Origin of the sequence: Ruminococcus flavefaciens ND2009 (assembly GCF_000621785.1) — a bacterium.
Lineage (GTDB): Bacteria > Bacillota > Clostridia > Oscillospirales > Ruminococcaceae > Ruminococcus > Ruminococcus flavefaciens_C.
The window spans coordinates 230,687-288,357 of the sequence record NZ_KK211347.1 but is presented as its reverse complement, the minus strand read 5'-3'; the positions used below and the strand labels follow the sequence as shown (position 1 = coordinate 288,357).

Here is a 57,671-nt window from a genome sequence, read left to right as displayed (position 1 = left end):
AAATAAGGGTGTTCAGAAGCCTGTTTACTATCTCAGGCTTTTCGAGCATAGTTATAATGCCCGCCGACGGTGCGTCAGTGTAGTAGTCTTCAATTCTCAGCATAATTTTTCTTGCCCCTCAGAATTTCTTTTTCTTATTTTCCCAAAGACGTATGATAAATGAACGCAGCCGCGAACAGTGCTAAAGATGCGGATACGCTCGTCAGCTAATGTTTTGATTTATCCGTCTGTGATGAGAATATGCGGGATCATCCGAAAAAAATTACTGTGACTGACAAGACCGCCCTGTGCAGCTGCACGGAGCCGTGACTTATCCTGAAGGGTATAGTGCTGAGATAATGCATGAAGTGTGATGGGGGGGATAAACGCCGAAAACGGCAAAAACAAAGCTAATTAAAATTGTGTTATTATATACTCTTTTATTTTAGCATACATCGCCTACTTTGTCAATTATTTATCGAAATTTATTTTTTTATCAGTGCTCTGCGCATGGCACAGAGGTCAAATACGTCGAGGATCCCGTCCCTGCACATATCCGCAGCTCCGCTGTCAGCAAGCTCTGCGCCGGAGACTGCAAGGAGGCGGCGCTGAAACAGCACCAGATCTGCCACATTGAAGCTGCCGTCACCGTTGACATCGCCGCTGACCGCTCCTGTGTTGAACTCCGTGAACTGCCTGTTCAGTACGCTGTCTGCGGCGTAGTAATGGTTCCAGGAGAAGATGATGTGTCCTTCCCCCAGATCAGCTGTGGCAGAGTAGTTTTTCACGAAGCTTTCAACGGGCATGGCTTTCAGCTCAGAGCCGAAGCATTCATGGTTTATCAGAAAGCGCACACGCCCGTCCACAGCGCTTTTCTGCTCCACTGCCCATTGTCTTATGACCTCGGGAGGATAGTCTCTTCCCCCTCCGTCCTGAGGAGCATATATATCATCAAAGCGGAAGCCGCTGCGATAGATCAGGTCAGTCATGAAGTCGCCGAACTGCTGCGGAGAGGACAGCTCCTTATTGTAAAAGGGACTTATCATCACAGGCTTTTCGGGACAGCTTTGCTTCACCGACTCAAGGCACTCCCTGATATTGCCGCCGATGATCTCTGCATAGCGCCCTCCGTCAGAGCCGTCGCAGGCGGCGTCAATGTTCCAGACCTCGTTGGTGTAGTACCAGCCTGCTATCTGCTCACCGTATTCATCGCCGTAGCGCTGCCATATCTCGGTGATGAGACTGGCGGACAGCTTAGCGTTGTCCCCGCACCAGTCCACGAAATAGCTGTCGGGCTGCCCCCAGCCGTAATTCCACCACATATCGTCACTGACAGTGCCTATCCAGAGCTTCATATCCGCTGCCTTAGCAGCTCTCAATGCCAGCTCCAGAGCGTCACCTCCGTTCTGTGAGGAATGATAGTCCGCCTTAACTGCTGACGGAAACATACAGAAGCTTTCTGCCGAGGGATAGGACTCAGGATCGTGCTTCTCTCCCCTGCACTCTCCGCGGACTATATCATATGAAGACTGAAGTATCAGGGACTCAAAGCCCGCTTCCCTTGCGGCGGTGAATTCCTGCTCCCAGCGCTCCGGGCTCCAGTCGCGGCAGTACCAGTTCTGTATGAACGATGAGCTTATCCGCGGACTGGTCTCCGCTGAATACGATGACAGCGGAACTGCACCTGTGCAGCATATCAGTGCAGACAAGCAAAAAATAAGCATCTTTTTCACGGTGTCACTCCTCCCGTTTGTACTTTATTATATTATATCACGAAGCCTCGCACCATTTCAAGGCTTTCACAGCCGGAACGATCATGTGAGCTTTCATGGTGATAAGAAGACATGAGCCGTAAAAAAAGCTCCCCGAAGCCGTTTAGCTGCTTCGGAGAGCTTATTTATACGCATTTAAAAGCTGAACGTATTTTCAAGTGTATCCCACTTTTTGTCCTTATCGGAAAGATTAAGCGGAGTTCCGTCACTGAGGGTATAGCCCTCACTGTCGGCAGAGCCCTTATACTCGCCGATAACATCTGGCCAGACGATACCGATAGAGGGATCGTTCCAGGCAAGTCCGCCCTCATCGTTGGGATGCCAGAAATCATCGCACTTATAGCAGAATTCCGCAATATCGCTCAGAACCAGGAAGCCGTGGGCAAAGCCCTTGGGAATCAGGAACTGCTTCTTGTTCTCCTCTGTAAGGAGAACGCCGTACCACTTTCCATATGTTGCGCTTCCGCTTCTCAGGTCAACTGCAACGTCAAAAACGCTGCCTCTGATAGCTCTTACCAGCTTGGTCTGGGGAAACTGCTTCTGAAAGTGAAGTCCGCGTAGAACTCCCTTTGAAGAACATGACTGATTATCCTGAACGAAGGTGATGTCTATGCCTGCTTCCTCCATATCACGCTGAGAATAGGTCTCCATGAAATAGCCGCGGGCATCGCCGTGAACTGCGGGAGTTATAACGCAGAGTCCCTCAATTCCTCCGACGTTTTTCTCAACTGTTATCTGTCCCATTATAAAATCTCCTTTATGTACCTCGAAAGTGCATCCTGCCATGTGGGAAGGGGCTTGAAGCCGTTCTCGGCAAGCTTAGACTTGTCAAGCCTGCTGTTGAAGGGCCTTGCCGCCTTGGAAAGTCCGTATTCTGCTGTGGTAACGGGAGTTACCTTTGTGGACATTCCTGCCTGACGGTATATCTCCACTGTGAAGTCGTACCATGAGATATAGCCGCCCTCGTTTGTGGCGTGGTAATAGCCGTACTTCTCTGTCTCAGCCATGTCAACAAGAAGTCTTGCAAGGTCGAGAGTGTATGTGGGAGTTCCTATCTGGTCGGAAACTACCCTTACCTCATCGTGGGTCTTGCCCACGTTTATCATTGTCTTGATGAAGTTCTTGCCGTTTACGCCGAATACCCATGCGATACGCACGATGAAGTACTTATCCAGTGTATTTGCAACTGCAAGCTCGCCGTCCAGCTTGGACTGTCCGTATACGTTCTGGGGAGCATAGTCCTTGCAGTCGGGCTGCCAAGGCTCTGTGCCCTGTCCGTTGAAAACGTAATCGGTGGAAATGTATATCATCTTGCAGTCAAGCTTCCTGCACACATTGGCGATATTCTGCGTACCGTCAACGTTGATAGCCTTGACCTTGGGCTTGTTCTCCTCGTCCTCGGCAGCGTCAACTGCTGTCCATGCGGCACAGTGTACAACAACATCGGGCTTAGCCTCGGTTATTGCCTTCTCTACTGCCTCAGCGTCTGTGATGTCAAGCTGAACGTAGGGATAGTCTGTGGGGACAGACTCCAGTATATCGGAGCCTGTAGCCTCATATCCGCGCTTTGCCAGCTCGTCCATTACGTCATGACCAAGCTGTCCGCCTACACCTGTTACGAATGCCTTCATTTATCACACCTCTGCACGGTTGCCGTACATCTTCTCATAGTAGTTCTGATATTCGCCTGAGATGATGGTCTCCCACCACTCGCGGTTCTCCAGATACCACTTGATGGTCTTCTTGATGCCGTCCTCGAACTTTGTCTCGGGCAGCCAGCCAAGCTCGTTGTGGATCTTTGTGGGGTCGATAGCATAACGCATATCGTGGCCCTTTCTGTCCTCAACGTGTGTGATAAGGCTCTCGGGCTTGCCAAGCTCCTTGCAGATGAGCTTTACGATGTCGATGTTCTTCATCTCATTGTGACCGCCTACGTTGTAGACCTCGCCTACCTTGCCCTTATGGATGATAAGGTCGATTGCACGGCAGTGATCCTCAACATAGAGCCAGTCACGGACGTTCAGTCCTTCGCCGTATACGGGGAGAGGCTTGTCAGCCAGTGCATTTGCGATCATAAGGGGTATCAGCTTCTCGGGGAAGTGATAGGGACCGTAGTTGTTTGAGCATCTTGATATTGTCACAGGAAGTCCGTAGGTTCTGTGGTAAGCCATTACCAGAAGGTCAGCGCCTGCCTTTGATGAGCTGTAAGGGCTGCTTGTATGGATAGGAGTTTCCTCTGTGAAGAAGAGGTCGGGGCGGTCAAGAGGAAGGTCGCCGTAAACCTCGTCTGTGGATACCTGATGATAGCGCTGTATGCCGTACTTTCTGCAAGCGTCCATAAGCACCTGTGTACCGAGGATATTGGTCTGAAGGAATATCTCGGGGTTCTCGATAGAGCGGTCAACGTGTGACTCAGCCGCAAAGTTTACAACGATGTCGGGCTTCTCCTCCTCGAAGAGCTTGTAGATAGCCTCTCTGTCGCAGATGTCTATCTTCACAAAGCGGAAGTTGGGGTTCTTCATTACAGGCTCAAGTGTTGAGAGATTGCCTGCGTAGGTCAGCTTGTCCAGACATACTATTCTGTAGTCGGGATATGTCTCGAGCATATGGAATACGAAATTAGAACCGATAAATCCGGCTCCTCCGGTTACAAAAATTGTCATGTCATTAACTCCTTAATACTTTATTTTGCCTTCGGCAACTCTTCTGAGATGTGCTCCGTAGGGCGATTTTCCATACTTCTCTGCGGACTTCATCAGTCCATCATTATCTATCCAGCCGTTTATATAGGCTATCTCCTCGGGAGCGGAGATCTCAATGCCCTGACGGTTCTGGACCATCTGTACGAAGTTGGTAGCCTCTGCAAGACTGTCCATTGTTCCTGTATCCAGCCATGCAAATCCACGTCCGAGAAGCTGAACGTCAAGAAGTCCGTCCTGAAGATACATCTCGTTGAGAGTAGTTATCTCAAGCTCGCCTCTTGCCGAGGGCTTTACCTGATCTGCTCTTGCGCTTACGCCTGCGGGATAGAAATAAAGTCCCGTAACAGCGTAATTGCTCTTAGGCTGTGCAGGCTTTTCCTCTATGGAAAGAGCCTTTCCGTTCTCGTCAAAATCCACTACGCCGAAGCGCTCGGGATCGGGAACGTAATAACCGAATACTGTCGCACGGGAATTTTTCTCTGCGTTTTCCTTTGCAGAGCGGAGTATGCTTCCGAAGCCGTTGCCGTAGAATATATTGTCGCCAAGCACCATTGCGCAGGCGTCATCGCCTATGAATTCCCTGCCGAGAATGAATGCCTGAGCAAGTCCGTCGGGACTGGGCTGCACCTTGTAGCTGAGCTCAATGCCGTACTGTGAGCCGTCGCCGAGAAGTCTCTCAAAGTTGGGCAGATCCGTGGGAGTTGAGATTATCAGTATCTCCTTTATGCCTGCCAGCATGAGAGTGGACAGCGGATAGTAAACCATGGGCTTGTCATATACGGGAAGCAGCTGCTTCGATGTTACCATTGTGAGCGGATACAGTCTTGTGCCTGAGCCGCCTGCAAGAATTATGCCTTTCATTTTTTCACTCCTTACTTTTTGCATTTAAGAACAACTTCACAGATCCTATCCACATCTTCAAGACTTAACTCTTCATAGAGCGGAAGAGTGAGAACTCTTTTGCTGATATGTAATGCAACAGGAGTCTGATTAACGTCATACTGACCATGGAAACACTCAAATGTGTTCGTAAGCGGATAAAAATACTTTCTGGCACCTATGCCGTTTTCTGCAAGTGCCGCCATAACTTCATTTCTGCTTGAACCAAACTTCTTTTCATCAAAGATAACAGGGAAATAAGCATAATTTGATTCAACGTTTTTCTGTACAGGGCTCAGCTGAATGCCTTCGACATTTTCCAGATGGCTCCTGTATCTTTCAACTACATTCTTTCTGCTTGCTATTGCTTCATCCAGATGGCGAAGATTACAGAGTCCCATTGAAGCCTGGAATTCGTTCATCTTGGCATTTCCGCCCACAAACTCTACTGATTCGGGACCGTGTATTCCGAAGTTTTTCATATCATTCAGAAGCTGAACGAGCGAATCCTCCTTGAAGCATACAGCTCCGCCTTCGATAGTGTTGAAGACCTTTGTAGCATGGAAGCTGAACATCGAAGCATCTCCGAAGCAAGCTGAGCTTACTCCATTGTACTTTACTCCGAATGCGTGCGCAGCATCATAGATGACTTTAAGATCATACTTGTCAGCGATACGCTGTATTTCTTCAACATTACAGATGTTGCCGTAAACATGAACAGGAACGATGGCACAGGTCTTATCTGTGATAAGCGACTCGATCTTTGAAGCGTCCATTGTAAAATCCACAGGATCGATGTCACAGAATACAGGTATCAGACCATTGCGCACTATGGCGTGTGTAGTTGAAGCAAAAGTGAACGGAGTAGTTATGACCTCTCCGTTTCTCGGAAGATTCATTGCTGCAATCACATTTTCAAGTGCCAAATGTCCGTTTGTATAGAGTGTTACGTGAGGAACATCAAGCATTGTCTCAAGCTCAGCCTGAAACTTCTGATGCTTGACTCCCATATTAGTGAGCCAATGGCTGTCCCACAGCTCTTTGATCTCTTCGCAGTATTCCTCATAGTCCGGCATTGAGGAACGGGTGACTAAAATTTTATTATTCATAACGCATTAATCCTTCTTCCATTCACAAATAACTGTTTTTAGCTTTCCTGATGCAAGAACAGGTATCGCATCATAGTTTTCACTGAGAATATACTTGTTTACAACAGGATATTCAGATAGCTTCTTTCCTCTGTATGATCTATAGAATTCAGAATTCGTTGTTGCATGATCAAGGAGGTCATCAAGGTTCTTGCGCTGTATTTTTTTCCGTAATCATGATCGTTCATAATTTTTTGATTTGAATATAATGCTTCCTAACCTTGCGTCCGTGTAATATGTCGTCTGTCCAGAATAATGTCCTTTTAATAAAAGCGTCCAGACTCATAATATAGACCTCCTGAACAATCTACTCTAAATCAATATTCGCGGTTGATTATTTCAGTATCAAAAGGTCTTAAAAGCATATTATCGCCGTTTTCGTCTGTTACTCCGAACTCGGCTATAACTGCGTCAACACGTTCTTTAAGAAGCTCCGGAGTAGGTGCTACGATAAAGATGTTCGCTGCCATCTGGCGCTGAGTGCCAAGCCCGGCAACTACCTCGCCGTCCTCGTAATTTGGGTTAACTCCCACAACTCCGTTGAATCTTCTTATCTTTTCAACACCGGAGATGTGACCTATCCTGCCCTCCTTGACAAGCGGAGAGAGCTTGCACGCCCACATACCGTGGAAGTAGGGGTCAGCCCTGTCAGCTACCTTCTTATCGCTCATCTTTCCGTTAATAGCATAATTGATGAGCAGCTCCTTTGCGTCTATGCCCGTAAGCTCGGAAACTATCATGTGCTCCTGTGCGCCGTTGAGGCGGAATCCCGGCTCATAGATGTAAACAGAGCCGTTATCTATGAATGACTGGAGGAAGAGCACGCCATTTTTAACGTTCATTCCGCGCAGCATATTCTTCACCTTTTCATCGACCTCAGCCTTATAGCGCTCCATATGCTTTGAAGGGAAGATATAGGCGGAGGGGAGCTGGGTTATACCCTTCTGCTCCTTGCTTGTGTATCTGTCGCACATAGCGACCATCGTAGGCTCACCGTCCTGGATCACGTAATAGATTATTACCTCAAGACCGGGCATATATTTTTCAATGAGAAGCTTTTTGCGCATCGAAAAGCTGAGAGCTTTTTCGATAGCGACGTCAAGCTCCTGTCTGTTCTGACAGATCGAGATGCCCTTTGAGCTTGAGCTGTCAACAGGCTTTACGACCACAGGGTATACAACCGAATCAAGGTCATTCACAGAAAACTCAGGTACTACCGGAACATCATATTTGCGGCAGGTGTTCTTGAAGTTGTCCTTGCATATCATAATATCGAACTGCTCCATAGATGCAAAGCAGGGATAATCAAGTATCTCACAAACTTTACAGTAGGAAGGAATGAGTGCCTCAGCAACACCGACAAGAACACCGTCTATCTGTTCTCTCTTTACAAGATCAACAAGACCGTCAACGTCCATTCCGTCGACATCACAAGGAACGTCGGCAAACTTCTTTGCATATGTCATCTTGTTATAATCAGTAACATATGTTTTTATCCCCATCAGTTTTGCTTTTTCGATAAGACTGATGGTCTCCGGATTTGCGCCGATAATCAGTAATTTCTTCATAATCATACCTCTTTTTTCTTATGTTTTCTGAATAAGCCTTTTACAGTTGAAATGATATACTCAAAGCTGTCAATATGGAATAATTTCGAGCCTAAGATATACACAGCGAATCCCACAGGCACCTGGAGCAGCAATGTAACAGCTGCACTCAGACCGATGTACTGAATGCTGAAAACCACAGCTCCCATGAACAGAGACAGGCAGATCTGCGGTAACATATCCCTCAGCTGTTCGAAATAGCTGTAATTCATCAGCTTTCTGTTCGGAAGTGAATTGATTATCTGATTCAGGACCGAAGTTACCAGCATACTGTATGCCATTGCCAGCGGAGAGATCCACATTGTTGAAAGCAGCGCGATTATTCCGACAGTCTTCTTGGCTATTTCAAGCTTCAGGAACAGATCGCTTCGTCCCATAGCCTTGATCGCATTCAGATTTGCCGTATGTATGGGATAAAAAGCATAGGAGAAACAGAATATCCTCAGGAAGGGCACGCATGGCAGCCACTTATCTGTCAGCACCAGTGAGACGATAGGTCCGGCACACACCGCAAGACCTACCATAAGAGGCATCATTATATATGTGCTGGTTTTGATAGAGCGTCTTGTCATGCTCTTGACTAAAGAAACATCATCCTGTGCCTTTGACATTGTAGGAAACAGCACGCTGTCAATTGAAGAATTGATATTTGTTACGATAAGCTTCGGGAACTTATCTCCCTGATTATAATGTGCAAGCTCTTCCTTGGAGTATATTTTTCCTATTACGAGCTGACGCAGGTCTGTATATATGGTATCGATCAGCGCAGAGATCAGCAGCTTCCAGCCATAGGAAAACAGACCCTTGAGGCGGCTTAAAGAAAACATTTTCTTTGGGCGCCACTTGACCGTTATCCACAGGATAGTTGTATCAACAGCTGCATTGAAAAGCATCTGTGCGACTAATGCCCAGACTCCGAAGCCGTTATACGCCATGACGATACCGACAACAGCAGCACCTATAGTACCTCCCAGAGTTGAGAAAAAGAAGCACTTGAACAGCATATGCCTTGAAACATATGCCTGCTGAACGTTCTTGACTCCCGATATGAGTATTATCAGACTCAGAACACGTATGACAGGAGTCAGCTCAGGCATTTCATAAAAATACGCGATCAGCGGAGCTGCCAGGAATATCAGCAGATACAGGACCGTGCACACCACCATATTGAAGTAGAACACGCTTGAAAAATCAAGATCGTCCGCATCTTTCTTCTGTATCAATGCGTTTCCCATTCCGCTGTCTACGAAGACCTGCAAAATAGTCGTGAATATGGTAACAAGAGCAACCGTACCGTACACGGAAGGATCCAGCAGTCGTGCAAGCACGATGGAAACTATGAATGTAACGCCCTGAGCTCCGCAGCGTTCCGCAAAACGCCAGAAGAAATTTGCCAACACCTTGGAAGAATTAGACTGCATTAAAGTATCACCCCTATTTTTATCTGTCATCAATACTGCTTCTTCTTTTTTGTCCACAGCCTTCTGAGGAACAGTCGGCACGGACCTATTTTTGTCAACAGGAAAAATACTTTTTTAGACAGCGAGTTGTTGTATGCTTTAGCTTTGGCGAGCTCTTCTTTATCATTCACGATCGCCATCTGTTTATACGCCCTTTTGTAAAAACTATCGTTTATAGCCTTTACAGCGTCTTCGGACAGACCATATTTTTTCGCAAGCTCAATTCTTGTTTTATAAAGTGCCTTGACTCTTGAATATGATTTTTCGATATTATTCGTATGTGCTGCACTTTCAGCCAGTATCCTGTATACTGCTGTCGTATCTTCCTTCAAGCAGTATACATTGGAATTAGCAAGGGCATAGGCGAACCAGACGAAGGTGCCGTCCGGTGATTTCATCTTCGTAGCCTCTTCAAAGCATTTTGCAAATACTTCTCTTCTGAACACCCATGTCATCGGACCCGTATATCCGGGCTTGATTATCCATTTTTCAAGGTCGTAATCAGACCTGTATTTATCACTGCGGTTCTTTAAAACGCTCTTTTCGGTATTGCCTTCATCCTGATGATAAATGTCAAAGTCAGTAGAGCACAGTCCGCATTCGGGGTGGCTCTCCATATAGTCAACCTGCTTCTGGAGCTTATGCTCATCTGTCCAGTAATCATCGCCCTCGCAAAAGGCGATATACTTGCCTGTCAGATAGGGCATTACTATCCTGCCGACTTTGCCGCGTTCCTTTGAATGCTGGTTTTCTGTCTGAAGGATAGGCTTGAATAGTGAGGGATATTTCTCCACATATTTCCTGATTATATCAGCCGAACCGTCAGTTGATGCGTCATCGTGTACCACTATCTCAAAAGGGAAATCGGTGATCTGCATCAAAAAGCCGTCCAGGGTTTTTTCAACGTAATCAGCATGATTGTATACCGTACATCTTATGCTTACAACAGGAGTATCTCCATATTCCTTTTTCCAGCCTGACTTTACCGAACTTTCATCTCTTGAAATCATATCGTTACTCCTTTTGTATTTATAGATAATGATCCGCTTTTCAGCGCCCTGTACGCGTCAGACAGGCAGCATATTTCTTCTGTTATTCATAAACAACAGGCTTAGCAAGCGTTCACTGCCAAGATAGTTGACTCCGTACGATATAAGGAAAAGGAAACACATAAACTCATTCTGCGTAAACAGAATATCCTTAACATTAATAATGACAAACACCATGCTGAAGAAAAAGAATAACCATTTTGTCCTGCTCTTGTAAAACGGCTTTATAAGTAAGAATGCAAGACCGAAAATGCCCAGCAGATATACTATTCCGCCGATCCAGAGGTAATTGATATATCCTACATCGGTGCCTTTCAGTCCGTAATGCATGCCTACAGCATCCTTGCCCGATCCGAATATCAGCATCATATCCGACGGAACGGTCCATATAGAATCAGATGAAGCATAGTTGAAGTAACCGCTTTTCTCTCCTTTGAAGAGACCGCCTATCTGCTCAAAGCCTGACAGCACCCATCCTGCATACCATGAATTGGAGGAGTTCTGCATAGACTTCAGTGCAAAGGCACCTAAAGCGACCACTACCACCGCAGAGCATATTCCGATCGTCAGACGGCGCAGGGTCTTGACGGTCAGCTTTTTGAAATGGGTGAAAATGACGAATGCGCTGCCGAGAAGCAGCAGGACCAGTGCGGTTCTGGAGTTGAGAACTATTGATATTATCATCAACGGAGTTGTCACCAGATAGCGCTTGTCCTTTAAGGCATACTTTATCATTATCACAGTCATCGCCACAGCTACCAGCGGTGCATAGTTCGTCAGATGGAATGCCAGACCGTAAAGTCTGTAATATGATAACGAAGTATATCTGTCCGCATCGTAACCATACATGATAAAGCGGTTGAGCACCCATGTATGGAAGGGCGGAAAGACAAAGGATACAACAGACAAAAGTCCCTGTATATTACAGCAGGCAACGAGGACCATTATGAGATCATGAAAAGTTGCCTTCTCTTTTTTTAATGTGTTCAGTATGCAGAAGCATATCGGCATATATACTACTATCCAGAACAGCGGACCATATACCGCTGCTTTGATCGGCTGATGATTCAATGCGGCAATAAAAGCCACATATAACAGCAGACATACGATCAGCATGATCGGATAAAAAACAGTCTTTTTCTTCAGGAAAAGAAAGAAGCTGTTAAGATTAAAAGCAATATAGCCGTAAGCTAAAACTGCCAGAAAATAATGTGTACCTATACTTATAAAAGGCGGAAAGTAAAGGAATAAGAAGGTAAACATTATCAAAGCGGCAATTTTGATTTTTTTATTCCAGATCTTACTCATAACAATAAATGCACTATTCTTTCTCTGTTTCAATAACAGATGCGAGCATATTTCTGTACATTCCCTCAAGATCGGTGACCGGCTCCCAACCTAACTTCCTGAGTCTTGAAACATCGAGCATCATGTACAGTGTAGAGGCATAGCCCTGCTTCCGGACATCTGCAAGCTCCACAGATACCTTTATACTGCCGTTTGCTACCTTTTCGGCGACCAGCTTCGCCATTTCCATGATAGAACAGTAGGTATCAGGATTGGCTGCATTATAGAAGCCCTTCCTTTCGCCCTTGAGAAGAACGGCAAGGATAGCGGTAACACTGTCTGCTGTATAGAGATAGCACCTCTCTGTTTCGCCCATTGTTTTGAGAACTATATCTCTCTTTTCAATAGCTGAGCGCATGAATTCGGCAAATACTCTGCCGTCGGAATAATCCACCCCGGGACCGAAGGTCTGGGTAAGTCTGATGGTCATTACGTTGACGCCGTATTCCTCAGCATAAGAGGAGCATAATGACTCACATATCTGCTTGCTGAGAGGGTAACAATTCCTTACAGATGATGTGTCAAAGCCGGCTGCCTCATCCTCGGTAACAGTGTGACCTTTTTCGGGATGGCCGTACACTTCCATGCTTGAAAGGTATACAACGCCCTCTACCTGCTTTTTTCTTGCAATTTCAAGAATATTTCTTGTGCCGTCAACGGCAGTATTGATAGTCTCAACAGGGTGCTCGATAAAAGATCTGCTTGAAGTCACGCTGGCACCGTGGATAATGTAATCCACATCGCCGCTTATATCCATCGGCATGGTAACATCGCCTTTTATGAATGACAGACCATCATAGTCAGCCTCGTCCTCAAAGATCTTTCTTGCTTTTTCTTCACTGCGTACCAAAGCAGCTATCCTGATGCCGAGGTTTCTTTTTTTGCTGACAAAAACGACAGCCTTGATCAGATTTGATCCGATCAGTCCTGTTCCGCCTGTGATAAGTATGGTCTTATTGCGCAGCTTATCCCACGGAATGAATCCGACTGAATCTATATATTCAAAATCAGATCTCATTACTAAACTATTCTTCATGCTATCTCCTATCAGCTTATATATATTTGCTCGTTTTCCTTAGCTTCCAGAACTGCTCTCATAGTGAAAAAGTCATCTGGAGTTGTTATCTTGATGTTCTCATAGGGACCGTCTATCATAAATAATTCGTGTCCGTATTCCTTCATCAGGGTACAGGAATCAATGGCATTTGTCATGCCCTGGCTGATAGCCTTATTCTGTACCTCAAGGATCTCATTGAGCCAGAAGCTCTGGGGAGCCTTTGCAACTCGTGAGTGAGCTCTCGAAGGCACTTCAACGATCTTGTTATCATCGTCAACAACAACTATGGTCTCCTTGACAATACCTGCTGTGATACAGCATCCGTGCTTCTTGACACATTCGATGTTCCTGGAAAGTAATTCGGGGTTAATGAGCGGACGAACTCCGTCATGGATAAGGACTATGGCGTCCTCATCGCCTGCGACCTCCTTAGCGGCGTTAAGTCCGTTATAGATCGAAAGCTGACCTGTCTCGCCTCCGGGGACGATCTTTCTCACCTTTTTGATGGAATACTTTTCTATAAGCTTCTCAAGGTAAGGTATCCATTCCTCTACAGAAGCGATAACGACGTCATCTATATCGTCATTATTCTCAAAATGCTCGAGGGTATGGATAATGATCGGCTTGTTGAAAATCTCAAGGAACTGCTTGGGACGGTCCTTGCTATGCATACGGCTTCCTACACCGCCTGCAAAAATAACTCCGATATTTCTCATGGATGCTCTCCTTTTTTAAAACAGGCCCGAAAGGACCTTAAAAATAAATAGTATACGTTTTTCGTTATTGTATCTGCAAAGCCTTTTGGAATCCGAGATCAGTTTCAGCAGATTCTTTTTCGGCTTGCCAAGTACCCTTATATACGAATCATCAGGAATATATTCACCGAAGCTCCTGACAAGCTCGTCAGCAAATGAGCTTCTGCCCTTTCTCTTTGAAGGGTCCTTGATCTTTTTCCATTTCAGCTTGATGTCGTCTGCCAGAGTAGCCTTCTGTCCGCCCACAACATTGTTTTCGTGCTGTCTGTACTTTATAAACGATCTTTCATCATAGACAATACCGTTTACGGCAGAAGCGGCACCTGCAAGCCACACATCGTGTATCCTTTTTCTGAGAAGCTCCTTTGAAGGTCTTCTTGCCTCTTCGCTTATGAGCTTTTTGAATTCAAGGGGGAAAACCATTGTACAGCCTGCAAGCATATTCGTGAAGATGATACTTTCGGTCGAGAGGTGTATCTCTTCATCAGTATAGCGCAGACCCATGGTATTTCCGAATTTATCAACATTCTCCTGATTTGATGCATACAGCGAGCACTTTGATTCCCTGAGAAGCTTTATCGCCTCGGCAAGCTTCTCTTCACACCATATATCATCCTGATCACTCAGGGCATAATAATCAAATGTATCCGGGGCACCGTACACTAAATTCATAAAGCTGTTGCCTACGCCGAGGTTATGCTTTCCGACGATCAGATGGATGCGCTTATCCGTCGAAGCCATCTCCCTGACGATGCTCAGTGTATCATCCTTTGAGCCGTCATCACGGATATAGAGCTCTACGTCTGCATCCTTCTGTGCCAGGATACTTTCTATCTGCTCTTTAATATACTTTTCCCCATTATAGGTACTCATCAATACAGCAACTTTTTCCATACGGCTCTTCCCTTTACAGTTTTATCTCGGTAATAAAATGACTTTCTCTGTGCTGAACATCAGGGACCTTCATATAATCGCTTCCGTAGAGTCCCTCAAGATACTTTCTGTGATCGGCAGGAGCGAAAAATTTGTGCTCCCTGAAGCTTATCTCAGTCAGAGGAAAGAAGGTTTTTGTAGGATATATCTCGCCAAAGTAATGCTTTCTTCCTGTAGCGCTTGTAACAAGAGCAGATTTTTTTCTGTAAAAAATGGTTTTATCCACTCTGTCGAACCACTTTTCAGGTGATCTGAAAGCAAAAACAGTTCCGATGATACGCCTCATCCATATAAAGAGCTTTCCGTCCTTGCTCTTGGAAAGATATGCTCTCTTCTTTTCGCTCATAGTCTTTTCGTCCATAACGCACGATGCTATAAACATCTCTGCATTAGCTTTAAGACCTCTGAATTTTCTCAGGTATCTGCCTTCGGGCACATAATCGTAAGGGAAAACGTCGATATACACCGAAGAAGGCTGGAGAGGATTATCCTCACCGATAGTCCTGAGCACGGTGCCCTTCTTGAAAATCTGCATGAAGCGGTTAGCGTTGGGGTGAGGGCTGTTCGGACATCTGAGCTCATACATATCCGAAAACTCCTTATCGAAGATCTTTTTCATTTTTTCGTAATCACTGCGCTTCATTCCGAAGTCCATATCATCATCCCACGGGATAAAGCCGCCGTGTCTTACCGCGCCAAGAAGACTGCCGCCCACAAGAAAAAGCCTGATACCGTTTTTGCGGCATCTTTTTTCGATGTCAACAGACATATTATAAAGGCAATCCTTTAAAGCCTCATGCTCCTCATCTGTCATAGAACGGGCATTTTTATCGCTTCTTGCCAGTTCGTTAAGAATGTCCTTATAATTAAAACTAAGCTTCATTTTTATTCCTTCTCGATCAAGTTGATTATTCTAAGATATGAATTTGAGCGATCAAACAGCTCCTCTGCGCACCTTCTGGCGTTTTTGCCCATTTCCTTGCGCAGCTGAGGATCGCCGATAAGCCTTGTCATCTTTTCAGCAAGGTCTTCCGCATCTCCGTTCTTGCAGTTGAAACCCATTCTGTAGTTTTTTACAAGTCTGCGGTATTCCTTTGACTCCTGTGTGTTCAGCACGGGGAGCCCTGAGGCTGCATAATCCGCGTGCTTATTTATGATACTCTGGGCAGCGCCCGTAGTTATGGGATTTACCGTGATGTCACAGGACTTTAATATCCCGCACATCTTATCATAGGGAACTCTTCCGACAAATTCGGCATCGACGCCCTTTTCGGCGGAGTATTTCCTGAACCGCTCCATATCGGGACCGTCGCCCATTACAATGAATTTCGGGGGCTGAACGCCTTTTTTCTTTACTATGTAAAGAGCGTCTATGACACAGGTAAGATCGTAGCTGCTTCCAAGAGTACCGCAATACGCAAGGCGCAGTTCATCTTCCGCATCTCTGCTCACGCTGTTGTTTGCGGCATTGGTATCGAAGGTCTCAAGGTTCGTTCCCAGAAATACCGATTCACCGTGATCGCACTTTCTGTTCACCCTCAGTGCGCGGTCAACGTATGTCTGAGAGACCGCACAGACCGCATCAGCTCTTTTATATATGCCGTCTGCCATTTTTCTGAAGGGCAGAAAGGCAATATCGCTTATTACAGGAATATTGACCACCATCTGAAAAGCCTCGGGCCAGAGATCCTGAACGTCGATGATAAAGCGTATCCCACGCTTCTCGCAGTACTTTGCTGCCGCTAAGGGTGCAGACAGGGACGGTACCGCACAGTATATGACATCGGGCTTTTTACGCTTCTCAAGATAAGCCTTTACGTTTTTCCCCCATACATAATGGCTGTAAAAACGCTTCAGGCAAACATTGCGCGAATAGCCGAGCTCATGAAGGAATGTAATTTTAAACGGCCATTTTGCAGCCGCCTTTTTACGCATTCTTTTTTCTGTGTGATAAAAATCACTGGTGATGATCTCAACATTATGCTTCTTCGCGAGCATATTCGCAAGATATAAGAACCTTCCGTTATCATTCTCGGAAAAGTCAAAACAGAAATTCGCCAAGATAATAATATCGCTCATTTTTCCGCCCTCACATACGGTTTAGTTATATACGTTTGATCTTATGAAAAGGATCAATGATCAGAAGCAGTATTTCTTGCGGGTATTCCCACAAATGTGCCCTGCTCGGCAATGTTTCTGACCACCGTTGCCCCTGCTCCTACAATAACGTTACCGCAGACCGATATGTTATTTTTTACTGTAGCACCTGCTCCTATATGGGTCAGTTCACCCACCAGCACAGTGCCGCACAGGGTCGCATTCGGGGAAATATGTACATAATCGCCTATCCTGTTATCATGCTCGATTATCGAACCTGTATTTATGATACAATGTCTGCCGATAACAGCCGAGGTATTGATGACCGCATTCGCCATTACAGCAGTTCCCTCACCTATATGGGTATCTATTGCCAGCTGTGCCGAAGGATGGACAGCGGTATACCACCTGGCATCTACTCTTTCAGCTATCTTTTTACGGATCAGATTATTGCCGATGCCGATAATAAAGAAGCATTCATCAGCATACCCGGAATACTTATCCACAGTGCCCAAATACGGATAACCTATGATACTTTCCGGAAGTTCCGTATTATCATCAAGAAATCCGACAAGCTCATCTCCGCTTTTGATGACTATATCGGCAATGACCTTTGCATGGCCGCTTGCGCCTATAATAACAACCTTTTTCATAGATCTACTTGCCCGCAGTCTCGGAAGTACCCATAAACTCTTCCATAGTCGCGCTTGTGTCGGAGCTTATGCCGGAACGGTGAAGCACGATCTTGAATGTATCAATGATGATCTTAACATCGCCGATGAATGTTATATGATCCACATACTTAACATCATATCTGAACTTTTCCTCCCAGGTAAGGGCGTTTCTTCCGTTGACCTGAGCAAGGCCCGTAAGTCCCGGTCTTACCTTGTGGCGTCTGTGCTGCTCCTTGTTGTATCTGGGAAGATACTTTACCAGCAGGGGTCTGGGACCCACAATAGACATATCGCCGTTGAGAATGTTGAACAGCTCCGGGAGCTCATCAAGACTGGTGCTTCTGAGCCACTTGCCGTAGGAAGTAAGTCTCTTTTCATCGGGAAGGAGTTTTCCGTTCTTGTCTTTCTTATTGTTCATGGTGCGGAACTTGATAAGCTTGAATATTTTTTCTCTTTTTCCGGGACGATCCTGGGTAAAGAAAGGGTTTCCGCCCATCGCTGCTGCTCCCACCACTGTCAGAACGATAAGTATGGGCGAAAGTATGATTATTGCGCCAAGTGAAAGCGTAAAGTCCAGCATACGCTTAAAAAACTTTGCATACATTATTCAAAACAACTCCTGATAAGTTCGATTATGGTATCCTGCTCCTCGGCAGTCATCTTGTTATCACTGGGGAGGCAAAGACCTCTCTCAAAAATGTCAGCGCCTGTATCCAGGGCTTCGCCGCGGTCAATATAGGCATTGGACTGACCTCTGCCGTTTCCGTTGGCGGTAACAAAACCGTTCATGCGGTAAATTGGCTGCATATGCATAGGCTTCCATATCGGACGTCCCTCTGCATTGAAGCTTGCGAGAGTCTCAAGGATCTCGGTAGGGCAGGTCTTGCCCTGCTCGGAAATGTACATAGGCTCATTCTCGCTGCGGACCTGTCTGCACATTGCCGTCTTGTCTATGAGCATACAGCTGAGCCAGTAATTGGGCTCGCTGTTCTTTTCGTCGAAGGGGTTCATTGTGACAGGAAGACCCTTGAAGCCCTCCTTATAGCGCTCATATATCGCCTTCTTCTGAGCGATATGCTCGTCCAGATAATTCATCTGACCGCGGACAATGCCTGCGATGACATTGGACATACGATAGTTATAGCCGATCTCCTCATGCTGATACCAGGGAGCAGCCTCTCTTGACTGAGTAGACCACTTGCGCACCTTATCGGCGTCGTCCTTGCTGTCTGTAAGGAACATACCGCCTGTTGAGCCGGTGATTATCTTGTTTCCGTTAAAGCTGATAGCGCTGTAATCGCCAAAGCAGCCTGTTTCCTTACCCTTGTATTTAGCGCCGAAGGACTCGGCTGCATCCTCAACGATAAGAGCACCGTGCTTATCGCATATCTCTCTTATCCTGTCGATCTTTCCGGGGATACCGTAGAGGTGAGCAATGACCACCAGCTTGACATCGGGATAGAGCTCGAAAGCCTTTTCCAGTGCCTCGGGGCACATATTCCATGTGTCAGGCTCCGTATCAATAAAAACAGCCTCGCCGTCCTCATACGCAACGGGGTTCACAGTAGCATCGAATGTCATATCCGAGCAAAATACCTTGTGCCCCCGGAGCGTACCGCAGTCCGGCTTAGCCTGTCCATAAAGCTTTTCACCTGCAAGCTTTGTAGCGAGGTGAAGTGCAGCTGTTCCGCAAGAAAGCGCCACAGCATACTTTACACCTGCATACTCGGCAACGAGCTTTTCGACCTCGTTTACATTTTCGCCCGCAGTTGTTATCCAGTTTTTCTCAAATGCATCATTCACCCACTTCTGCTCATCTCCGTGCATTGTAGGTGATGCAAGCCAGATCTTCTTTTCAAATGGTTTAATGCCGTTCTTGTTAACAAACATTTAACGTCAACTCTCCTATCCGCCCGGCAGGGTCAGGTCATATCCTCTTAGGACAGTGATCTTCGTGCTGAAATCATGCCCCTGACATACCGGGATATATTTTCGTCTGCACTGCATATTGCAGCGACTGAATTTTGCTAACTGAATTTGCAATAAAAACGAAAAACGCCGGCAGCTATTATATACTCAGCGTAAAACGTCATAATCATTACAATATATTATAATACATCCCTCTGCCCTTTGTCAAGATTATATATATAAGTATATCTTAATTTGTAAGGGTATACAAAGGGACAACAGGGAACTACTGTATCCTTATAGCATGTGCATACTAATATTATACTCGTAAAAAAAGCTTTTGTCAACCAGTTTAAAGCTTTTTCACTTATTGCCGGCGCAGTATTTGTTGGTAACAAATAAAACTAAAATACAATTTGTATATATTAAACTTAGACAGCCTGCGGAAAGCGTGATAGTGTTTTGCGTTTTCCCAATCCGATAACGTTCTCTGCTTCGCAGCCCTCCCCCCTCTGCGGGAGCAGCCGCAAAAAAGCTAAGGCAGCCGTCAGGGCTGCCTTTATCGGTCTATTGTCTGGTCAGGAACTGTCGGCAGGCGTGCAGATAGCACTTATACGCCTGATAGAGCTTTACGTCCTCATCGGGATCAAGGTCTGGGTCTGTGATCCACTTTTTCTGTTTCCACACATAATTTGTGGCATTATCATTGAGGCGGAATTTCTTCCCCGAGGCAAGAAAAAAGGTCAGTTCCGCACGGACCTCCTTTTTCTCATCATCGGCAAACATCTTATAAAGCAGCGAGTCTGACCGCTCTTTGCGTCCGCGGTTGTTCCTGCTTACTTCATAGTGACCGTACTTTGCATCCTCTATTTCCGCGTAATAAAGCCTTCTCCGTCTCAGCAGCATCTTTACGTCAAGGTGGTCCTCCTCCACGAAGATCCTCGCTCCATAGATGAACTCGGCAATGCGCAGGACTATGAACAGTACCTCAACGATACCGCAGACTGCCAGAAAACGCATGAGAACAATAGTCGGCATTACATCGGTAATATTCAGGTCGAAAAAAACGTAAAGAAGAAAAACGATCAGGGCAGCCACAAGCGGGATAATAGTACCCATGTCAAAAATTCCGGAATAATGCCTTATACTGAACTTCATTCACATCACCCCGTCAGTTTGTTTTCTCACCGTTCTTTTCTGTCTTCGCATAGCGCTTCTGAAGCTGCTTGTTCATGATCGCCGTATGCTTCTTGTCGATGAGATAATGCACAGAGCAGGTAAAGAGATAGATGAACACCACCGCCAAAAAGGTCCCCGCAACAGTCAGAGGTGTTATGCTGCACCAGCCGAATGCTTTCAGCAGCAGCAGTGTCACGCAGAATATCACTATAAAGTGAACTATCCACAGTATCAGCGAAAGCCTGGGACTTTTGGTATCACAGCACAGCAGCACGGCCGAGGGCAGGGCTGTTATGAGACCGCTGAGAAGTATCTCCCACAGTATCACGCTGTCCATCTGCTGACCCGATACGGTCAGGAAGATAGCTGCCGCTATGAGAACAGCCGTTGTAATATCCACAAAATAATGCAATAATGAAATAAAGAACTCCTTTATCATCATTCAACCTCCTCAATACCCAGCTTAACCTTGAGACTGTGCACATACTGCCGTGAGATCACGACTTTTTCGCCGTTTTTCAGATGTGCCTCCAGCTTTCCGCTGAACAGCGGTGAAAGGTACTCTATCTTTTCCATGTTCACGATCATTGACTTTGAACATCGCACAAAGTCCATAGGGCTGAAAAGCTCCTCAAGCTCATAGAGCTTGTATTTCACCTCATAGACCTCTGACTGATAGTATGCAAAAACACGGTTCTCATTGGCTTCAAAGTAGTATACGTCCCTGTAATCCAGCCTGACTATCTTGTCATCGAGATAGCCTGTGAGCTCGGTATTAGCAGTCTGAAAGGACAGCAGCATGGAGACCAGCCGCTGATCCGGGGACGCGCATCTGATTATAACAGAGTCCTCTTCATCGGGCTGAGGGGATTCGATTATTATTTTCATGATCTGCCTCCGCTTTAGTAGTTTGTAAAGTTGTGTGGTGTCATATTATTATCGAGCTTCCCTGGCGGAGCTTATATACCCTTGTACGCCCATTCAGCTGCTCATCTATTTCCGAGGTGTCCACCTCGGTGCTGAATGGCGGGAATGTATCGTCGAAATGTGTGAGCAGGACAGCCTTCGGCATGAGCCTTTCATATATCTCTTCAGCTGTCTCGCAGAGCTTATCGGAGCCCTGATAGGGTAAAAGTACCAGATCGGCGCCCTTAGGATAAGTAATATCCCCTGCAAGAGCAAGGCTGCCAAGTATCAGTATGCGCTTGCCGAATGCCTCGACGAGATAGCACAGGGTCTCCTTTTTCTCAAGGCATGATGTAAACTTCATCACTTTTTTCATGATACCCCTGTGATTTTTCCTCACCCGTCTGCTGCACAGAGCTTTCAGGCAGTCCCAGCCGTTCAGTCTTATGTGGTTCCCTTTATAGGCTGTGATCTTAAAATCACCCACAGTGATGACTGCTCCTGCTTTTATAAGATGAAGATTATGCTTTTTAACACCCTTTCTGCAAAGGGTATTATAGGGAGCCTTAGTGCAGTAGACAGCGGTATCTCTGCGGACTATCTCCATGATGCTGCCGATATGGTCGTAATGACCGTGAGAGACAAGTATATGGCGGCAATCGGAATAGGCGTCCGCAGGTATCTTTACTCTGCTGTCGGGAAAGGGGATGAACGGATCGATCAGGAGCTGCGAATTCTCCGACGCGATCCGAACAGAGGCTGTGCCGTACCATGTGATCTTTATTCTGTTTTCATCCACGCGCCATCAGCTCCTTCGCTGTGTGTACATTTCATTGTATCACATAATACGGCAATGTTCAATACAAGAACGGGAAATGCTCCTCTTCCCTCTAATCTGAACACACACAGCCTGTTCGTACCATATATATGATAACATACGGAGCAATTCCCTGTCAATGCAACTTACCCCCTGAAAAACGCAACTTACGGAAAACCTGTTGACATCGCCTGCTTATGGCTGTATAATCAGTAAAAACACCGGGGAGGCGATCATAATGATCTTCAAAATAAGGCATGAGACCAAAACAGTCCTTTTAATCACACTTGCAGCTATGCTGCTGTTCTTTGCGCTAATGTTTATTTCCGTATACTCATTGAAATTAATATTGTTATCACTGCCGTTCCTGGCTGTATCGCTGGTCTGTTCCCTGCTGTACTTCATCGAACAGGCAGTGGGCACCACCCTTATCGTAGAGGACAGCGAACTTACCATAAAGCGTCTCTGGAAAAGGGATACCATCGCCCTCAGTGACATCAACGATGTCCGCATAGAGCCCTATAAGCGCCACCGCCACCCCAGCCGCGGCGCCGCGTACACAGAGTTCCGTATGCGTATGACCATTGATGTGGAAAACAACGGAGAAATAGTGCTGAACGATAAGGCAACAGGCATAAAAAGCGCCGCAGGCTTCCTTTTGGGAAGGCGTGAACGTATCCCCGATGAGGACGTTCCCCTGTACAAAGCCTATCAGGTCATACAGTCAAAGCTTTACTGAACCTTACAAACAGAAAAGGACTTCAGATCACGAAGGATCTGAGGTCCTTTTCATTATGCGCTGTATTACTTTTGCTCAAGCTGAGTTGCTGCGCCGATGAACAGCGGAACGTTGTTCTTGTCAACTATCATGTAAACGAAGGGTCTGTCAAGATCAATGTGTATAGTCTTCTTCTCAACGGGCATACCTGCACCTCCGCCCATGGTTACAGATGTTACCGCAGCTGCCTTTGTGCCCCTTTCCGTTACCTCTATCTTGGTCTTGTGAATAACATCGTCTATGTAAAGAGGAAGCGCTCCCTCAACAGACAGATCGTTCATCTTTGAGAAGTCAGCAGCATCAGGAGAGAATGCCTTTTCCATTCCCAGCAGGGGAAGGATCTCCTTCAGAGACTTGTCATAGTTGTACTTGAACTTGGGTATCATTACGAAAAGATCCAGAGTATCAGGATCCTCATATTCCTTCAGTCCGTCAACAAGAGCCTTTCCGTCAAGCTCCTGTATAAAGCTGTCAAAATCCACGTCCTCATGAGGAAGTATGCCCACAAAGCTGTAATTCTCGTTTACATAGGGCTTCTTGAAGGCGTCTGCATTGCCCAGATCGAAATACTGATACTCCTTGCTGTTCAGACACTTGATGTTGTGCACGACGCCCTCAAGGTCAGTGAACACGCCTTCAGACGAACTGGTATAGGGTCTCGCCCATTCCGACTCGAAATAAAGGGTATTTATCAGCATCATCATTGTATTTTCTTTTATGCCGTCCTCTTTCAGGAGTGTGGGTATCATGCCCTTTGTATTCTTGTTTACCCAGCTGTTCACGTCCTTGATCGTGCTCAGATCAAAAGGACTCTTGTATATCTCGGCGTTGTAGTACTTCTTGTTGGTCTCCAGGAACTCATCGTACACTTTAAGAGTGGGAATGTCCTTGAACCAGATAGAGTCTGCAAGGTAGACCTTTTCCTTCTTCTCATCGGGAAGAGAGCTGATATACTTAGCCATGTAATTGTTGATGTCGTCTACGGAGAGACCGTCTCCCAGCACCTTTTCCATCTCGTCAAAGGTCTCGCCGTCAGCGCCGTTTGCGGTCATTGAAAGTGCAGAGGAAATGGAAAGGGGCGACAGGAGCAGATTGCCCTTTTTCTCACCCTCGTCCTCATAGCACTTCTTCAGCAGATCAACGCCGAAGTTCATTTCAGCCTTTGCGAAGTCATCGTCGATCTCCCTGCCCTCTGATGCCTCAACCGTGACAGTATCATCAAGACGGATACTGCCTATATTGGAAGCGCCGTTGAACTCCTTTGTGCTGCCCAGAACGAAATCTCTTACCTGCTGCATATCTTCCTTTGTTATCTCGGTATCCATGTCAATGTCAGCATTCAGGAACTGATCCGAGGTGAGTTCCTCCGAGAGATTGTCTGCGATATACTTCTGATAGGTGATGACATCGAAGGAGTCGATAACCTTGTCATCGTTTATATCGCCGTAGATATGCTCATTCGGGTCCGTTATGGAAAGGATCCTGGACACATAATATTCATTATATTCATTATCACGGGGACCGCCCATGTATCCCAGAGGAGTGGTAATATCATCATACTCGTTAAGAGCTGCAAATTTGATATTCACCCTCGACTGAGGCATCAGATCAAGGGCAAGCTGGTAATTTTCCTCTTCATATTTTTCAGCCCACTCAATGTATCTCGATCTCGAAAATGAAGACAGATGTATGACCTTCATATCATCATAGCTGAAGAAATTACCGCCCCTTGAAGGTAAAAGTTGAATTGTAATATCGCCGATATTTGCGTCTACCCTGTAGACTAACGCATCATGGAACTCATATTCATACATACCCGTATCCATGTTGTAGTTATCGGGAAACTCGAATGCGTTTTCTGCTGCAATGACAGGAGCTGCCGACGGTATGACTCCCCCTGCAAAGCCCAGAGAAAGAACAGAACCGATGATACCTGCTGCCATTCGTTTGAATACTGCTGTTTTTTTCATAATAGCATACCTCCCATATCATTTTCGGATATAACTATCCATGTTAAAAGTATAACACCTATCCTGTCCGAAGTCAATAAAAAAATTGCTGTTTTGTTGATCTTTTCGGCTGTTTTTCGCTTTTTTCAGTTCCGCCGGGCAGTACAAAAAGGTGCACTTTCGCGTCATTTCAGACTATCCTCTACATAAGAATATCCACCGTTCATATCAAAAAGTAAATAAACGCAGTAGAAAAGTACTATTTTACATTGAAATATTTTGAAATATAATGTATAATATGAATATATCAATTTTTGCTGTTTTTCAGGAGGATATTTATATGAATGTGAATATTAAAAGGGCAGCAGCTCTTGCGGCGGCGGTCACAGTTGCCTGCACGTCGGCTTATGCAGGAGCTCCACGCAGAAGTACCATGAAGGCTCATGCAGCCGCAGCCATTCCCGCCTTCCCCGGAGCTGTGGGCGGCGGAAAGTACGCTACCGGCGGACGTGGCGGCGAGGTCTGCCACGTGACCAACCTCAATGACAGCGGCGAGGGCTCCTTCCGTGACGCTGTCAGCAAGTCGGGGAGGATAGTTGTATTCGACGTCAGCGGCACTATCGAGCTAAAGGGTAATATTCTCTGCCAGAGCAATATCACCATTGCAGGTCAGACTGCTCCCGGCGGCTCGGGCATTACCCTCAAGAACTACAAAATGGGTATGTCCGGGGACAATATCATCTGCCGCTATATCAGCTCCAGACCCGGTCCCTATGCGGCTACCTCCTCGGGAAATGACGCCTGGGGCGGCGCAAATGGCTCCAATTCCATAATAGACCACTGCTCTATGGGCTGGACCACCGATGAACAGTGGGGACTTTACTCCAACAACACCAATTACACCGTGCAGTATTCCGTGCTGGGTCCTGCGGACTCCTGGGGCGGTCACAAGAAGGGACTCCACGGCTTCGGTATAATGCTGGGAAAGGGCGACCTGACCTTTGACCACAACCTCATCATACACAATGTATCCCGTAACTTCCGCGGAAAGGTGCCCGACAAGTACACCGCCGACTTCACCAACAACATCATCTATGACTGGGGCTATCAGACCGCCTACGGTACCATCGGTCACCTGAACTATGTGAATAATACCCTGAAGGCAGGCAACTCCACCACAGGCGGCTATCACTGGATGTATGTGGACAGCACCACAAAGCCCGAGAACTTCAAGGTATTCTGCCAGGGCAACCGCCTCATCAACAAGGACGGCTCCTTCCACAGCATAACAGGCGACAACTGGTCCGGCGTGACCGTCAAGGACGGTATCGGCATTACCAAGAATGACCTGTACAGCGGCACCTCCTTCCCTATCAATATAAACGGCGAGAACGTGTCCACAGCAGGTACTGCCGAGAGTGCTGCGGCTTCCTACGACCATGTTATAAGCTTCGCAGGAAACGGAATATCCCCCGATAAGCGTACCGCCATCGACAGACAGTGCGCCGAGGACACCAGAAACGGCACAGGTCAGTGCAGCGGTACCGCAGAATATGATTCCTCTGTGGCTAATCTTAACAAGTACAATATAAAGTGCGGAGTTTCCTACACCTACCCTGCTCCTGTCACCAAAAAAGAGATAACCGACGCCGACAACGACGGCATGGACGATAACTGGGAGCTGCTGAGAGGTCTTGACCCTTCAGACCCCTCCGACTATGCAGGAGACTACTGCGGCAAGGGCTACATGAACATAGAGTATTACATCAACGACCTGACGGTGAATTCCTTCCCCGAGGGCGTGGTGGAGCTCTCTCCCGAAAGCGGTTCTCCCCTGCCCACGGTGTCCGCCTTTGAGACTATCGAAGCCGAGAGCTTTGACGCTCAGGAGGGCATCCTCACCGAGGACAATGAGGAATACAGCAATATCGCCTATATTGAAAACGGCGACTGGGCTATGTATCAAAGAGTGGACTTCGGCAGCGGCGCTCAGAGCTTCCGCACAAGAATTGCAGGAAATGCTTCGTCCATGGAGCTTTACATTGACAGCCTCAGCGGCGAGCCTGCGGCAAAGGTAAGCTTCGGCGGCAGCAGCGGCTTCACTGAATATAAGGACATCGAAATGAATATCCCGAAAATATCGGGAACTCATGACCTTTTCATCAAATTCACAGGCGGCGAGGGATACCTTGTAAATCTTGACAGCTTCGTGTTCGGAAAGGACAAGCTCCCCCTCAGCGGCAAGCTTTTCAGTGACGTTCAGGTCACAGAGCAGGCTTTTCCCGACAAATGGGCAATAGGCACGGCTTACGTGGGCGGTCCCGTCTTCGGAGACAGGGACTTCCGTTTCACACAGCTCCAGTCCGGAATCGATGGAGCTGAGCTGCTGCTGACAGCCTGCGACGCCAAGGGCACTACAGGTGAGGCAGCTTCCTTTACGGCGGCAGCGGATATGTCTCTTTATGTGGGACTTGACAGCCGCGTGGAGACTCCGCCTCAGTGGCTCGATGACTATGTGCTCATGAGAACTCTCTGCACCGCAGACGACCTCAGCTTCATGATGTACAAAAAGGACATCAAGGCAGGCGAGAAGGTCTCACTGGGAAGCAACGGGCAGACCTACAAATGTGTGAACTACATCGTAATTGGCGTACCTGCCGTAGCTGCTCCGCCGCTGCAGGGAGATATAAACCGTGACGGCGCCGTTAATGTGTCCGACCTGGTGATGCTCCAGAATCATCTGCTGAAAAAAGAGGCGCTCAGCGAGGAGCAGTTCAGCTCAGCGGATATGAACGCCGACCTGACCGTTGACGTTTTCGATATGATAAGGCTCAGAAAGCAGCTTATCGGCTGAAAAAAGTCATTCCCGCAACTGTTATATCCATATAAAAGCTTTGCCCCCGGGTGTTTTTAACACTCAGGGGCATTGTGTTTGTTATGATTTGAGCCGTTAGCTAACGGCTAACTTAGGGGCGAACATTGTTCGCCCCTGCAAATATAAGTTATGATTTAATCAGTACAAAGTTATACAAAATCCCAGCCTGGATTCATTTCAAGTGTAGTCTTCCAGTCAATGTTGTATTTTTCCTTCAGTATCCTTTTCTTCTCCAGCTCCACCGGTTCATACCTGCCCATTCTAATATCAGGGGCTACCATTGCCTCCGCTTCCCTTTCCACTTCCTCTGCAACGGCTTTGAAGTACTCCGTATCCTCAACAGGGTCGTGCTTTAAGGGCGCAGGCTCCGGAAGGAGCTCTCTTTTTCGTCTTTTCACAGTCTGTTACCTCGCCAATTATTCTTCTGTTATTATTATATCGCGCCATAGGGCTATTGTCAATAAAACGGCGCTCCGGAAGTCAAAAACAAAGGCGGCTCGAAAGCCGCCTTCGATGTTATCAGCCAAGTTCTGTCTCGGGGACACTTGTTGTGATAACGTCCTCATTTTCAAATTCGATTATCTCCATTTCGGGAGCTGTGTATTTTTCCATTGCTATTCTCCTTTAATAACTTAAAACTTCGCCGTTCTCATACTGATAAGCGTCAAATGCGTAATTGGCAACAGCAGCTGCAAGACGCTTGTTCTTAGCATCGGCACTATCGTTTTTGAGCATACGATAAGCCCATATAAGAGGACAGAACTGGTAGGTCTTGTCACCCACCTTTATGATCTGATCCTTGCCGAGATCAAGGGGAGTAAGGTCCTTTATCTCGAAATATGAGGGATAGTCCGTACCGCCCTTTGTGCCTGCAACAGAGGTGAGTTTTCCTGTGGAGTCCTTGGTGCCTGCTGCCATGCCCTTTACATAGACACGGACTGCCATTTTGCTGTCAAGCACCAGTGAGAACTTAACGTCCTCGTTGTCATACTTATAAAGGGGATTTGAGGTATAATACTGCTTTGTATTGATTGCCGTGTAGAGGGAGTCTATCTTTCTCCTGCTCTTTGCCTGTTCATTTGCGTCATCATAAACACTGAGCTCGTTGGAAGCTCCGTTGAAATAGTTCTCGGCAGCATACCCGTAAACAAGTGTGGAAGAATACATCATAAGCTCGTTTGAAGGAGCACCCTCGTTCCAGCGGATGTCTGACAGCTCCTTCAGGTATGAACGCACATCATACTTCACAGTATCTATGAGCACATCGCCCTTATAGAGCTCAGCGGTGATCTCCTCCTGCATATTGTTAGCAGTAAGGCTTGCTGTTGCGCAGTATACTGTCTTATCTCCGATAGTCTTTGCAGCAAGGGAGACCGTCTTTCCGTCCTCAGCGCACTCGCCTGTGAGCTTAACGCTGTAATCGTCCTTGTTCTCGGCTGTTGCGGCATTCACAACGAAGTTGAGTCCCAGGTCATCGCTGAGTGAGAGAGAAACGCCGTTTATCTCAGCATCGGCAGTATTGGTGTCAATGTATTTCAGATTGTACTGATCTGCAACATAGGTCTCTGCATACGAACCGGGCTCAACCTTTACCACAGCATCAGGACACACTGAGAAGGTCGAGAAACCGATAGATGTTACACTGGCAGGTACAATGACCGATTTAAGACCTGTACACTGCATAAATGCCATAAAGCCGATAGTCTCTGTTCCGTCAGGTATTACCACCTTTGTCAGAGACGGGCAGGCAGCGAATGCACGCATTTCAATAGTTTTGACGCTGTCGGGAATTGAGACGTGCTTCAATGACTTACAGCCGAAAAACATGGAATTACTGATAGTCTCCAGTCCTTCAGGAAGCTTTACATACTCCAGATTCTCACAGGTGAAGAATGTACTTCCGCCGATGGTCTTGACGCTGTCGGGGATAGTGATCCTGGTCAGGGCATTGCAGTTTCCGAAAGCCTGAACGCCGATGCTCTCAACTCCGTCAGCTATGTTTATGTAATCCAGTGAAGAACAATTGTAGAAAGCGCTCTGACCAATGCTCTTAACATTTGCGGGAACGCGGACATCTGTGACGGTACGGCAGTTTGAGAATGCCAGATCGCCGATACTTGTAACACTGTCGGGAATGGTGACTCTGCCTGTGCAGGCGGTTCCGTCGATCAGTATATTATTCACGATAACAAGCGGATCTGCCTCCTGCTTTGCCTTCAGCCAGGCTGTATCACGAAAAGCACTTTCGCCGATACTTGTAACACTTGCAGGAATAGAAATGTCAGCCAGGTTTTTACAGCTTGCAAATGCGCTTACACCTATACTTTCCACACCGTCAGGGATAGTGACCTCTGTAAATGCACAAGCGGCGAAAGCAGTATTGCCTATTATCTTCAGATCAACGGGCAGTTCGATCTCAGAAAGTGACGTACAGCCGTTGAAAGCACAGCTTCCGATCTCGGTAATGGTATCGGGCAGCTTGACGCTTGCGAGCTTCTCACACTGTGAAAAAGCCCAGCCGTCTATAACAGTTACTGTCTTGCCATCTATCGTATCAGGTACGACAGCCTCAGTGCCTGTTCCTGTCCATTTGGTAATGGTAACAGTTGTCCCGTCTGCGTTGACTGAATAATTGAAATCCTCTGACGGATCCCCTTCCGCATAAGCTGTGACAGCTGTCATGTCAGTCTGTCTGAACGCCGAAACAACAGGTGAAGCTCCTGCAACTATCAGCAGAGCGAGGATACCCGATGTTGTCTTTTTCCAGAAATTTTTCATCATTTTCCCTCCAAATTCACATTCTCGTCCCATTGAACACTGTGGATCAATAAATGAATGCTTTTGCATTCATTTTACCATATTATCAACAAAAAGTCAACTATTTCATTACAAAAGACAACATACTGCAGGGCGGAGCTGCCCGGACCGACTATAAAAAAGGACCATCTGCTGTGATGGTCCTTTTAATTATGCTGTTACCCGATCACTGGGGAGCTGAGAGATAGCCGATGTTTATTCCCTTCTGAGAAATATTTTTGCCTCTGTAGCTAACCTTGAAAAGCTTTCCGTAAAGCTTTAACTTTCCGTTTGTCCAGTATGTAAGATCCTTGCTTCCGTAGAAATCAAGCACCTGGAAGTTGCTTGCGGGAGTCAGGCTGTTTTTAAGGTTATTGACGTAGAGTGTTGTGGTATTTGTCTTGTTATTGTCGAAGATAGTATCGGAAGTACCTAATTTAAGTGTGGTCATATTATAGGGAAGATCGATATATCTGAGAGCTGTGCAGGAACCGAAAGCGAAGTTGCCGATCAGTGTCAGCTGCGGGCAGTATCTCAGATCAAGAGAAGTTAAGTTCCTGCAGTTGTAGAAAGCTTCTGCTTCAATAGTCTGGAGACTTGATGTGCTTCCGTTGAATGTGATCCTTGAAATAGCGGAATTAGCAAATGCGAATCTCTTGATAGTCTTAACACTGTTGGGGATCACCAGGCTCTGAACGTACTCAAGATCATATCCCGGCTGTCTGTGATTATCACCGATAGCAGTTACTGTGTAAGACTTGCCGTTGTAGTTTACAGAACCGTTTATAACATAGGAAGTAGTTGACTTATAGAAGGGCTTGATAAATGAAGCAGTAGTGCTTGTCTCTATCTTGTAGATACCGTTATTGTAGATAAAGCAGTTGTCCCTGACAAGGTATCTGTCTGTATAGTCAACATAGGGACCTGTACCATATATATAACCGTCAACATAGGAAAGATTAGCATAATACTGGATCTGCTGATAGTCGGCTGCTGTAATGCTTCCGTCACTGTTTACATCATAGATCGCAGTGGGAATAGAATGTAACGGATCGTTTCCTGATGTGTTGCCGTTATCCAGATATGTGCTCTTGAAGTAAGCTACATCGGAGCTGTCGATCCTGCCGCTCAGGTCGAAGTCGCCCTTTAAAATGGGTCTTGAATAATAGATACAATTGTTCTTGAGGTAAGTCTTTGTAACAGTTACCGAATTATATCCCTTGGTCCTGTTGCCCTCGCGCTTGAAATTGGTGTAATACTTTGTTGCGTCCCAGCGGATCTTACAATCGAAAAGCTCTGAGTTGCAATCCGCGAATGTGATATTGCTGCCGGAAATACCTGTTATGAAGAGAGTGTGCCATGCCTTGTTGTTTGTACCGTCAACACTGAACTGAAGGCGTACGATGTCTCCCACTTTCGGGTCGGTATAGGCTCTCTCACTTGAATTAATGCGAACAAAAGCATCTGTGCCCCAGATGTCCTTTGCAAGCTTATAGGCAAAGCCGTCGCAATGCTTTGTTGTGCTCTGCTGATTGCTCAGTACGTCCCAGTTGGTCAGGTAAGGCGCTCTGAACTTGGTCGAGGTGCAGTATGCACAGTTCTCTGTGTTGTTATCACAGGGGGTGCTGCTGTAGGTGTTGTCGTCCCATGTTGTCTTACCCTTGTGGTTCCAGTATTTTCCGTTGGGGAATTTGGCTTTTTCTGCATTGATCTTAGTGTTCCAGTTGTTGATCGTTGAGTAGTAGCCTACTGAGTTTTCGGCAGCAGCTGTGTTCACCTGAGATAATACTCCTGTGGAAGCTGAGCCGGCGATGAGAGTGAGTGAAAAGATGGTTGATGCGAATCGTTTGAGAAGTTTCATGTGTTTCCTCCTGAAATAGTATTAAATTTTGTGCTGTAAACAGCAACTATATTATACATCATTTCTGAATAATTGTCAATACTATTTGTAAAAATTCCTGAAAAAGTTGCAAATAGTAAAATTTTGTACAATAGCTCCTTTTTAATACACATATATATCAATAAAATAATAAGCCCGATATTTTCATATCGGGCTGTTCCGGCATAATAAATGAAAAGTGTCAGGCAATGCTGCTGATGAGCTTTGCCATAAGTCCTTCCGCCTTGTCTCTGTCACGAAGGGCGTTCAGCCACCGCTCGGGGATATTGTCATAGCCGAAATACAGACCTGCCAGTCCGCCTGTGATACAGGCTGTGGTATCCGTATCATCGCCAAGGGCGACAGCCTGCTTGACTGCATCTTCGTAAGACAGGGCGGTCTTCATTATCATCACCGCACTTCTGAGGCTGTCAACAACATATCCTCCGCCTTTTCCCACCCAGATACCGGGTTCGTCAGGGCGAAGCCTGAACCGAAACTCCTCCGCATATTCGGGCATTTCTTCATAAATACCGCTCAGCTTGCTTATACCCTTATCCAGAGCTTCGGCAAAGCTGATTCCGCTGAGCAGCTCTCTTGCAATAAGACAGTACAGTGCGCAGCAGACCTGATTAGTAATATTTCCGTGAGTGATAAGGCATTGTCTGTGTGCATCAGCCGCCAATTCTTCATCTGTTCCTCTGTACCATAAGACCAGCGGCAGCACTCTCATGAGCGCACCGTTCCCCTTTCCGTCGGGGCGCACGTTTCCGCAGTTCTCGGGAGCTCCGCCGTTTTTATACATGGAAAGCGCCATAGAGGTCTGTATGCCAACATCAAATACCCGACTTTCAACTGCCCAGAGTCCTTTTTCATACCAGGCAATGAGTCTGTCCGAGAAGTCTGAAAGGTCAAACCCACCCTTCTCAAGAAGGCTGTCAAGGAGACAAAGTGCCTGAGCACCGTCATCAGACCAGGTCCCCGGAGCTGTGCCTGCATGAGCTCTCGAAAAGCCTTTCGGCGGGACCATTTCGATCAGCTCTGCGGAAGGTATATCCTCCTTCATATGGAATTCATAGGGAACTCCAAGGGCATCACCGACCAGCAGCCCGAAAAAACCGCCTTTTATCCTGTTTATAAGTTTGTCCGAATAAGCCATATTACCCTCCTTGTTTTCGCTCATGTGTTTTTCTTAATTGTAGCATATGATCATGGAAATAGCAAGGAATGCGGCATATTTTTTTCGGGCAGTAAAGCCGGGCAATTGATCCTCTGACAGATCATTTCATTTGTTCGATCAGAACAGAGCTGTTTTTCATGTACATCTGCGTTCTTCTCATTGATACTTCCGAAGGTTCATCGCCTCTTGCGGCTGCTTTCTGCCTTTCTATGACAGACACGCTTTTATTTTTCCTTCTTTCGGTTATTGTCGGAAGTCCGTCAAGATGTGCCAGAGTCATTTTATACGGCATCATCCTTGATTCTCTGTCCCTTCGGGCATCTTCCGCATTGTCCAGCCACCGGGCATTTGTGATAGGTGGGATCGTATCATAGCAGCCTATTCCCTTGAAATAGCTGTAATCACCGGGACAGCGGTTCTTCACACTTGCCGCGATTTTTGCAAAACCGTTTCTGATACCGTCCTTTAAGAAGCCGTTCTGCGGCATAATATCGGAATTATATGCGATGGTCATTTTATCGCACATCTCCCGTATTTTATCATCATTTTCAATCTCGCATACATCACTGAGATAAGAGCAGTTGAGCCCGTCAAAAGCCTCACACTGTATCTTGAATCCCGTAATATCTTCTCTCTCTGTTTTTTTATCGGGGATAAAGAAATATGATTTTATCACTTCGTCCTCAATACCCGAACGACCTAAGCTTGCGTGCCTTTCAAGGAAGGTCTTGTAGCAGTTTCCGAGGGTCGAATAGTGCAGCTCGCCGAAGTATACTATCATATCTGTATCCAGATATAAATTCTCAAAGGTTTTTTCCCAGTCATCGTTATAGATACATATTCTGTTGCTGAAACAGCACTGACATCCAGTACACTGATGGATCACCTTATCTCTCAGAGTTATTACCTCGGTGTCAAAACCGCTGGCTTCAAATCTCTGTTTTGCCGCTTTTATAGCAGAGTCTATTTTGTCAATTCCTTTTTCACAGGTATCCAGCAAAACCACTCTGCCGCGTTTTTTAGCCTGCGGCAGGCTCGCGCTCTTATAGTATGCGGCTGTTGCTCTTACATATCTGAACCAGCAAAACAGCTCCTCTCTGCCTCCGGGAGAAAGGATCTCCGAGCTTTCAAGGCTGAGGCTGTTGATATATCTCAGACCGTTTCTCTTTGCCCAGGTCTCGAACCTGTTGTGCGCCAGTGTATCTCCCACCATTCCCGAAGTCGATAAAAAGGTTATGGGCTTATCCTTTATCAGATCATAATGATCATCGGAAAGTACATCAAGCAGCTTCCCCATACTGCTATGTACATCAAAATGGAACACCGCGCCTGACATTATTATCAGATCGGCATTTTTTACAGCTTCTTCAATTTTTTCGGTAACCGTTCCGCTGAATGCGGGAACGATCCCGAACTCATCATCGTGCAGCTTTTCCTGAAACCATTTCCGCAAAAACACCACCGCTTGCAGCGTAATGGACAGTTCATTTTTAGGCGAACAGTTAAGTACACATATCTTCATAAAACCTCTCACTTTCCTGACTGAATTATTACTGTGACGTCCAGCAGGCCATAAAAAAGCTGCTGCTCTTTTATGGTCCGCTTCATCCGATCAGATCATTCCGTAAAAACAAGCCTGCTGCATAAGGGTACAAAAAAAGCCGATGTTCAAATAATAATTCAAACATCGGCGTACCGGTCTTTGTGCTGCACATTCACAGGGGATACTACCGCTGATCGTCATTTCAGCAGCAGTTTCCTTTGCAATGACAGTTTTCCCTTTATGTGAGCATATACAGCCTTTATGTGAGGAATGATATAGCCTGATACAGATGTTTCTGAGTATGTTATTGAATTGTAAAGCGGAGTCCTTCATTCATGTGATCTCATATCATTTGTGCTTGCCGATCATATGAGCACCGATCCGGATACTTTTGTTATGTGGCGCTTATCTGATCAACATTCAGTAATTAATTCTACTACGTTTCGTTTGTTTTGTCAAGGTGAATGTCCATATAATTGCAGCAATATATTATATGTATTATATAATGACATATCACCGTCAAAAAAAGAAAAGCCGGGCACAGACCCGACTTTTCACGTTATTTATTTGTTCTTCATATATTCGTTTAAGGAGACTATGCCTTCTTTTGTGGTTGCGGTATACGCATAATAGGCAAGAATATTGGAAGCATCAACGGCATTTATCAATTTGTCCTGATTAACGTCAGCTGAAAGCTTCTGATCTTCAGTATATTCTCCGTTTTTATTTGTGGAGATACGGGCATAATATGCAAGCACCGAAGAAGCATCAACTGCATTGATATTACCGTCAGCGTTTACATCTCCAAGTGTTTCGATCTCGATAGTTTCGATCTTGCTGTCGGGAGCCGGACTGCGTCGGAAGGTGAGCCCCCCGTAAACAAGCGGATTCTGCTCAGTCCATACAGTTATGAGCTGGTACAGTCTTACAAGTGAATCCTCATCTGCAACAGACGGATCCGGTTCAACAACTATTGATGCGACTTTTACATAAGTATCCTTTGTATTGCCGTCGGGATCGGTCTCAGACTTCCTATAGAATGCAAAATCGTTTTTTTCAACATCGAATCTGTAATACTTTTCCGGCATATTCAGGTCAGACATGATCTTCTCGAAGTCATAATCATAGTAGTTTTTGCCGTTCAAAGCGTTTAAGTCTTCGCTTTCAAGGAGATCGTTCAAGCCGTTGAGCATATAGTCCTTTGGCATAACTGATACCCATTTTGTGCGTTTGACGGCAAGCTTTGCTTTAGCTGCTTCTTTGCTTATATAATTCAGATCATGCTCTGAACAATACTGCTCAAGTTCATTTTCATCGAGAGCATATAGTTCCTCAAATGTCATTGATCCTTGTGAAGCAGCCGCCGATACCGGTGCTGTGAACGGAAGTGCGGCGGTTCCGAAGGGTATTGCTGCACACATTATAGCTGCGATCATTCTTTTACATTTCATAGTATTCCTCCTGCTCTTTTTTATAATTTCCCGGTGATAAGTTATTGCTTTATGCTCTGCATTCATTATAGCATATCATATGATCTTTTACAATACTGTATTTTCAAAAAATAAAACCTCAGCCTTATGTGCGCTGCTCTTAGCGGAACAAATGAGAAACCGAACTGAATAGGATAAACCCGATACAAAATGTATCGGGTTTTGTTTTATATTCAAATATATTAAATAAATATTCCATTCAACATTCTACTCATTCAAAGCGTTTTATATATAGAAACTTTGAATGGAGGTAGTCCTATGAAAAAGACAATATCAATTATGTTAACTTTACTTATGACTATGGTTTTTACCGCTTGTGCAGACACACCGTCTCAAGTTAAGGATGATATGAGTGCATACCGTGATGACAGCAGAAATAAAAGTGACGAAACTGACTTTACATATATTCCAATATCTGAGCTTTCAGAAAACGTCGAAGCTGCACTGAAAGGCTCATATTCACAATTCTCAATATCTGACAAGATCAAGTTTGTTCAGCCTGACGAGTTACACATAATGTCGTTTGAGAAAATCACTAATGCAATAGATAATTATGAAAAAGCAATGGCTTTATTCTTTTCGGCAGAGGAACTGTCATCTCAAAACGTAGTGACTCAATTTGATGAGAACAATAAATATTATATGATACACAATGAACCTAATAAGATGTATTGCTGTGTTGAGGAAAGAGGATTTATAACTGCCCTTCGTCCTGATACTTTTGACATTTCATTTAGTTACAATGAGCCTAACATTAAGATATATCACGCTGACCGCAATGACGACCTCAGCGATGAATATGAACTCGAAGACGGAAAGCACTCTGTTGCTGAAGCTGTTGATTATGTCAATAACTGGTTTGAAGCAAACTACGGTCAATTCTCCCCTGATTTTGACTACAAAGCTGAAACAGTTATTGTCCGTAAACATGAGGAAGGCTACCTATATCAGATATTAGTTCATGCATTATATAAGGGAGTTCCTCTTGACAGCTATACAAGAGCAGCTGAAAAACCTGACGGAACTAATGTGCCTAAAATGACCAATTGGGATTATGGCGTTAGTATACAAATGGTCAGGTCAGATGAAATAAGCTCATTTACTAACGGAGGAGGTATAATAAAGCCAGTTGAGGTCGAAGCCGTTGATAAATGTATATCTCTTGACAGTGCATTGCGCTTCTGTGAAGATAAGTTCAGCAATTTCAAGGATATAACTATTTCCGACATTGATATAATGTACACTCTTATCCCTGTTTATGAGCCTGTTCCTGATGAGCCTGACAAGCAGGAAGTCGTCCGCTATGATTCGCGTCCTGTCTGGGAGTTTGTCATCGACGTTGACCCGACAGAATTTATTAAAGACGGCGAGGTCAATACAAGAGGAGATGTCAGAAAATACATCTATATTGATATGATAACCGGAGAACTGAAATACGATTTCGAGGTTCGGAGATACTGATATGAAGAAATTATTGAGAGTTACAATTATTGACCTGAGAAAAACGCTTGTTAGCTATGGAACAGTCGTATGCATAGCTGCCGTATTTCTGATCTGCTTTGCCTCAACGATATATACCGACGGTTTTACCGGAAAGGAATATACTGTTCTCGAAGTGATAGCCGACCGGCGCAAGCTCCCACAAATTGGGCTTTCCCCTCTGGATATTGTCAGAAGCTCGGTAAATCCTTACCTTACGCTCTTTTTGCCTGTGCTTTCTTCAATTCCTTTCGTAACGCTGTTCTGTGCGGAAAGGCTCAGCGGAAATATCAGATTCATCATAACAAGGACAGGTAAGCTGACATATGCCCTTTCAAAGTTTTTCTCAGCCGTTATAAGCGGAGCCTTGACCGTAACTATCGGTTTTATTATGTACAGCCTTGTGATATTTGTAGTTTTCGGACGTGACGGAGCTCTCTCCGACCTTATCAGGATATACACAGGAACAGCGATTTATGGGGCAGTCTCTGTCCTTCCCGCGTTTCTGCTTTCATCGTTCATCAGGAACAAGTATATGATATGCTGTTTCCCGTTCATTTTTATGCACTTCTATTATACTGTTCTTGCAAAGCTTCAGGATCACTACATCGACAATTGGAAAGTGATTTTAAAGATAAATATGCTGTACACGAGCAATATCAAGGACATTTTCTTTACACACGACAAAAGCACTGTTATGTTATATACCGTGCTGACAGTAGCTGTATTTGCAGTATATACCTTAATAATGAACAGGAGGCTTGACAATGGGCAATAGATTCTCTGTTTCAAGGATATTCCGCATAATGTCGATCGATCTGTATAAATGGATAGTAAATTCAAGAATGGTAGTTGCGGCAGCAATGATAGTTTTTGTATGGAGCTTTGCCATTGACCCGCTGATAAATATCAGCAAGGAAATGAACAGTCCGCTGAATTTCATAGAGCCGTTTATTGCCGTGTTCAATTCAAGGACGCTCTGTCTTGTTACTCCTGCGGTGTATGTTTTCCTTATATCGGATTATCCTCACCTCGACAGGAATAGCCTTTTTATTCTTCACCGCGTCCATAAAAGAGAATGGCTGCTGGGGCAATTACTGTTTTTTATTGCATCATCGTTCATATTTATGAGCGTTATATTTATATTTTCTGTTATTCCGAATGCAGTAAATTCATTTGCAGCAAACGGCTGGAGTCTTGTTGTAACACGTTATGGCGTTTATAATCCGGATAAAGCTCAGTCATTTGCGGCGAATCTCATAACAAAGGAACTGTACAATCAGGTAGCGCCGTATCAGGCGGCAGCTCTCTCATTTTTACTGAACTGGCTGTATATGATCCTGCTTTCAACGATACTGCTTATGTTTCATGTACTGAATCTTCGGAAGATAGGCGTTCCCGTGCTGATAAGCATAATTGCGATAGGCAGTGCGCTCGGCGTTTTCAGGTCAAAGGGAATGTGGTATTTCCCGATGGCTCATACTATGATTAGTCTGCATTTCACGCAATATCTGAAAGAGCCGATAATGAAGATCGAGTATTCCATTATGTACTTCGCAGGTATGATACTGCTGATACTTATTTTCTGCCTTATCATGATAGGCAGGACTGATTTTCTGAATATTGACGATAACGAATAGAGGGTTATTATGGCGATAATTGAAATAAAAGAACTTGACCTTTCGATAAAGAAAACGGAAATACTGAAAAAAGTCAGCGTTTCCTTTGAGCAAGGCAAGATACATGGACTTATAGGCAGAAACGGCAGCGGCAAAACTATGCTGATGAAGTGCATCTGCGGATTTATCAGACCTACAAGCGGTACTATCCGTGTTAACGGCAGAGAAGTCGGCAAGGATTGCGACTTCCCTGAAAACATTGGTATTATTATTGAAACTCCTGGTTTTATTCCGTATTATTCCGGTTTTAAGAATCTGAAACTCATCGCAGACCTTAATAAGAAAGCGGATACGGAGCAGATAAAGCGAGCAATGTCACAGGTCGGACTTGACCCGACGCTCAAGCGCCATGTAGTAAAGTACTCACTTGGAATGCGTCAGCGCCTCGGACTTGCACAGGCTATTATGGAGAACCCTGATATACTTATACTTGACGAGCCGATGAACGGTCTCGACAAGGAGGGCGTTGAGGATATGAGGAAGTATCTGCTTGACTTCAAGACTCAGGGCAAAACTATACTTATCGCATCACATTCATCTGAGGATATTGAAGTGCTGTGCGATACCGTTCACGAAATGGATAAAGGCGTGATGACTGCGATAAGGGAATAATGTTGACCGCTATTCTCATCAATGTTATAATAATAGAAAAAGTGCAAACGAAAGGTGCTATAATGGCAATAAAACAAAGCGATAAGGAGCATTTCCGTGAGATATATGAACGTCACGTCGATGATATTTACCGATTATGCTTCTCATATATGAAAAATCCTCATGACAGCGAGGACGCAGTATCGGCAGTATTCTGCAAACTGATAAAGAAGTCTCCTGTTTTTGAAACTCAGGAGCAAGAAAAGGCGTGGCTGATAGTTACAGCCTGCAACGAGTGTAAGTCTATGCTTCGGATACTTCGCAGACACCCGAGAGTAGATATTTCAGTTCTGCCCGAACAGGAGTCGGCTAATGATTTTGAAAGAAGTGAAGTAATAGACGCAATAGTTTCTCTGCCGGAAAAGTATTCTTCCGTGTTGTATCTGCATTTTTATCTTGGGTACTCGTTGAAAGAGATTGCAAAAATGACAAAGCAGAATGAATCAACAGTCCGTTCTCAGCTGTTTTATGGAAAAAGAAAGCTGGCAAGTCTGATAGGAGGTAATGATGATGAAGGAGTTCAATGAAGCAATGGATAAGATCTGTCCATCAGACGAGCAGAAAAGCAGAATGTTTGACAACGCGCTTTCTATGGCAGAAGCAAGCTCTACGAGCGTCAAAAAGCGTCCGAAGATGAAAGTAATCGCTGTCAGTCTCATTGCCGCCGCAGCTATGGTCGGAACTACTACGGCTTTTGCAGACGAGATAAAAACAGCTTTTTATAACTTCTTCAAAGATGACAGCACCATTTCTGAGCAGATAATTGAAAATATTTATGAGGACACGGACGGTCACGTTGACTTCAGCGTAAGCAGGATAGTTTCAGATAAAATGAACACCTATGCTATCGTCAAATATACCGCTCTTGATGAAACTGGCAAGAAATGGCTGGATAAAAGATTTGCTTCGTTTGATATAGTCGGTAAAGCAGAAGATATTCTTAACAGAGGACTATATATTGAACCTGATAATTATGAGGATCATTACGTCAATTTCTCGTTCGGTTTAAACGATGAAGAAATAACTGATTCTGACGAGGATAACTCGAGAGTCTTCAAACTGAGCTGCAATTCTAATGATGTTGTGTTTGATTCTGACTATGTCAAGGTCAGATATGTAATGTCATCAGGAGAGGAACGTTATGCAAGGCTGAATGTATCCGAGTCAGTTGAACTAATTGATATAAAGCTCGACAGTTCAATTGCTGCTGATAGGCTCTATACTCCAACAGGGGTTAAGCTGTCACCGCTTGGAATAATGGTCTACGGCAAGGATAAGGGCTGGTTTTCAAGTAATCATGAAATAGAGGAGCACGTTGACATCGGAGCGTTCAAGGTGGTTACTAAGGACGGCTCTGTTATAAAATGCACAAATTATATATCTATGAGCGATGTTTCTGAAAAAGAAAAAGGATATGATATTCAGATAATCTCAACCTTTTTCAAAGAACCAGTTGATGTAGATAACATTGCAGGTATTTGGCTCGACGGAGTTTACTTTGAGTTTTAATAGATCTAATAGGTCATAGATAATACTTGATATAAAAAATGTCGCTACAAACGAAAAATAAATGTCTCCACTTTTTATGCAAATAGAAAAAAGTTCCCATAATAGAATTAGAGAGCTAAACAGTGCTTGTAACTATTACAGTTGCAGGCATTGTTTTTTTGTTCAATATGAATGCCGCAAACGCACACACGATTGTACAACTATACAAATCAATGTGAAAGTTTTGTGAAATGGGTATGCAAAATGCCTCTCCCAGTTCCCTGTAAGTAGAGGGGCAAATCAGGAACTTGAAAATTGAATATCCTGCGCAGGAGTGATACACAGCAGTTAAGTGCGCCGCGACAGCTTGGAGGGGCTGAGCGCATCGAGTTGTGAAATACTTCTCTCTCGTCACGCAAGGCGGAATGAAAGGAACGGTACTGTGCAAGGGCAAAAAATGTATTCAAAAACATATCAATTTGCAATAAGGATACTGCTCCCACATTTTCTTCTCTGCGGACAGATAGATCAGAACGACAGGGACAGCAGTGGCAGCATATTGTTGTACGCTGGAAATGATGTCCCTGCCGTCCCTGAGATGTCAGAAAGCGCGGATATATCCTCACAAACGCTCAGTTGTAGTCACAACAGTTCTCATAATTATGCTGTCCCTGTGACTGATAATTGTCGCTTTGAATAGATTGAAATTGTTACCTGATTTTATAAAAAACTGGAAAATCTAACCATAATACAATTAGAGGGCGAAAAAACGTGCTGTTTTTGCTTCAAATTGCATAAAGGATACTGCTCCCACATTTTTCCTTCTGCAAGTGATAGCGTGTCGGTAGTGGCGGTAGAACTGTTACCGTCACGCAGGCACTTCCCAACAGCTCACAAAGCTCTATATAGCTTCATCTGCGGGGCGTGTCAGTAGGTTTTCGTGTCGGTAGTTTTACTGTCACGGCTGAGTTACTGTCACGCACAAAAACGCCCAAATTTGCCGCCGATACAGAAATCGGATAGTTATCCCACCTGCGGCGGTGAAAGCGATTGTCGCGCAACGTGGAGCGAGTGTGGCGGCATTGGCATAAGGAGAAAACTATCGCTGACGGAGCAGTATCGGTCACGGAGGTATGAAATGCCAGCATCGCATTCGGCAGTCCGCCGAACGCTTGCTGGTCGGGGCGAACCCCGAGCCCCCTCTTAAAAATCGCACAAAGAAAGGAGCGTGATACAATGAGAAAACGCAACAGAACTATAACTATCCGCTGTACCGATGACGAGTACGAGCGGATACACAACAAGGCTCAGCGGCACAAGCTGTCTCTCAGCGACTTCGTTCTCAGGTCGGCACTTGACAAGAAAATCGTAGTGGCTGACGGGCTGGACGAGGTCGCCAAGCAGCAGAAAGCTATCGGTCGGAACCTCAATCAGATAGCAATGCTGGCTCACGAAGGACGGCTTCACTCCGTTCGAGTGGACGAGCTTATTGAACAGCACAAGGCTGTCACCCAAGCCGTTTGCGACATAGCCAAGGAGGTGAAGTGATGCCAATAATCCATTTTATAAACAACAAAACTCAGACCGCTGGCGGCATGAGGAACGTCCTCAACTACGTCAGCAGAAAGGAAAAGACCGTGTCAGAGGACAAGCGTTATGTGACCGGAGTCAACTGCTCACCCGAGACTGCTCTCGATGAAATGACTGCAACTAAGAATCTCTATCACAAAACTGATGGGCGGCTCTACTATCATCTGGTGCAGAGCTTCCCCAGCGGTTACGAAATTGAGCCCGAGCTCGCGCACAAAATAGCGGTGGAGCTTGCGGAGAAAGCGTTCAACAAATACGAAGTTGTAGTGGCAACTCATATCGACCGCGAGCATATCCACAGCCACTTGGTGATGAACTCCGTCAGCTTCGAGGACGGAAAGAAGTACCATTCCAACAAGGAGAGCATTGAGCAGTTGATGAAGCTCAGCGATGAGATTTGTCAGCACTACGGTGTCCATGTCCTTGATGCTCCCAAGAAGAAAATGAACAAGGACTTCCTCTCTGACAGCGAGTACAGGTCAGCCAAGCGCGGCGAGAGCTTCAAGTGGGAGCTGATGAACGTCATAAACCAAGTCATGAAGCAAGCAAAGACCAAGAAGCAGTTCTGCTACTTGATGAAGCAGCAGGGCTACAATGTCAGGTGGGAGGACAAGCGAAAGTATATCACTTACACTTGTCCTAATGGAAGGAGATGCCGTGACAATAAACTGCACGGCGAACGTTATCGAAAGGAGAATATGGAGTATGAATTCAAAGCAAGAAGAATTACAGCAGATGTACGACAAGGAATTGTCGGCAGCGGCGGACACTCAGCCGACAGTGGTAGTGCTCGATTCCAACTGGAGAGCGCTGATAGAATTGAACAAGCTGATGTCGCAGGAGCAGCTGGAGATACTTACCAGACTCTCGGTACTGGCGACGAAAGCGGATACAGAACAGGTGCTGAAAACAATACGCTCCGAGCAGAGGGATACTATAGCGACCTGTCGGGGGCTGCTGGATCAAACGTCGGAAACCGCGACTTTAGCAGTCGAGCAGTTGAAGAAAGCAACAGCGGACCTGTCATCACAGGCTGGGAAACTGAACGAGGAATATGGCTCGAAGCTGAAAGAACTCGACGAATACAAGCACAGACTAAGATTGAAAGCAGCCAAGTGGATAGTGATCTCGCAGTCGGTCTTGATAGCGTTGTCGGCAGCGTTGCAACTATGGCTTCGATGATTGATGACGAGCCTGCCGACGATACTGAGTACGCTCGGGAGCGCACCGACAGCAAGGCACTCGCAGAGGAGCGAGAGTGGAAGGAAGCTCACGGAATACACATGGGCTGATGCCCAAATCAAAAAATTGAAAAAGGAGAGATGAATCATGAACAACGTAGGATTCATAAGAAATACGAACAAGACAACTAAGAGGAGTGTGGTTATTGAATGGATGAAAAGAACACAAAAGCTGAAACAAACAAGTATGCGGAACTGCGTCGAACACAGTATGAGATAGATACGGTCGTGATAGACGGCAAGACTTTTACTGTCATAAATGCATTTCCAACTGACACAGATGTGACCGTAGAGGACAGGCTCCGCTATCTTGTGAAAGTAAGTTAACGAAAATTTTACTGGACTTCTGAGCCGAGTAGGAGTATACTGTTGGTGTACCGAGAGGTACGCCAACAGAGTCCTATTCGGTTTGGTTTCCAGAGAAGGAGGATATTTAAATGAAACCAAACAATGATTTAATAACAGCTTTGTATTGTCGACTTTCACAGGAAGATGCTCGTGAAGGAGAGTCACTGTCGATAGAAAATCAAAAGAAGATGCTAAGTGAGTACGCAGAGCGGAATGGCTTCCGCAACTGTCAGTTCTACGTTGACGACGGCTTCAGCGGTGTTAATAAGAACAGACCTGAGTACGTTCGTATGTTGAGGGACGTGGAGAACGGACTTGTAGGAACGGTCATTGTCAAAGACCAGTCGAGGCTTGGACGTGATCACTTGGAAACTGACAAGCTTATGGAGATCGTGTTCCCTGCTTATGATGTTCGCTTCATTGCGGTGACAGACGGTGTTGACAGTGCAAACGGCTTCAACGAAATGTCAGGTATAAAGAACTATTTCAATGACTTTTACGCCAGAGATACGTCGAAGAAGATACGCGCTGTATTCAAGGCAAAGGGCGAGCGTGGTGAGCGCGTTGGAACAGCGATTCCTTATGGATATATGAAAAATCCCGATGATCCGAAACAGCTTATTCCCGATCCAATTGCAGCGCCAGTCGTGAGGACAATCTACGAACTTTGTGCAGACGGCAAGGGAACGAGAGCAATATGCAGATACCTGGAAGAGCACGAAATTGAAAGTCCCGGTGTTTATGAGTTTCACACCAAAGGAACGAAAAGCAAACATCCCGACCTTGAACATCCATATCTTTGGACGCAAAGCACAGTCAGAGATATGCTGTCCAATCGGATTTATTGCGGCGATACTGTAAACTTTCAAACTTACAGCAAGTCCAATAAGCTGAAGAAACGTATCAAGAATGATCCCGAAAACATTCTCATATTCGAGAATACGCATGAAGCGATAATAAGCCGAGAACTGTTCGCACTTGTTCAGAAGCATTATGAGGGAAGAAAGCGACCCGACCGACAGGGTGACACTGACAAATACGCTGGATATATCTACTGTGCTGACTGTGGTTCGAAAATGTATCTTCATCGAGGAAAGAACATAAAGCCTGAGAACAACTATTATCAGTGCGGCGGTTATCAGACTAAGGGTGGAAGATACTGTACTGTCCACCGAATAAAGGCTAATCAGCTTGATGCAGTAGTGCTTGACCAACTCAAAAAGATAACATTATTTGCACGCGAACATCCGCAGCAGTTCTATGAAACGGCAATGCAGAATGGCGAAAAGGAAGCTCAGAAACTCCGAAAAGAGTCAGAGCAGAAGAAATCAAAGCTGGAAAAACGTAACAAGGAGCTTGACAACATTATACGCTGTCTGTATGAAGATAGAGTAACCGGCAGGATAACTCCAGAGCGTTATGATTGTCTTGCTTCAGGCTATGAAAAGGAGCAGTCCGAACTGAAAATCGGACTCTCCGAGCTCTCTGATCAACTCGACAACATGAGCTTACAGGAGAAATATGTGCAGGACTTCATTGAGAAAGCAAAGACAAACATCGAGATGAAAGAGCTTACTTCCGAACTTCTCAGGGCTTTCATATCACGAATTGAAGTCTATGAGAAGCCTGAGAAATACTCAAGAACCTGCGGCAACATGATACTGATACACTATACATTCCTCTCAATCAACAAACCGGCACCAATGTTGACACCAACAGAAAAAAAGACATTTGCTCAGGCAACTTGCTAAAATGAAGAAACCCGAGGATGTTATGCCCTCGGGTTTCATACGAATTTTATAAAGTTCCGTTAAGGATAGCCGCCATAAGACTGCGGTTTTATTTCTGCATAAAGCCTTGTGTTTTTACTTATGAATTCGCGTTGCTTGCGGCTGCCGATGCAGCGATCGCTGCACACATTGCAGCTTGCTGTGCTGCGATCAATGCAAGTGCAGAAGCAGATACTGCTGCCTGAGCATTATCGCTGTCTCCGTAAAGGTCGGCGGTGAGCATAGCTGCGTGCATGAGCCTTGTTTTCTTGTCGAGGCTTAATGCTCCGTAGCCCTTCTGACCGCTGAGCAGGCTGTCGATGGCAATTATACTGTCAACAAGCTCCTTTTCATCGGCATCTATTATTGACACTGCAGCAAGTGTTGACAGTTCAAAGTGCTTGCCGAACTTGCGTCCTGCTTCCTTTAAAGCGCCGAACATCCTGATCATTCTGCTTACCTTTTCTTCGGGAGCTCCGTTTGTCATGGATAGTATGTGTGAAACTGTCTGAACAGAATCCTTGTCCGAGAACTTTTTCCTGAGGAGCTCATAGCACTTCTCAGCGTCATCAATAAGCTCACTGTCGCTCTTCTCGGAAAACGCCATAAAGCCTGCCATTATGCTGTCCTCTCTTGATGTGAGTACAGGGTGCTCCTTCTTCATCTTATCATAGACAGCACGTCCTCTTGCTGCAATATGTCCTGCCTCTTCGATGGTTGTCTTTTCAGCAAGGAGAGTTGCAAGGAGAGCAAGGTATTCCGATCTTCTGAAGTGCTCCTTGAGAATGCCGTACATAGCCATTACCTTCTCAAAATGAGCGTCAGGATCGTCAGCTATGCAGAGCTTCGCTGCAAAAGGCACCATTACATTTCCTTTCAGATAAGAACCGAAGCCTGCATTCTTCTTGATGATCTTTCTGCATTCGCGGAGCTTGTCGGCGTCCGCTTTAACTCCTGCAGCGCAGAATACATTTGCTGCCACAGGGTAGATATATGAGCTTTCAAGCTTTATTGCCTTTTTGATAATGTCCCTGTTCTCGATGAAGTCCTGTGTGATACGGTTTATCATTTCTTTCATGATGATTACTCCTTTTTAGTGTAGTAGCTTTCCGCTTCTGTAACCATAGTATACCACACAACCGCCCCTCTGTCCCGTTTTTAATATTACGGAACATTACAATTCTGAAATATGCTGTTTTCTGTCTTTCTCCGATCAGTTTCCCATTCAGACTTCATAGTCATTCCGTGTCACAAGACGCTTTATCAGGCGCTGCACCGTGACGATCACAACAGATATAAGAATGGAAATTCCTGCAACCACAAGCGGCATATACCAGTCATAAGGATCAGCCTTCAGAATACGGCGCTCACATAATGTATACAGTATCATGATAACAGGCATATGCCAGAGGTAAACGTGAAGCGAATAGGCTCCGCCCAGTATTTCCATCGGCGGAAAGAGGCGGAGCTTCGGCTTTTTAAGTGCAAACAGGAATACCGAAGCCACAAGCGTAAGCTTAAATATCTGCGTTATGTTATATCTGAACGGATCATACTTTATCAGCAGGATCAGGCATATAAGCGAGAGTACACCGCAGACAGCTGCGGACCATGCAGGCAGCTTCAGCAGCTTTTCCTTCCATTCCGCAATGCAGAATCCAAGCAGCATAAGCGGGAGCGCTGCAACAAGAGCGTTGCTGCATATCCGCCAGCTTCCGCCAGTCGCATATTTATAGGTTTCAAGTACGATACGCAGGAGAATAAACAGGGGCATTGCAAATTTTGCAAATTTTTCCAGTCTCAGTTTATACATCAGCCAGAATATGACATATACGTGCAGCAGCGCAAACATGAACCACAGCGGATCTCCGCTGATGGCTTCAAGATCGCTGCAATAGATCATTCTGAGATAAAAGCGCGGTCTTGAAAATGTCCTGAGCCAGATATTACGGTAATAACTATTGTCATTCAGCGCATAGGATATACCAAAATACACCAGCACAGCGATGACGGTTATCAGAAGATTACGGCAGAAACGCTTCCCGAGCTTTCTGCACATCTTCTCTCTTTCACCGAAGGCGTAATATCCGCTGATGAGGAAAAACAGCATGACTCCGCAGGAGCCTATGGAGCTGATGCACTTTCCGAAGATGCCGTGGAACGGTATATGTACAAATACCACACAGACAGCTGCGATACCCTTGAAAAGATCAAGACAGCGGTTTCGCTCAGCAGCGGGCATATCCTTTGATCTTATCCCTGTATTGTTGTTCATACGCCGCTCCTTCCGTTACTCTTACGGGAACGCTGACGGTACTCCGAGAGAGTCATTCCCTCATTGACCTTGAACTGCTTGGCAAAATGTGCATAGGAGGCATAGCCGCAAAGCTCAGCTATCTGCGACATAGTAAGGTCCGTACCGCTGATGAGTTCCTTTGCCTTCCTCAGCCTGAAGGAAATTAGCTCCTCAACGACGCTTTTGCCGAAGTATTTTTTATACATTCTCTGAAGGTAGCTCCTGCTCACATGAGTTCGTCCGCAGAGCTCCTGTACGCTCCAGTCAGCTTCGGGGCACTGCTGCATCTCCTCACGCAGCTGTACAAGCTGACGATAGAGCTGAGGATTTTCCGGTTCTCTTGTGCCGCCGCCCGACTGAGCCCTGAGCAAGGTCCTCTCCTCCAGCTGCTCCAGTGCAAGGCAGAGATAGCTGATAAGCGTACAGTATTCAGGCTGATAGCAGCAGGCAAGTCTGCCGAAGGACAGGGCTGCAAATCCGAACTGTCTCTCATTCATGTGCAGCGGCGAGAGGAAATACACACAGGGGTGGTCAGTATTTTCCGTAAGGCAGGAAATAATGTCAGACTGCTTGATACAGCGTTCCGAAATGCCGCTGCTCCTGCCTGCCCTGTCGGTCCACAGCACCTGACAGCAGTCGCTGTGCATGGGGAAATCAGAGTGTGAAGACAGCGACTTCACACAGCTGTCTGTGAGAAATACGCGAAAATCCGACCAGTGACAGACCAGATATATCCTGCTTGCCAGCATATACAGCAGGTCATACAGCGACTCTGAGTGCATAAGCTCAAACAGCACCTCACTGTGATAGAACCACTCCCGATAGCGGGAGATGAGCCGTTTTTCCCTGCGGCTTTTATCTGTCGTGCTCAATACGGGGACGCAGCCACAGCTCCGTCCGATCTGGATACGGCTGTGTCCGGAGGATATTCTGCGGCAGCTTTTTCCGCTGATCATCCTGTAAAGCCGCCTGAAAGCGTCAGCTCCCAGCTGATAGCAGCTTTTCGGAAAGCTGGTGATACTTACATCGCTCCATTCATCTTCAAGATAGCCGTCAAAACCTGTAACAGCCATATCCTTTGGAACATTTATGCCAGCCTTTGCAAGTGCAGCGATCAGGGTATCCGCCATTATATCGTTGGCGCAGACCACTGCCTCAGGCATGGCAAGCTCTCCGCTGATAATGCGCTGTGCGAACTCAACAGGCGCATTGCGCCAGAAATCGCCGTATGAATAATAACTCTCGTCATAAGGAAGCCCGTGCCTCTGCATGACATGGAAATAGGTCTCAAGGCGCTCCTCAGCCTGAGGAGTCCCCCTGGTGCCTGTCAGGCAGTATATCCTCCTGCACCCGTGGACCTGTATCATGTGCTCTATGAGCAGCGCAAATGCCTCGGGATCGTGGGAAACGGTATTCTCGAAAAACGGGTGCTCCCCCGCATCAAGGAGCATGACGGGCTTACCCGTGCGCTTGAGCAGTGCGTCCAGCTTTTTCTGCACTTCCCTGTTGTTTAATGCGTTCTGGTCATAGAGAAAGCCGTCAAAATCAGAAAGCTCTATAAGACGGAACACCTCAGCTTCATGCTCCACATGAGGAGACACAGGCTCCTGAAAATTATTTTTTGCCGCAAGCACCATGACATTACAGTCTGCAAGCTCGCTCTGCGCGATTATTCCGCGGATGATCTCAGATGTGTATTCGCGGTAACATTCCGCTGTGACAACACCCACTGTCAGCCTTTTTTTCATAGATAATCACCCCTGCATTGATTATATCATAAAAGCGAAGCGTTATGATATAATTGCCCGATCTGCAGGAAGCTGATCTCCGATCAGCGTATCTGCAAGGGCTTTTAGATAAATTATAATGGACGTTTTACGTTTATTATATCGTATTGTGAATAAAAATGCAAGACTTTTTGACATACTTCTCTTTTTCTATGTGGGATTATCTTTGGGTTCGATACAATAGAATATTGCTTCCCGTGCCATTATGGGTTATACTGTTTATAAGGGGACTTTTCCGCCGCACAGCGTTGTTTTCTCAGGTCAGGAGCAGTCGTGCAGCGCAGGTCCCTAAGGGGATATGTTCACGCTTGAATGCGTAAAGGGAAACACTTATCCTATACAGAAGGGAAAGAGAAAAATGAAAAAAAGAATTGCAGGATTACTTAGTCTGTTCATGATCCCGACTATGCTGTACAACAACACAGGTATCATGGACTCTCACCCCAAAGGCTTGCTGAACGGGCTAAGGGCAGAAGCAGCTGACATCAGCGGCAGAGTGCTCTATGTTGCGGAAAACGGCAATGACTACAGCGGAAAAGGCTCTTCGGACGCGCCTTACAGATCGATCAAGAAAGCAGCCGACGAGGCTACCGCAGGCACTACCGTCCTCATACGCCCCGGTACTTATATCGAGGAGGATATAAGGCCCAAAGAATCAGGCAGAGAGGATGCCATGATCGTCTTCCGCCCCGAAAACAGCTCCGATATAGGCAAGGTCATCATCAAGCACAAGGACGTCTTTGACGGCTCCACAGTAACGCCCCAGGTCAGGGCACAGTGGCTTCAGGACACGGGCTGGAGCGAGAACGATGTAAAGCACTATGACAATGCAGGCATCGAATACTCTATAGCAGGCAGAAAGAACCAGCTCACCGACGTTTTCAACCTCTTCGGCCGTGACTACGTCAAGATCGAGGGTTTCGTCTTCGAGGACTACAAATACGCCCGAAGCACCATCAACATCATGGGAAAAGGAAACGTTGTGCTGAACAATCAGTTCAAAAACATCGGCTGCGTTTACAATGCTCCCTGGACATGGTCCAATCAGGGAGTTTACCGCCCCGACGTAACCATTCCCGTGGCGGGTCCCGACAATGTCATCCGTAATAACTACTTCCAGAGCGTCTACGGCGAGACCCTGTGCTACGATAATCACTCACAGAACTGCATAATCTCCGAGAACACCTTCATAGGCGCCATAGGAAAGAATGCAGGTGCAGGCGGCGCAGAGTCCTCCACCTTAGGCGGCAGAGCCGACGGCAACAGGAACAACGCCTTCGCCTTCAACTACTCGGGCGGCTCGGTAAACGGCGGTACCATCTGGCTGGACATCAGTGTAAGGGACTTCACCGCTGTCAGAAATGTTTCTTACAATACCGCCTACTTCATGTTCAACGAGTCTGAATGTACGCGAAACTGGGCTTATGAGAACATAGTCTACAACAGACCCCTTGACGGAAACGGACGTATGCCCATGGATCCCGACCACTTCATGAATTTCCCTGCACAGCGCATAGAATCGGGACTGTTCTCAGCTTTCTGGGATACGGGCTCCACCTGGGACGCAAGGTGGATAAACAACGTCACCTACAATCTGAAAAACGGTATTTCTCTTGACAGATCCTGGAATAACGAGGTAAGGAACAACATCGCCTACGAGGACGAAAACAGTATGTACGGCAGCAATGACACTGTGGGACTTCTGGTGAAGGAGACCTCCGTAAACGGCTTCCACGCATGGCACGGTATAGACCTTAAAGGCGGCGGCTCAAATGTGTTCCGCAATAACCTCTGGTACTCCACAAGAAAGCCCACCTATGTGCGCTATATGGATCCGTCGCAGCCCTCCATTACTGTGGACGCCTTCAATGCGCAGATAGGCTCAAAGACCGAGCTTGCCAAGGACCCCATGTTTGCCGATCCTGCCGCAGGTGACTTCAGTCTAAGGGAAGGCAGCCCTGCTATCGGCTCAGGCGACAACGGCGTGAACAGAGGCGCCTATGCGGTCTATCCCAGGATCGAAGTGGGCTACAACAACAGCCTCGGTCTTACGGAAGACGTGAACGCAGGATTTGCACAGCTGAACACCTTCGCCAAGGCAGGAGATACCATAGAGCTGGAAGTGAAGCTCAGCAAGCCCGCAGCAGGTCCCATGACCTTCAAGGTCACTCCCGTCGCAGGCGATGCTCAGCCCGACAAGGATTACAGTTTCATAGACGATCCCAATATTTCATTCGACGCCGGCGATACAAGCAAAACAGTCCGCGTAAAGATAATTAAGGGATATGATCTGGATCAGCTTCTGGTGTTCCGTCTGGAGCCTGTGGGAAATACTCCCCTTGAGGCTGTCGGTGCAAGAGATATGCACCTTGTAAGAATAGACAGAGCCGAAAAGCGCGTTCTGGTCATCAATAATGTGGGCGACTCCATGGGAACATCTATAGTTGAGTATCACGCTCCCGGCGAGCTGGTAACTATAGACGCAAAATCAAGAGCAGGCTACACATTCGACGGCTGGCAGCCCGGTATCGACGCAATGGAGGTAACTCCCATAAGTGCAGACGGCACACGCGCCACATTCATCATGCCTGATTACAACCAGAGGATACAGGCAAAATGGAAACTCAACGGCTCCCGCGTAAATGTATCCGGACTGCGTCTGGATAAGGAGTCCCTTGCTCTGAATGCAGGAGATACCGCAAAGATACAGGCGTCTGTCTCCCCTGATAACGCAACGGATAAGGTAGTTCTCTGGACTTCATCGAACCCTCTGGTGGCTTCCGTCGACAGCAAGGGCAATGTTACGGGACTGTCCCAGGGTACGGCTGAAATAATAGCAAGAACTCTCGAGGCAAGCGACAAACAGTTTACTGTAAAGTGCAAGGTAAGTGTAACAGGCACTGTTGCTCCCTCAGGCGACGCCATCGAAGCTGAGGACTACAATCATCAGTCAGGTATCGACATCGAGAATTGCAGCGAGGGCGGAAGCGATGTTGCCTATATCGAAAACGGCGACTACATCGGCTTTGACGGCATAAACTTCGGCAGAGGCGCAGAATCTCTGAACTTCCGCGTTGCTTCAAACGGAAGCAGCGGAGCCATCGAAGTGCACCTCGGTTCTCCCGACGGAAAGCTTATAGGCACCATGGACGTCACCGATACAGGCGGCTGGCAGAAATGGTCCACTCAGAAATGCAGGATAGAAAAAACCACAGGTATAAACGATGTGTACTTCGTCTTCAAGGGCGGAGAGGGCTATCTATTCAACCTGGACAAGTTCAGCATCAGTTATCCCTACGAGAATGACGACCTTGCAGGAGACTGCAATCTTGACGGCGAAGTATCCGTGGCGGATCTCGTAATGCTCCAGAAATGGCTGCTCCGCAAGAGCACCGATCTTACCTGCTGGCGCCACGCTGACCTCTGTAAGGACAACACAATCGACGTATTCGATTTAGTTCTTCTCAGGCAGAAGCTTCTGGAAAAATGATCTCTGATATTAATAAGCGGAGCGGCTAAAACAGCCGCTCCGCTTTTGTATGGTAATGTATTGACAATATACCATTTCTGAAGCTCTCTTTTTGGGGATAAGTATTCAGAAAAGATCCAACATACTGTCGAGATAGATCTCTTCACGGACAATAATCCGGTATTCCGGCTTTGTTAAGTAATAAAGCAGAAATTCGAGATTGACAGCACTTCCCAGTCCTCTGCCTTCTATTTTGAAATTTGAAAAGCCGAGGGGCATATATGTATCGATGATGTCATCTGTACTGATAAATCCCGGATTTTTCATTGCCTTTGAAAAGCGGTATCCGTCCTTGGCATCAGGCGCGGTACAGATGTGATCGGGACAGTTTTCTCCGAGATTTTTGCGGCTCACATTTTCATAGCAAGCCTTTCTGTCTTTACAGTAAAACGAGCAGCATTCATTGCACAGAAACTCGACTTTATCTTTCTGTACCTGCGAGAGTTTATCAAGTTTATCATACAGCTTATTGAGCCTGAAATCAGGAACAACATATTTAATATCACTGCGTTCTGTTTCCTTCAAAAACTGCGTAAAATCAGTCTGGACCTTTGTAGTCGAGGAAACGAAATAGAGCTCCGGATAATTATTTTTAATATGGTCAAGCAGAAGATCGGAGTAAATTATCACACCGTTCCGTACACCTTTGCTTCCGGCGAAAAGCTCACACAGGGCATTGCATTTCCTGTCGGTGAGATGTTCCGATTTTAATAGCGAATTGCTGAAAGTGAGCCTTGAAGAAATACCGTATTCATTCATAAGTGCCAGTACATCTTCAGCCTCACATTCGCCGAATCCTGCACGTCCGCCGCCCCAGATACAGTCCGCCGGAGCACCATAGACAGATGCTATTTCACACCAGTCATAGAAATATTCCCTGTGCTCACGGTACAGCGGCAAAAACACACTGTACAGGTCATAGAACTCAAACAGCCCCGGAAGATGAAAATAAGCTTTATTTTTTTCAGTGTTTTCCATATGTTATCATACCATTTTTCACAATATCATTCTCAGTTATGTCGTGTGAACAAGTCGTATACAGGCTCAAGCAAACCATGAATATCTCCTGTTATATAACTCCCTATCACACAGGCTTAACGGGACATATTAATCTATCTTTTTAATAAACTCTCTGATCTTAGAGCTTATTTTATCACTTTCGTAATAATGAATATAGTGTCCGCAGTTCAGAAGAACAGTTTCTGCACCTACCGATTCAGCATATTTCTGTTCATTAGCGATCCAGTTCGGTGACGTCTGTTTCCCGTTAGATACAAACAGTAAAGTCGGACATTCTGCTTTCCCGGAATCAGCTGTGATCCTGGCGTTGTTCAGGACTGCCTTTGCTTCATTTATATAGCAGTTGTTCATCAAATTCCTTTTTTTCAGCAGCTGATGCTGCTTTATTTCATCCTTACTCAGTCCGCGCTTATTTATAGGATACCAGAACAATAATCCTGTTTCTTTGAGCCTTTTCAGTTTTAGCATGAGATCAATGCGTTTATTGATCTCATCTTCGCCCCATTCGCTATATGTGATAGGAGTCGCCATATCAAGACCGATTATTGCCTTTATATCATCAGGATAGAGCTGTTTCCATCTGATAGCTTCTATACCGCTCATAGAATGCGGAAGAAGGATATAGGGAGCTTTCTCCCCCATTGATACTAACGCCTGCTTCTGATAGCTTACGATAGTATCGATCTCACAGGAACCTTCATACAGATCAGAATAACCATAACCGAATTTTTCAATTACTATTATTCTGAAGTCGCTGAGCAGTTTTTCATACAGCACTTTAAAATCATACATAGGTGAAATTGTTCCTGATCCCGACATGAACACGAGAGTCGGATTGCTTTTATCTCCGCACCTGAATATGTGAAGTTTATGTCCGTTTACTTCCGCAAATTCAAGGCCATTTCTAAGACTTTTTTTCATTTTAACCTCATATATTGTATTGTTTTTACTACTGTTATAATTGATATTGCAGCGGTCATCTGTTTTATAATAATGCCGATGACCGGGATACCATGTCATATATTTTGCTTCTTCTATAGTATCAAGCCCTGATTCCTTTTATTACTGTTTCGGCATCATATTAATGCCTGAAACATCATGGGAGATCGAACACTACCTTTGCAGGCACACAGAGCGAAGCGATCGTGTACTCATAGTCCGAGCCGTATGATGCCTCCATTCGTGAGGAGCTGAGGTGTACCGTTGCATAGGGCACCTTTTTGAATGCCTGCGCACCGATAGTATCAGCACCGGGAAAATAAATATCCGTTATGCCGTTGCCTGAATTCCATGCGTCGCCGCCGAATGCGTGGTCAAATACATACCTGACCGTATCATCAAAGAAAAGCCGTGTCGGTGGGTTCTGCTTGACATAGCGGTAAAGCAGAGAGTTATTCCTGCAAAAGCGGAGCATTTCTGCATCGGGACGAAAGATCTGCGAATCAGCCCATTTATTCATCCAGAAGGAGCCGTGTCCCAGCGATCTGAGCTCTCCATAGCAGCGGAAGCCTACCATTGATGGAGTATTGTAGAATGTATAATCCCCCATGAATTTGATACCTGCACCGATAGAGACCGTCCGCAGGGAAATTGCATCCGCACAGAACAGATTTCCGATGGATATACATTTATCTCCGATGGCAAGGGTCTCCAGTCCCGATGCGCCGCGAAAGGCTTCATTTCCAATGCTTTCCAGTTCCGCAGGCATTTTTATATGTCGGAGGTAAATGCAGCCCTTGAAAAAGAAGCTGCCGATACGATGTATCGTGTCAGGCATAATGAGAGTTTCGATGACTCTGCACAGTGAGACAGGATCGTTTGCAAAGGCGTTGTCACCAATAGAAATAACAGGCTTTCCGTTCAGCTCTGACGGAACAGTTACCTCCTTCAGCGAGTCTTTGTTGACGCAGCGGTTGATGACACAGCTGTCCCACTGTTCTGTTATATCCCACTGACAGCCGTTGGCTTCAACAACAGAACGGACAGGCTCAGGAGGGAGCGTATCAACAGAATCGTTCAGCATCTCAATGAATTC

Annotated in this window: 49 protein-coding genes (2 of these 49 running past the window's edge); 13 read left to right on the top strand and 36 right to left on the bottom strand. The window is 45.9% G+C overall.

The window, feature by feature from the left end; genetic code table 11:
• The 23 genes from T488_RS19345 to T488_RS0111525 all read right to left on the bottom strand — a co-directional run.
• A protein-coding gene (locus tag T488_RS19345) for a DUF5131 family protein (protein ID WP_082320514.1) crosses the window boundary here: on the bottom strand, nt 1-103 show its 5' end (the start). Its footprint begins 1,514 nt before the window's first position; the window shows 103 of its 1,617 coding nt (coding positions 1-103); its start codon is at nt 101-103; its stop codon lies beyond the left edge, outside the window.
• Between the two features lie 361 nt (nt 104-464).
• Nucleotides 465-1,703, bottom strand: a complete 1,239-nt coding sequence (locus T488_RS0111635) for a DUF4434 domain-containing protein (RefSeq protein ID WP_242838347.1) — start codon at nt 1,701-1,703, stop codon at nt 465-467.
• A 183-nt stretch (nt 1,704-1,886) separates the two neighbouring features.
• Nucleotides 1,887-2,495 carry a dTDP-4-dehydrorhamnose 3,5-epimerase gene (gene rfbC, locus T488_RS0111630; RefSeq protein ID WP_028520948.1) on the bottom strand — a complete coding sequence of 203 codons (609 nt, stop codon included), beginning with the start codon at nt 2,493-2,495 and terminating at the stop codon, nt 1,887-1,889.
• Nucleotides 2,495-3,382 (bottom strand): dTDP-4-dehydrorhamnose reductase, encoded by an 888-nt coding sequence (gene rfbD, locus T488_RS0111625; RefSeq protein WP_028520947.1) that lies wholly within the window; start codon nt 3,380-3,382, stop codon nt 2,495-2,497. Before rfbD ends, rfbC begins: the two co-directional genes overlap by 1 nt.
• Before the next feature lie 3 nt (nt 3,383-3,385).
• Nucleotides 3,386-4,414: a dTDP-glucose 4,6-dehydratase gene (rfbB, locus tag T488_RS0111620; protein WP_028520946.1), complete on the bottom strand. Its 1,029-nt coding sequence runs from the start codon at nt 4,412-4,414 to the stop codon at nt 3,386-3,388.
• Nucleotides 4,415-4,426: 12 nt separating this feature from the next.
• Nucleotides 4,427-5,314, bottom strand: a complete 888-nt coding sequence (gene rfbA, locus T488_RS0111615; RefSeq protein ID WP_028520945.1) for a glucose-1-phosphate thymidylyltransferase RfbA — start codon at nt 5,312-5,314, stop codon at nt 4,427-4,429.
• 11 nt (nt 5,315-5,325) lie between these two features.
• Nucleotides 5,326-6,441, bottom strand: coding sequence for a DegT/DnrJ/EryC1/StrS family aminotransferase (locus T488_RS0111610; RefSeq protein ID WP_028520944.1), 1,116 nt, complete (start codon nt 6,439-6,441; stop codon nt 5,326-5,328).
• Nucleotides 6,442-6,797: 356 nt separating this feature from the next.
• Entirely contained in the window at nt 6,798-8,048 is a 1,251-nt protein-coding gene (locus T488_RS0111600; RefSeq protein WP_028520943.1) for an ATP-grasp domain-containing protein, read from the bottom strand.
• Between the two features lie 2 nt (nt 8,049-8,050).
• Nucleotides 8,051-9,538, bottom strand: a complete 1,488-nt coding sequence (locus T488_RS0111595) for a lipopolysaccharide biosynthesis protein (protein ID WP_242838338.1) — start codon at nt 9,536-9,538, stop codon at nt 8,051-8,053.
• Nucleotides 9,538-10,557, bottom strand: a complete 1,020-nt coding sequence (locus T488_RS17800; protein ID WP_051536439.1) for a glycosyltransferase — start codon at nt 10,555-10,557, stop codon at nt 9,538-9,540. Before T488_RS17800 ends, T488_RS0111595 begins: the two co-directional genes overlap by 1 nt.
• 57 nt (nt 10,558-10,614) lie before the next feature.
• Nucleotides 10,615-11,712 (bottom strand): hypothetical protein, encoded by a 1,098-nt coding sequence (locus T488_RS0111585; RefSeq protein ID WP_196243317.1) that lies wholly within the window; start codon nt 11,710-11,712, stop codon nt 10,615-10,617.
• Nucleotides 11,713-11,917: 205 nt separating this feature from the next.
• Entirely contained in the window at nt 11,918-12,961 is a 1,044-nt protein-coding gene (locus T488_RS0111580; protein ID WP_082320512.1) for an NAD-dependent epimerase/dehydratase family protein, read from the bottom strand.
• A 29-nt stretch (nt 12,962-12,990) separates the two neighbouring features.
• Nucleotides 12,991-13,716, bottom strand: a complete 726-nt coding sequence (locus T488_RS0111575; protein WP_028520939.1) for an IspD/TarI family cytidylyltransferase — start codon at nt 13,714-13,716, stop codon at nt 12,991-12,993.
• A gap of 15 nt (nt 13,717-13,731) precedes the next feature.
• Nucleotides 13,732-14,649: a glycosyltransferase family 2 protein gene (locus T488_RS17795; protein ID WP_028520938.1), complete on the bottom strand. Its 918-nt coding sequence runs from the start codon at nt 14,647-14,649 to the stop codon at nt 13,732-13,734.
• Nucleotides 14,650-14,662: 13 nt separating this feature from the next.
• A complete protein-coding gene (locus tag T488_RS0111565; protein WP_037297985.1) occupies nt 14,663-15,571 on the bottom strand; it encodes a LicD family protein in 909 nt (302 codons plus the stop codon).
• Between the two features lie 2 nt (nt 15,572-15,573).
• Entirely contained in the window at nt 15,574-16,767 is a 1,194-nt protein-coding gene (locus T488_RS17790) for a glycosyltransferase family 4 protein (protein WP_051536438.1), read from the bottom strand.
• A gap of 53 nt (nt 16,768-16,820) precedes the next feature.
• Entirely contained in the window at nt 16,821-17,438 is a 618-nt protein-coding gene (locus tag T488_RS0111555; protein WP_028520936.1) for an acetyltransferase, read from the bottom strand.
• Between the two features lie 4 nt (nt 17,439-17,442).
• Nucleotides 17,443-18,063 carry a sugar transferase gene (locus tag T488_RS0111550; RefSeq protein WP_028520935.1) on the bottom strand — a complete coding sequence of 207 codons (621 nt, stop codon included), beginning with the start codon at nt 18,061-18,063 and terminating at the stop codon, nt 17,443-17,445.
• Complete coding sequence (locus tag T488_RS0111545; RefSeq protein ID WP_037297983.1) at nt 18,063-19,349, bottom strand: DegT/DnrJ/EryC1/StrS family aminotransferase; 1,287 nt, start codon at nt 19,347-19,349, stop codon at nt 18,063-18,065. Before T488_RS0111545 ends, T488_RS0111550 begins: the two co-directional genes overlap by 1 nt.
• 585 nt (nt 19,350-19,934) lie before the next feature.
• The gene (locus T488_RS0111540; protein ID WP_028520933.1) at nt 19,935-20,525 is read right to left on the bottom strand and encodes a hypothetical protein; all 591 of its coding nucleotides are present in this window, start codon (nt 20,523-20,525) and stop codon (nt 19,935-19,937) included.
• 13 nt (nt 20,526-20,538) lie between these two features.
• Nucleotides 20,539-20,988, bottom strand: a complete 450-nt coding sequence (locus T488_RS0111535) for a DUF3021 family protein (protein ID WP_242838337.1) — start codon at nt 20,986-20,988, stop codon at nt 20,539-20,541.
• Entirely contained in the window at nt 20,985-21,434 is a 450-nt protein-coding gene (locus tag T488_RS0111530; protein WP_028520931.1) for a LytTR family DNA-binding domain-containing protein, read from the bottom strand. Before T488_RS0111530 ends, T488_RS0111535 begins: the two co-directional genes overlap by 4 nt.
• Before the next feature lie 40 nt (nt 21,435-21,474).
• Nucleotides 21,475-22,251, bottom strand: coding sequence for an MBL fold metallo-hydrolase (locus tag T488_RS0111525; RefSeq protein WP_028520930.1), 777 nt, complete (start codon nt 22,249-22,251; stop codon nt 21,475-21,477).
• Between the two features lie 256 nt (nt 22,252-22,507).
• Between T488_RS0111525 and T488_RS0111520 the strand changes: the two genes are divergently transcribed.
• A complete protein-coding gene (locus tag T488_RS0111520) occupies nt 22,508-23,008 on the top strand; it encodes a hypothetical protein (RefSeq protein WP_028520929.1) in 501 nt (166 codons plus the stop codon).
• Nucleotides 23,009-23,073: 65 nt separating this feature from the next.
• Here the strand turns inward: T488_RS0111520 and T488_RS18885 are convergent, their stop codons facing one another.
• Nucleotides 23,074-25,017, bottom strand: coding sequence for a serpin family protein (locus T488_RS18885; RefSeq protein ID WP_051536437.1), 1,944 nt, complete (start codon nt 25,015-25,017; stop codon nt 23,074-23,076).
• Between the two features lie 319 nt (nt 25,018-25,336).
• On the opposite strand from T488_RS18885, the gene T488_RS19340 reads away from it, so the two are divergent.
• On the top strand, nt 25,337-27,850 hold the full coding sequence (locus tag T488_RS19340; protein WP_196243316.1) for a carbohydrate-binding protein: 2,514 nt from the start codon (nt 25,337-25,339) through the stop codon (nt 27,848-27,850).
• A 170-nt stretch (nt 27,851-28,020) separates the two neighbouring features.
• Here the strand turns inward: T488_RS19340 and T488_RS0111505 are convergent, their stop codons facing one another.
• From T488_RS0111505 to T488_RS19875, 6 genes are all read right to left on the bottom strand, one after another.
• Nucleotides 28,021-28,269 carry a hypothetical protein gene (locus T488_RS0111505; protein ID WP_028520928.1) on the bottom strand — a complete coding sequence of 83 codons (249 nt, stop codon included), beginning with the start codon at nt 28,267-28,269 and terminating at the stop codon, nt 28,021-28,023.
• Between the two features lie 226 nt (nt 28,270-28,495).
• Nucleotides 28,496-30,652, bottom strand: a complete 2,157-nt coding sequence (locus T488_RS18875; protein ID WP_196243315.1) for a leucine-rich repeat domain-containing protein — start codon at nt 30,650-30,652, stop codon at nt 28,496-28,498.
• 202 nt (nt 30,653-30,854) lie between these two features.
• Nucleotides 30,855-32,528, bottom strand: a complete 1,674-nt coding sequence (locus tag T488_RS0111490; RefSeq protein ID WP_028520927.1) for a leucine-rich repeat protein — start codon at nt 32,526-32,528, stop codon at nt 30,855-30,857.
• 220 nt (nt 32,529-32,748) lie between these two features.
• Nucleotides 32,749-33,705: an ADP-ribosylglycohydrolase family protein gene (locus T488_RS0111485; RefSeq protein WP_028520926.1), complete on the bottom strand. Its 957-nt coding sequence runs from the start codon at nt 33,703-33,705 to the stop codon at nt 32,749-32,751.
• A 121-nt stretch (nt 33,706-33,826) separates the two neighbouring features.
• Nucleotides 33,827-35,248: an NAD(P)H-dependent oxidoreductase gene (locus tag T488_RS0111480; protein ID WP_155267208.1), complete on the bottom strand. Its 1,422-nt coding sequence runs from the start codon at nt 35,246-35,248 to the stop codon at nt 33,827-33,829.
• 584 nt (nt 35,249-35,832) lie between these two features.
• Nucleotides 35,833-36,720 (bottom strand): dockerin type I domain-containing protein, encoded by an 888-nt coding sequence (locus tag T488_RS19875; RefSeq protein ID WP_028520924.1) that lies wholly within the window; start codon nt 36,718-36,720, stop codon nt 35,833-35,835.
• A 297-nt stretch (nt 36,721-37,017) separates the two neighbouring features.
• Between T488_RS19875 and T488_RS0111470 the strand changes: the two genes are divergently transcribed.
• The 10 genes from T488_RS0111470 (at nt 37,018) to T488_RS17760 (ending at nt 46,986) form a co-directional block, all read left to right on the top strand.
• Nucleotides 37,018-38,220, top strand: a complete 1,203-nt coding sequence (locus T488_RS0111470) for a hypothetical protein (protein WP_028520923.1) — start codon at nt 37,018-37,020, stop codon at nt 38,218-38,220.
• Between the two features lies 1 nt (nt 38,221).
• Complete coding sequence (locus tag T488_RS0111465; protein WP_028520922.1) at nt 38,222-39,016, top strand: ABC transporter permease; 795 nt, start codon at nt 38,222-38,224, stop codon at nt 39,014-39,016.
• Nucleotides 39,006-39,878, top strand: coding sequence for a hypothetical protein (locus tag T488_RS0111460; protein ID WP_028520921.1), 873 nt, complete (start codon nt 39,006-39,008; stop codon nt 39,876-39,878). The genes T488_RS0111465 and T488_RS0111460 overlap by 11 nt, the downstream gene beginning before the upstream one ends.
• Nucleotides 39,879-39,887: 9 nt before the next feature.
• Entirely contained in the window at nt 39,888-40,529 is a 642-nt protein-coding gene (locus T488_RS0111455; protein WP_028520920.1) for an ABC transporter ATP-binding protein, read from the top strand.
• A gap of 62 nt (nt 40,530-40,591) precedes the next feature.
• Nucleotides 40,592-41,095, top strand: a complete 504-nt coding sequence (locus T488_RS0111450) for an RNA polymerase sigma factor (RefSeq protein WP_196243314.1) — start codon at nt 40,592-40,594, stop codon at nt 41,093-41,095.
• Nucleotides 41,079-42,077 carry a hypothetical protein gene (locus tag T488_RS0111445; RefSeq protein ID WP_028520918.1) on the top strand — a complete coding sequence of 333 codons (999 nt, stop codon included), beginning with the start codon at nt 41,079-41,081 and terminating at the stop codon, nt 42,075-42,077. The genes T488_RS0111450 and T488_RS0111445 overlap by 17 nt, the downstream gene beginning before the upstream one ends.
• A 1,215-nt stretch (nt 42,078-43,292) precedes the next feature.
• The gene (locus T488_RS17770) at nt 43,293-43,604 is read left to right on the top strand and encodes a plasmid mobilization protein (protein WP_051536434.1); all 312 of its coding nucleotides are present in this window, start codon (nt 43,293-43,295) and stop codon (nt 43,602-43,604) included.
• Nucleotides 43,604-44,938, top strand: coding sequence for a relaxase/mobilization nuclease domain-containing protein (locus T488_RS18870; RefSeq protein WP_051536433.1), 1,335 nt, complete (start codon nt 43,604-43,606; stop codon nt 44,936-44,938). Before T488_RS17770 ends, T488_RS18870 begins: the two co-directional genes overlap by 1 nt.
• Before the next feature lie 99 nt (nt 44,939-45,037).
• On the top strand, nt 45,038-45,214 hold the full coding sequence (locus T488_RS19620) for a hypothetical protein (RefSeq protein WP_155267207.1): 177 nt from the start codon (nt 45,038-45,040) through the stop codon (nt 45,212-45,214).
• 110 nt (nt 45,215-45,324) lie between these two features.
• Entirely contained in the window at nt 45,325-46,986 is a 1,662-nt protein-coding gene (locus tag T488_RS17760; RefSeq protein ID WP_082320509.1) for a recombinase family protein, read from the top strand.
• A gap of 118 nt (nt 46,987-47,104) precedes the next feature.
• Here T488_RS17760 and T488_RS0111420 read toward each other — a convergent pair whose 3' ends face one another.
• The 3 genes from T488_RS0111420 to T488_RS0111410 form a co-directional block, all read right to left on the bottom strand.
• Complete coding sequence (locus T488_RS0111420; protein WP_028520917.1) at nt 47,105-48,082, bottom strand: DUF4003 family protein; 978 nt, start codon at nt 48,080-48,082, stop codon at nt 47,105-47,107.
• 147 nt (nt 48,083-48,229) lie between these two features.
• Entirely contained in the window at nt 48,230-49,279 is a 1,050-nt protein-coding gene (locus tag T488_RS0111415; RefSeq protein ID WP_028520916.1) for an acyltransferase family protein, read from the bottom strand.
• A complete protein-coding gene (locus tag T488_RS0111410) occupies nt 49,276-51,048 on the bottom strand; it encodes a substrate-binding domain-containing protein (protein ID WP_028520915.1) in 1,773 nt (590 codons plus the stop codon). Before T488_RS0111410 ends, T488_RS0111415 begins: the two co-directional genes overlap by 4 nt.
• Nucleotides 51,049-51,445: 397 nt before the next feature.
• Between T488_RS0111410 and T488_RS18865 the strand changes: the two genes are divergently transcribed.
• The gene (locus T488_RS18865) at nt 51,446-54,577 is read left to right on the top strand and encodes a carbohydrate-binding protein (protein ID WP_196243313.1); all 3,132 of its coding nucleotides are present in this window, start codon (nt 51,446-51,448) and stop codon (nt 54,575-54,577) included.
• 105 nt (nt 54,578-54,682) lie between these two features.
• On the opposite strand, the gene T488_RS0111400 is transcribed toward T488_RS18865, so the two are convergent.
• The 3 genes from T488_RS0111400 to T488_RS0111390 form a co-directional block, all read right to left on the bottom strand.
• Nucleotides 54,683-55,594 carry a hypothetical protein gene (locus T488_RS0111400; protein WP_028520913.1) on the bottom strand — a complete coding sequence of 304 codons (912 nt, stop codon included), beginning with the start codon at nt 55,592-55,594 and terminating at the stop codon, nt 54,683-54,685.
• Nucleotides 55,595-55,723: 129 nt separating this feature from the next.
• Nucleotides 55,724-56,557 (bottom strand): alpha/beta fold hydrolase, encoded by an 834-nt coding sequence (locus T488_RS0111395; protein ID WP_028520912.1) that lies wholly within the window; start codon nt 56,555-56,557, stop codon nt 55,724-55,726.
• Between the two features lie 175 nt (nt 56,558-56,732).
• Nucleotides 56,733-57,671, bottom strand: partial view of a leucine-rich repeat protein gene (locus T488_RS0111390; RefSeq protein ID WP_196243312.1) — the 3' portion only. 705 nt of this gene lie beyond the right edge of the window; only the last 939 of its 1,644 coding nucleotides appear in the window; the start codon falls outside the window, past its right edge; its stop codon occupies nt 56,733-56,735.

Bases quoted from the DNA above. Each gene is read 5' to 3' on its own strand.
- T488_RS0111635 (WP_242838347.1), bottom strand. From the start codon at position 1,703: ATGCTTATTTTTTGCTTGTCTGCACTGATATGCTGCACAGGTGCAGTT.
- rfbC (WP_028520948.1), bottom strand. From the start codon at position 2,495: ATGGGACAGATAACAGTTGAGAAAAACGTCGGAGGAATTGAGGGACTC.
- rfbD (WP_028520947.1), bottom strand. From the start codon at position 3,382: ATGAAGGCATTCGTAACAGGTGTAGGCGGACAGCTTGGTCATGACGTA.
- rfbB (WP_028520946.1), bottom strand. From the start codon at position 4,414: ATGACAATTTTTGTAACCGGAGGAGCCGGATTTATCGGTTCTAATTTC.
- rfbA (WP_028520945.1), bottom strand. From the start codon at position 5,314: ATGAAAGGCATAATTCTTGCAGGCGGCTCAGGCACAAGACTGTATCCG.
- T488_RS0111610 (WP_028520944.1), bottom strand. From the start codon at position 6,441: ATGAATAATAAAATTTTAGTCACCCGTTCCTCAATGCCGGACTATGAG.
- T488_RS0111600 (WP_028520943.1), bottom strand. From the start codon at position 8,048: ATGAAGAAATTACTGATTATCGGCGCAAATCCGGAGACCATCAGTCTT.
- T488_RS0111595 (WP_242838338.1), bottom strand. From the start codon at position 9,538: ATGACAGATAAAAATAGGGGTGATACTTTAATGCAGTCTAATTCTTCC.
- T488_RS17800 (WP_051536439.1), bottom strand. From the start codon at position 10,557: ATGATTTCAAGAGATGAAAGTTCGGTAAAGTCAGGCTGGAAAAAGGAA.
- T488_RS0111585 (WP_196243317.1), bottom strand. From the start codon at position 11,712: ATGCTGATCGTATGTCTGCTGTTATATGTGGCTTTTATTGCCGCATTG.
- T488_RS0111580 (WP_082320512.1), bottom strand. From the start codon at position 12,961: ATGAGATCTGATTTTGAATATATAGATTCAGTCGGATTCATTCCGTGG.
- T488_RS0111575 (WP_028520939.1), bottom strand. From the start codon at position 13,716: ATGAGAAATATCGGAGTTATTTTTGCAGGCGGTGTAGGAAGCCGTATG.
- T488_RS17795 (WP_028520938.1), bottom strand. From the start codon at position 14,649: ATGGAAAAAGTTGCTGTATTGATGAGTACCTATAATGGGGAAAAGTAT.
- T488_RS0111565 (WP_037297985.1), bottom strand. From the start codon at position 15,571: ATGAAGCTTAGTTTTAATTATAAGGACATTCTTAACGAACTGGCAAGA.
- T488_RS17790 (WP_051536438.1), bottom strand. From the start codon at position 16,767: ATGAGCGATATTATTATCTTGGCGAATTTCTGTTTTGACTTTTCCGAG.
- T488_RS0111555 (WP_028520936.1), bottom strand. From the start codon at position 17,438: ATGAAAAAGGTTGTTATTATAGGCGCAAGCGGCCATGCAAAGGTCATT.
- T488_RS0111550 (WP_028520935.1), bottom strand. From the start codon at position 18,063: ATGTATGCAAAGTTTTTTAAGCGTATGCTGGACTTTACGCTTTCACTT.
- T488_RS0111545 (WP_037297983.1), bottom strand. From the start codon at position 19,349: ATGTTTGTTAACAAGAACGGCATTAAACCATTTGAAAAGAAGATCTGG.
- T488_RS0111540 (WP_028520933.1), bottom strand. From the start codon at position 20,525: ATGAAGTTCAGTATAAGGCATTATTCCGGAATTTTTGACATGGGTACT.
- T488_RS0111535 (WP_242838337.1), bottom strand. From the start codon at position 20,988: ATGATGATAAAGGAGTTCTTTATTTCATTATTGCATTATTTTGTGGAT.
- T488_RS0111530 (WP_028520931.1), bottom strand. From the start codon at position 21,434: ATGAAAATAATAATCGAATCCCCTCAGCCCGATGAAGAGGACTCTGTT.
- T488_RS0111520 (WP_028520929.1), top strand. From the start codon at position 22,508: ATGATCTTCAAAATAAGGCATGAGACCAAAACAGTCCTTTTAATCACA.
- T488_RS18885 (WP_051536437.1), bottom strand. From the start codon at position 25,017: ATGAAAAAAACAGCAGTATTCAAACGAATGGCAGCAGGTATCATCGGT.
- T488_RS19340 (WP_196243316.1), top strand. From the start codon at position 25,337: ATGAATGTGAATATTAAAAGGGCAGCAGCTCTTGCGGCGGCGGTCACA.
- T488_RS18875 (WP_196243315.1), bottom strand. From the start codon at position 30,652: ATGATGAAAAATTTCTGGAAAAAGACAACATCGGGTATCCTCGCTCTG.
- T488_RS0111490 (WP_028520927.1), bottom strand. From the start codon at position 32,528: ATGAAACTTCTCAAACGATTCGCATCAACCATCTTTTCACTCACTCTC.
- T488_RS0111485 (WP_028520926.1), bottom strand. From the start codon at position 33,705: ATGGCTTATTCGGACAAACTTATAAACAGGATAAAAGGCGGTTTTTTC.
- T488_RS0111480 (WP_155267208.1), bottom strand. From the start codon at position 35,248: ATGAAGATATGTGTACTTAACTGTTCGCCTAAAAATGAACTGTCCATT.
- T488_RS19875 (WP_028520924.1), bottom strand. From the start codon at position 36,720: ATGAAATGTAAAAGAATGATCGCAGCTATAATGTGTGCAGCAATACCC.
- T488_RS0111470 (WP_028520923.1), top strand. From the start codon at position 37,018: ATGAAAAAGACAATATCAATTATGTTAACTTTACTTATGACTATGGTT.
- T488_RS0111465 (WP_028520922.1), top strand. From the start codon at position 38,222: ATGAAGAAATTATTGAGAGTTACAATTATTGACCTGAGAAAAACGCTT.
- T488_RS0111460 (WP_028520921.1), top strand. From the start codon at position 39,006: ATGGGCAATAGATTCTCTGTTTCAAGGATATTCCGCATAATGTCGATC.
- T488_RS0111455 (WP_028520920.1), top strand. From the start codon at position 39,888: ATGGCGATAATTGAAATAAAAGAACTTGACCTTTCGATAAAGAAAACG.
- T488_RS0111450 (WP_196243314.1), top strand. From the start codon at position 40,592: ATGGCAATAAAACAAAGCGATAAGGAGCATTTCCGTGAGATATATGAA.
- T488_RS0111445 (WP_028520918.1), top strand. From the start codon at position 41,079: ATGAAGGAGTTCAATGAAGCAATGGATAAGATCTGTCCATCAGACGAG.
- T488_RS17770 (WP_051536434.1), top strand. From the start codon at position 43,293: ATGAGAAAACGCAACAGAACTATAACTATCCGCTGTACCGATGACGAG.
- T488_RS18870 (WP_051536433.1), top strand. From the start codon at position 43,604: ATGCCAATAATCCATTTTATAAACAACAAAACTCAGACCGCTGGCGGC.
- T488_RS19620 (WP_155267207.1), top strand. From the start codon at position 45,038: ATGGATGAAAAGAACACAAAAGCTGAAACAAACAAGTATGCGGAACTG.
- T488_RS17760 (WP_082320509.1), top strand. From the start codon at position 45,325: ATGAAACCAAACAATGATTTAATAACAGCTTTGTATTGTCGACTTTCA.
- T488_RS0111420 (WP_028520917.1), bottom strand. From the start codon at position 48,082: ATGAAAGAAATGATAAACCGTATCACACAGGACTTCATCGAGAACAGG.
- T488_RS0111415 (WP_028520916.1), bottom strand. From the start codon at position 49,279: ATGAACAACAATACAGGGATAAGATCAAAGGATATGCCCGCTGCTGAG.
- T488_RS0111410 (WP_028520915.1), bottom strand. From the start codon at position 51,048: ATGAAAAAAAGGCTGACAGTGGGTGTTGTCACAGCGGAATGTTACCGC.
- T488_RS18865 (WP_196243313.1), top strand. From the start codon at position 51,446: ATGAAAAAAAGAATTGCAGGATTACTTAGTCTGTTCATGATCCCGACT.
- T488_RS0111400 (WP_028520913.1), bottom strand. From the start codon at position 55,594: ATGGAAAACACTGAAAAAAATAAAGCTTATTTTCATCTTCCGGGGCTG.
- T488_RS0111395 (WP_028520912.1), bottom strand. From the start codon at position 56,557: ATGAAAAAAAGTCTTAGAAATGGCCTTGAATTTGCGGAAGTAAACGGA.